This window comes from Agrobacterium sp. RC10-4-1 (assembly GCF_014138475.1).
GTDB lineage: Bacteria > Pseudomonadota > Alphaproteobacteria > Rhizobiales > Rhizobiaceae > Agrobacterium > Agrobacterium pusense.
In genome coordinates this window covers 114,816-170,739 of sequence record NZ_JACJIT010000002.1, presented here as the reverse complement: position 1 = coordinate 170,739, position 55,924 = coordinate 114,816, and the positions used below count along the sequence as shown (strand labels likewise).

The following is a 55,924-nucleotide window of genomic DNA, read 5'->3' as shown; positions in this document are numbered from 1 at the left end:
GCTGGCTGGGTGAGGAAGAGGTCGGCGCGCGCAAGATGCATGCCTATTTCGAATATCACATCGAACAGGGCCCGATCCTAGAGGCCGAAAACAAACAGATCGGCGTCGTCACCCATTGCCAGGGCCTGTGGTGGCTGGAAGTGACGCTGACCGGCAAGGAAGCCCATACCGGCTCGACCCCTATGGCCATGCGCGTTAATGCCGGCCTTGCCGCCGCCCGCATCCTCGAAAAAGTGCAGGAAGTGGCGATGGCCCACCAGCCGGGCGCCGTCGCCGGCGTCGGCCAGATGATCTTCACGCCCAATTCCCGCAATGTGCTGCCCGGCAAGGTGGTCTTCACCATCGACCTCAGAACCCCCTCGCAGGCAAAGCTCGACAGCATGCGCGCCATCTTCGAACGCGAGGTGCCCGCCATCGCCGAAGAACTCGGCGTCGGCTGCTCGATCGAAGCCATCGGCCATTTCGACCCCGTCACCTTCGATCCCGTGCTGGTCGGCCGGGTGCGCTCCGCCGCCGAACGACTGGGCTACAGTCACATGGACATCATCTCCGGCGCCGGCCACGATGCCTGCTGGACGGCCAGAGTTGCCCCCTCAACCATGATCTTCTGCCCCTGCGTGGACGGGCTTTCCCACAACGAGGCGGAGGAAATTTCACCCGAATGGGCAAAGGCCGGCTGCGACGTGCTGCTGCATGCGGTGCTGGAGACTGCGGAGATCGTGGAATGACCGCCACCATCATCAAGAACGGCACCATCGTCACCGCCGATCTCACCTACAAGGCCGATGTGAAGATCGAGGGCGGCAGGATCACCGAGATCGGCCCTGATCTCACCGGCGGCACCGTGCTGGATGCCACCGGATGTTACGTGATGCCTGGCGGCATCGATCCGCATGTGCATCTGGAAATGCCCTTCATGGGCACCTATTCCGCCGATGATTTCGAGAGCGGCACGCGGGCGGCGCTTTCCGGCGGCACGACGATGGTGGTGGATTTCTGCCTGCCGGAGCCGGGGCAATCGCTTCTCGATGCCTTGCAACGCTGGGACAACAAGGCGACGCGCGCCAATTGCGATTATTCCTTCCACATGGCCGTCACCTGGTGGGGCGAACAGGTCTTCGATGAGATGAAGACGGTGGTTCAGGAAAAGGGCATCAACTCCTTCAAGCACTTCATGGCCTATAAGGGCGCCCTGATGGTGAATGACGACGAGATGTTCGCCTCCTTCTCGCGCTGCGCGGAGCTCGGCGCCATTCCCTTCGTGCATGCGGAAAACGGCGATATCGTCGCGCAGATGCAGGAAAAACTGATGGCGGAAGGCAATGTCGGGCCGGAAGCGCACGCCTATTCCCGCCCGCCCTCCGTCGAAGGCGAGGCGACCAACCGCGCCATCATCATCGCCGATATGGCCGGTGCGCCGCTTTACGTCGTCCACACCTCCTGCGAACAGGCCCATGAAGCCATCCGCCGCGCCCGGCAAAACGGCATGCGGGTTTATGGCGAGCCGCTGATTCAGCACCTGATCCTCGACGAAGGTGAATATGCCAATCCCGACTGGGATCACGCCGCCCGCCGCGTCATGTCGCCGCCCTTCCGCAACCGTCAGCATCAGGACAGCCTCTGGGCGGGTCTCGCCTCCGGCTCGCTGCAATGTGTGGCGACCGACCATTGCGCCTTCACGACCGATCAGAAACGTTTCGGCCTCGGTGATTTCCGCAAGATCCCGAACGGCACCGGCGGGCTGGAAGACCGCATGCCGCTGCTCTGGACCCATGGCGTGGCAACCGGCCGGCTGACGATGAACGAGTTCGTCGCCGTCACTTCCACCAACATAGCCAAGATCCTCAACATCTATCCGAGAAAAGGCGCGATCCTTGTCGGCAGCGACGCCGATATCGTCGTCTGGGACCCGGCGCTTACAAAGACCATCAGTGCGGCAAACCACCAATCGGCCATCGATTACAACGTGTTCGAAGGGCAGAAGGTAAAGGGTCTGCCGCGTTACACGCTCTCGCGCGGGCTGGTGAGCGTCGAGGAAGGCACCATCGAGACACAGGCCGGCCACGGCCAGTTCATCGCCCGCGATCCCTATCCGGCCGTCAGCCAGGCGCTTTCCACCTGGAAGGAGCTCGTATCGCCACGCAAGGTGGAACGCACGGGCATTCCGGCATCGGGCGTGTGATCATGAGCGAGCCGAAACGCGAAATCCTCATCGCCGCCGCCATCCTGCTCAACGAGAAGCGGCAGATGCTCGTGGTGCGCAAGCGCGGCACCACGCAGTTCATGCAGCCGGGCGGCAAGATCGATCCAGGCGAAACGCCGGAACAGGCGCTTCACCGCGAGCTGGCCGAGGAAATCGGCCTGACGCTGCCCGAAAATGCCGCGCGTTATGAAGGCATCTTTCGCGAGGAAGCCGCCAATGAGCCGGGCGCTGATGTCGTCGCCCATGCCTTTACCGCCAGGCTTCATAGCGAGGTCACCCCGCAGGCGGAAATCGAGGAAGTCCGCTGGCTCGATCTCGACCGCACCCCCGGCGTCACCATCGCCAGACTGACGGAAACCCAGATGCTGCCGCTGGCGCGCGCCGCACTTACGGAAAGTGAAACCAAGCCGCGATGAACCAGGCCTCTTCCTACTCCGTCGTTTCCGCCAGAAAACTGGGCCTCACTTTCGAAACGGGGGACGGCCCGGTTCACGCGCTGTCCAATGTCGATCTCGACGTGAAAAAGGGCGACTTCGTCTCCTTCATCGGCCCTTCCGGCTGCGGCAAGACGACCTTTCTGCGGGTCATCGCCGATCTCGAAAAACACACGTCGGGTGAGATCACCGTCAACGGCACCACGCCGGAAAATGCCCGCAAGGACCGGTCCTACGGATATGTCTTTCAGGCCGCCGCGCTCTATCCATGGCGCAGCATCGAAAAGAACATCGCCCTGCCGCTCGAAATCATGGGTTACAGCAAGGCCGAGCAGCGCGAGCGCATTGACCGCACCATGGACCTCGTCAACCTCAACGGTTTCGGCAAGAAATACCCCTGGCAGCTTTCCGGCGGCATGCAGCAGCGCGTCTCCATCGCCCGCGCGCTCGCCTTCGATGCCGACCTGCTTCTGATGGACGAGCCCTTCGGCGCGCTGGACGAGATCGTTCGCGATCATCTGAACGAACAGCTGCTGAAACTCTGGGATACGACCGGCAAGACCATCTGCTTCGTCACCCATTCCATTCCGGAAGCCGTTTATCTCTCGACCAAGATCGTCGTGATGTCGCCGCGGCCGGGCCGGGTGACCGATGTGATTGAATCCACGTTGCCGCGCGAAAGGCCGCTGGAAATTCGCGAGACGCCGGAGTTTCTGGCGATTGCGCATCGGGTGCGTGAGGGGTTGAAGGCGGGGCATGGCTATGAGGGGTGAGGTCAGCGCCAGCATTACCCCCCTCTGCCCTGCCGGGCATCTCCCCCTCAAGGGGGGAGATCGGCAAGAGGCGCGACCACCGCTTCATTCGCAAACGTTGAGACGGGCGAGACCCCACCACGAGTCGATCTCCCCCCTTGAGGGGGAGATGCCCGGCAGGGCAGAGGGGGGTAAGCCTCACCCTCGGAATGAGCAGCGGAGCAAAACCCCATGACCCTCCTCCGCCACCGCGTCCTCCCCACCCTCACCGTCCTCCTCGCCATCCTCATTCTCTGGCACCTCGCCGTCATCTACCTCAACATGCCCTTCGCCCGCGACCAGGCCACCCGCGCTGGCCAGTCACCGGGCTTCCTCGAACTCCTGCCGCAAACCTTCGCGCAGGAGCGCCCGGTCCTCCCCGCCCCGCATCAGATCATCGCGGAACTCTGGGATACCACCGTCAACAAGGCCGTCACCTCCAAGCGCAGCCTCGTCTACCACGCCGGCATCACGCTTTCGGCTACGCTGCTCGGTTTCGCCATCGGCGCGGTGCTGGGAATCCTGCTGGCGGTCGCGATCATCCATAACCGCGCCATGGACCGCTCCGTCATGCCGTGGATCATCGCCAGCCAGACGATCCCCATTCTCGCCATCGCACCAATGATCATCGTTGTCCTGAACTCCATCGGCATTTCCGGGCTGCTGCCGAAGGCGCTGATCTCGACCTATCTCTCCTTCTTCCCCATCGTTGTCGGCATGGTGAAGGGCTTGAGAAGCCCCGAAACACTGCAGCTTGACCTGATGCACACCTATAATGCCTCACCGGCGCAGATCTTCTGGAAGCTGCGCTGGCCCGCCGCCCTGCCCTATCTCTTCACATCGCTGAAGATCGCCATCGCCATCGCGCTTGTCGGCGCCATCGTCGGTGAATTGCCGACAGGCGCTGTTGCGGGTCTCGGCGCGAGACTGCTCTCCGGTTCCTATTATGGCCAGACGGTGCAGATATGGGCGGCGCTGTTCATGGCAGCCGGCGTCGCCGCCATTCTGGTGTCGATCATCGGCATCGCCCATGCCGCTGTCCTCAAGCGAATGGGAGCACGGCCATGACCAACCCCGGCTGGTTTATCGGCGCTATCCTTTTCTGGCTTGCGGCCTGGGCCTTCAACGAATGGCTGGTACGCCATGCCTTTATTTCCCAGAGCGCGAAACGCATAAGCCGCCTCGCCGTGCCGCTGCTGTTCGGCCTTGCCATTCTGGTTCTCTGGGAAGGGGTGGTCCGCGGATTTTCCGTGCCGCCCATCCTGCTGCCGGCGCCGAGCGCCATTCTCGCCCGCCTTCTCGGCTCGCTGCCGGTCCTCTGGGCGGATTTCCGCCAGACCTTCATCAAATCCGTACTGACGGGTTATGTCCTTGGCTGCGGCCTCGGTTTCCTCGTCGCCATCCTCATCGACCGCTCGCCTTTCCTGCAACGCGGTCTTCTGCCCATCGGCAATTTCGTCTCCGCCCTTCCGGTCGTCGGCGTGGCACCCATCATGGTGATGTGGTTCGGTTTCGACTGGCAGTCGAAAGTCGCCGTCGTCGTCATCATGACCTTCTTCCCGATGCTGGTGAACACGGTGCAGGGGCTTGCCGCCGCCAGCCACATGGAGCGCGACCTGATGCGCACCTATGCTGCCGGCTGGTGGCCGACGCTGATAAAGCTGCGCCTGCCCGCCGCCTGGCCATTCATCTTCAACGCGCTGAAGATCAACTCCACGCTCGCCCTGATCGGCGCCATCGTCGCGGAATTCTTCGGCACGCCCATCGTCGGCATGGGGTTCCGCATCTCGGCGGAAATGGGCCGCAGCAATGTCGATATGGTCTGGGCCGAGATTGCCGTGGCGGCGCTCGCAGGTTCGGGCTTTTACGGTCTTGTGGCGCTCGCAGAACGGGCCGTCACCTTCTGGCATCCGTCCGTCCGTGGGGGACGAACGTAAATAACGAAAAAGGGAACAGCGATGAAAATGAAACTTGCATCCATGCTTCTTGCCGGGGCGTCACTGCTGACCGCATTTAGCGCTCAGGCCGCCGACAAGATCACCCTGCAGCTGAAATGGGTCACCCAGGCGCAGTTCGCCGGATATTACGTCGCCAAGGACAAGGGCTTTTATGAAGCCGAGGGCCTCGATGTCGACATAAAGCCCGGCGGCCCGGATATTGCGCCCGCGCAGGTTCTGGCCGGCGGCGGGGCCGACGTCATCGTCGACTGGATGCCGTCTGCGCTTGCCACGCGTGAAAAGGGCGTGCCGTTGGTCAATATCGCCCAGCCATTCAAATCGTCGGGCATGATGCTGACCTGCCTGAAAGAAACCGGCATCAAGAAGCCTGATGATTTCAAGGGCAAGACGCTGGGCGTCTGGTTCTTCGGCAATGAATATCCATTCCTGTCGTGGATGGCGCACCTGAAAATTCCGACCACCGGCGGCGCCGATGGCGTTACCGTGCTGAAACAGGGCTTCAACGTCGATCCGCTTTTGCAGAAACAGGCCGCCTGCATTTCCACCATGACCTATAATGAATATGGACAGGTCCTCGATGCCGGTATCAAGCCTGATGACCTCGTCACCTTCAAATATGAAGACGAAGGCGTGGCGACGCTGGAAGACGGGCTCTACGTTCTCGAAGACAAGCTGAAGGACGCCAAGTTCAAGGAGGACATGGTCAAATTCGTCCGTGCCTCCATGAAGGGCTGGAAATGGGCCGAGGAAAACCCTGACGAGGCCGCCGATATCGTTCTCGAAAACGACGCCTCCGGCGCGCAGACCGAAAAGCACCAGAAGCGCATGATGGGCGAAGTGGCAAAGCTGACGGCCGGCTCGAAGGGCGCTCTCGACAAGGCGGATTACGAGCGAACGGTGAAGACCCTGCTCGGCGGCGGCTCCGACCCCGTCATCACCAAGGAGCCCTCGGGCGCATATACGACCGAAATTACCGACGCTGCGTTGAAGTAGGCGCAGGCGAAAAGATTGTATCGCGCGGCGTTGACCGCGCGATTTTCTTGAATGACAACCTCTCTTCCGTCATGCTCGGGCTTGACCCGAGGATCTACCGACATTTCGATTGCGGCGATGTGCCTGGATCCGGGTCAAGCCCGAGGATGACGGGGTATTAAGCGTTCTCAGAATTCCAGGCCGCGTCACGCATTGGTAACCCATCAAATCAATTACAACACCTCGACCTATACAAAAATGTATATCAACCCTCGCGGCTATGCGGATTGATTTGCACGACAACAAGAATTACAGTCCCGCCCACAAGACTGCCAAATTTGATCTTGTAGAAAAAGCACAGGGCAAAGGTGCTTGAGATTCGCGTTGAGGGGCGTTCGAATCGGGAGGATCGAAAAGGGAGTATTGTGATCCCTTGTTTCACATTCGCCATCGCATGACCTTTTAAGATACGGGCCGTAGCCTGCAGGACATGTGAGCGGATATTGCGCGAGCCAAGACATATGCAGCATAAAGTCACGTTTAACCGCATTCTTTTCCTTCTTCTTCTGTCCGCAACGGCGCTTCCCCTTCCAGCAGCCGCGGAGGGAGAGGCACAGGCGCCGGTGAAACAGCAGAACGTGCCCTCGATCATCGTCGCGCATGTCGCAAAGCGCGACCTCGTGGACCGTGTTATTGCGACAGGCACAATCCGCCCGGTGGACGAAATCTACGTCCAGCCCCTGGTCGACGGCCTGTCGATCGACACCTTGAACGCCGATATCGGCGACCGGGTGGCGGCGAATGCGGTTCTGGCCGTCCTGTCCTCCGATAGCCTCGTCCTGCAAAAGAGCCAGCTCGAAGCCAACAAGGCCAAGGCCGAAGCTTCCGTCACCCAGTCCAAGGCGCAGGTGCTGGAGGCGCAGGCCAATCTGGCCGACGCCCTTCGCCAGCGCGACCGCGCCGCCAAGCTCAGCCAGACCGGTTCAGGCTCCATTTCCGAAACGGAAAAGACCGAAGCCCTCGCGCAGGTGGCGCAGGCTCGCCTCGATGCGGCCAAGCAGGCCGTTTCCGCCGGCGAAGCCGACATCAAGGTGGTTGACGCGCAGATCGCCGATATCGATCTCAAGCTCACGCGCACCGGCGTGAAAACCCCGGTCGCCGGCATCGTTTCAGCCAAGAACGCCAAGGTGGGCGCGATTGCCAGCGGCGCCGGAAACCCGCTTTTCACCGTCATCAAGGACGGCGCCATCGAACTTGTTGCCGATCTTTCCGAAACCGACATTCAAAACGTGAAAGTCGGCCAGAAAGCCTATTTGACGGTTGCTGGCGGAAGAGCGAAAATAGAAGGCAAGGTGCGCCTCGTTTCGCCGACCGTCGATCCGACGACGCGCCTCGGTTCCGTGCATGTGGTGCTGCCGGAAAACAGCCCGGCGCGATCGGGCATGTATGCCAGCGCAGAGATCGTGATCGAGGAGACGAACGCGCTCGCCTTGCCGCTCTCGGCTGTCACTTCCGGGCGTGAAGGCTCGACCGCCCGCAAGGTGGAGGGCGACGTCGTCAAGCAGGTGAAGATCGAGACCGGCATAGAAGACGGTGGATTCATCGAGATCGTCAGCGGCCTTGCCGCTGGAGACAAGGTTGTCGAGAAAGCTGGAGCATTCGTGCGTGATGGTGACCGGATAAGACCGGTGGAAGCCCAGACGGCTGCGTCCAACTGACTGAGGGAATGAAATGAACTTCTCCGCATGGTCAATCCGTAACCCGATTGCGCCGCTTCTCGGCTTCGCGCTTTTGATGATGCTCGGCATGCAGGCGTTCAATACGCTGCCGATCACACGTTTCCCGAATATCGACGTGCCCGTCGTCGCCGTCACCGTGACCCAGAGCGGGGCTTCGCCCTCCGAACTGGAGATGCAGGTGACGAAGGAGATCGAGGACGCCGTTGCCGCCATCAGTGGCGTCGACGAAATTCAGTCCACCGTGGTCGACGGCCAGTCGACGACAACGGTCGTGTTCCGTATCGAAAAACCGACGGAAGAAGCGGTTCAGGACACCAAGGACGCCATCGACAAGATCCGCAGCGATCTTCCCTCCGATATCGAAGTGCCCGTCGTCAGCAAGATCGACGTCGAGGGACAGGCGATCCAGACCTTCGCCGTCTCTTCGCCGAACATGACGCTGGAGGAACTGTCCTGGTTCGTGGATGACACGATCAAGCGCTCGCTGCAGGGCCAGTCCGGCATCGGCAAGGTCGACCGTTACGGCGGCGCGGACCGCGAGGTGCGCGTTTCGCTCAGCCCCGAAAAGCTCGATGCCTATGGCATCACCGCGACAGAGGTGAACAGCCAGCTGCGCGGCACCAATATCGACCTCGGCTCCGGCCGCGGCCAGGTGGGCGGCAACGAGCAGACCATCCGCACGCTGGGCGATACACGCGATGTAAGCCAGCTTGCCAACACCACGATTGCGCTTTCCAACGGCCGCTTCGTCAAGCTTTCCGAACTCGGCACGGTTACGGACACATATGAAGAGCAGAAGTCCTTCTCGCGCTTCAACGGCAATCCGGCCGTCACCTTTGCGGTGTTCCGCTCCAAGGGCGCGAGCGAGGTTTCGGTCGCCGAAACCGTCGCGCAAAGTCTCGATCAGGTCCGCAAGGACCACCCCGATGTCTCGATCGAGATGGTCGATGACGCCGTCTATTTCACCTATGGCAACTACAAGGCCGCACTAGACACGCTGATCGAAGGCGCGATCCTCGCCGTTATCGTGGTCCTTCTCTTCCTCCGGAACTGGCGCGCGACACTGATCGCCGCCGTGGCGCTGCCGCTTTCCGCGATCCCGACCTTCTGGATCATGGATATCATGGGCTTTTCGCTCAACCTCGTCAGCTTCCTCGCGCTTACGCTCGCCACGGGTATTCTCGTGGACGACGCCATCGTGGAAATCGAGAACATCGCCCGACATATCAAGATGGGCAAGACGCCCTATCGCGCGGCCCTCGAAGCAGCCGATGAAATCGGGCTTGCCGTCATCGCGACCAGCTTCACCATCATCGCCGTCTTTGTGCCCGTCTCGTTCATGCCGGGTATTCCGGGCCAGTACTTCATCCAGTTCGGCCTCACTGTCGCCTTCTCGGTATTCTTCTCGCTGGCAGTGGCCCGTCTCATCACACCCCTGATGGCGGCCTATCTGATGCGCGCCGAAGACGCGATGGACGATCACCACGACAATGACGGCAGGCTGATGAAGGCCTATACGCGCATGGTGACCGCCACCACGCGGAAATGGTGGGCGCGTTATCTCACGCTATTGGGAGCGATTGCCTTCCTCATCGCCTCAGTGATGCTGTTGAGCCAGGTCCCCGGCAGCTTCCTGCCGCCTGATGACGCCTCGCGTGTCACCCTGTCCGTTGAACTGCCGCCCAATGCGACGCTGGATGAGACCGACCGCACGACGACGCAGATCTACCAGGCGATCCGTGACATCAACGGCGTGGAAAGCGTCTTCATCCTCGGTGGTGCTTCGCCCAAGGGGGACCTGGAGCTGCGCCGCGCCACCGTCAATGTCATCCTTGAGCATATCGATCACTCACTGCTGAAAACGCTCGTCAACAAGGGGCTCGGCTCCATTCCGCTCATCGGCCAATATCTTCCCAAGCTGGAGGAGAAGGGCCGTACACGTCCGCAATGGGATGTCGAGCGGGATATTTTCGCGCAGGTGCGTGGCATTGCGGATGTTCGCATCATCAAGCTGAACGACCGCGCGGAACGCGAGCTTTCCTTCAACTTCCTTTCAACCAACGAGAAGGATCTGAACGACGCCGTGGGCATTCTCGAAAGCCGCCTGCGCGCTTCGCCCATCCTTGCCAATGTCAGTTCGGAAGGCGCTCTGCCCCGTCCCGAACTGCAGATCCGCCCGCGCAAGGATGAGATCGCCCGCCTGGGCATCACGCCGCAGCAGATTTCGCAGACCGTGCGTGTCGCCACCATCGGTGATATCGATGCGCAGCTCACGAAAATCTCGCTGGATGACCGGCAGATCCCGATCCGCGTGCAGGCTTCGCTCGATACCCGCCGCGATCTCGCCACCATCCGCGCCTTGAAGATCAAGACCGCCTCCGGTTCGCTGGTGCCGCTCTACAGCGTGGCCGATATCGATTACTCGGAAGGCCCGAGCTCGATCAAGCGCAACGACCGCAACCGCGTCGTCTCCATCGGCTCGGATGTGCCTTTCGGCACGGCGCTCGATACGTCGACGGCCGAGTTCAAGCGCATCGTTTCGGAAACCAACCTGCCGGCAAGCGTTCGGCTTGCCGAAAGCGGTGACGCCAAGGTGCAGGGCGAAATGCAGCAGGGCTTCGTCAACGCCATGCTGCTTGGCCTGATGCTGGTGCTGGTCGTGCTCATCCTGCTGTTCAAGGATGTCATCCAGCCCTTCACAATCCTGTTCTCGCTGCCGCTTGCCATCGGCGGCGTGGCAGTCGCGCTCATCATCACCCAGAACGCGCTCTCCATGCCGGTTCTCATCGGCATTCTGATGCTGATGGGCATCGTGACCAAGAACGCCATCCTGCTGGTGGATTTCGCCATCGAAATGCGCCGTCACGGCATGGAGCGGGTGCATGCCATGGTGGAGGCCGGCCGCAAGCGCGCCCGCCCGATCATCATGACCTCCATCGCCATGTCGGCAGGCATGTTGCCCTCCGCGCTCGGCGTCGGCGAAGGCGGTTCGTTCCGCGCACCGATGGCGATTGCGGTCATCGGCGGCATCATCGTTTCCACGGTGCTGTCGCTGATCGTGGTGCCGGCCTTCTTCCTGATCATGGACGACCTGTCGCGTCTGCTCGCCCACCTCTTCGGCCGTTTCGTCGGCAAGAAGGAAGAGGAGGAAGAGGCCCTCTCCAACGAGAAACTCTCGGAGATCGCCCGCGAAAACAGCCTCGCGCTTTCCTCGCTGGAGGCACGGGTGGCCAGTATGGAAAAGGGCAGCGGCGACAAGGCCGCGGACAAGGGCAGCAATATATTGCGACTGCCGCCGCTTGCCGCCGAGTGAGTGCTGCAGCTTGAAGATTGAGACGCCGGGTCATGTGCCCGGCGTTTCCATATACTTTGGGAGAGCACGACATCGCGGATCGTTTCTTCTCCCCGCCGGGGAGAAGGTGGTCCGAAGGGTCGGATGAGAGGGCAAGCTCTCCTGATATCTCGACCCTCGCCCCCTCATCCCGCTGCCGCGGACTTCTCCCCCTCGGGGAGAAGAAATATGCCGCATGCGCTCGCTCCATATTTCCCTTGTGATTGGAAGCATGAGCAGCCCCATCATTTCCTTCCTCACAACGGCCGCACCCCCGTTTGATCGAAATCAATTCGCTTTCCACCTGAACTGCTAGTCTCCCTCGCATCGGGAATTGCCGGTCGAGGAAAATGCGATGAGTTCAGTGCAGATGGGCGTGAGGGGCAAGGAACATCCCCGGTTTCGTATCGCTTCGGACAGCCCGGCAAAAGGTTTGAGCGGGAGCCGAATGGACGTGAACAAGACCGTGAAGCTGAGCAACAGGGACAGGAACATTCTGCTGCGTGCGCCCTTGATCGGGATCGCGGATGACGCGGTGGCGCTGAAGCTGATGGAGGCGGCGACCATTGCCAATGTGAATGCCCGCCATGTGCTTTTTAAGGAAGGCGAACTGGCCCAGCATTTCTATTGCGTGCTGTCGGGTTATGTCAGGCTCTACCGGCTGGACAGGCACGGGCGCGAAGCGGACGTGCGCGTCAGCGGCCCCGGCGATACCTTCAATGAATGCCTGATCTTCGGTAGCGACACCTATCGTTACAGCGCGCAGGCGGCGGAAAGCTGCACCGTGGCGCGTTTCGAACTCACCAGGCTGCGCAGCCTGATCGATCAGGAACCGGCCATCGCCAAGGCCGTCATGCGCTGCCTGTCCAACAGCCTGCTGGCCGCCATGGACTGCGTTGCCAATGACCGCCTGCAGACGGCACCGCAGCGTGTCGCCCATTACCTCATCAATCAGGGCCCGCGCGACGCGACATCCTTCTCGCTGCGGTTGCCGTTCCAGAAAAGCCTGCTCGCCGGTAAGCTCGGCCTTGCGCCGGAGGCCCTCTCCCGCGCTTTCTCCACCCTGAAAAAGTCCGGCGTCACGGTGCGCGGTCGCATCGTCCAGGTCAATGACGTGGCGGCGCTGAAACAGATCTGAAAATACGGGGAGAGGACGAAGGGCGGGAGGCCATCAGGCATTCCGCCCTTCGGGGTATTGCACGGAAGTCATCCAGGCTGCGGTATAAAACCGAAACTGTCGCCCCGCCGCTCGACCGTAAAAAAGCCGCCGAGATGGCCGCCGGACACCAGCCAACCATGGTCAGCCGCCGCCGACAACGCTTCGAGACGCGTCGCGTGGGCGAGTTCGGAATCGATATCATAGACAAAAGCAATTCCGGGATCGGCCGCCTGCATGTCCCCGACATGCAGCACATCGCCCCATAACATCAACCGCTTATCGTCTCTTCCTATGAGGTAAGCCATCTGTCCGGGCGTATGACCGGGCACCGCGATTGCCTCTATGTCCTCGGCAACCGTCCCCACCGAGATCGGCCGCAACATCGCGCCGCAAATATCGATCAGGCGGGCAGCCAGATCGAAACCGCCCTGCCGGGCGGGTGGCAATGCCTCTCGCGCCTCTGCATCGGTGAAAAAGGCAAGATCGGCCTCCGGCACCCATATCTCCGCCTTGGGAAAATAAGGCCGGTCGCCATCGATGAGGCCCAGCGCGTGGTCGCCATGAATATGGGTGAGGATGACACGGCTGACATCATCGGGCTGGATACCGGCGGCAATCATAGCCGCACGGGCATGGCCATAGGCCTCGCCCCAGGCCGTGCCGCAGCCTGCATCGATCAGCCAGATGCCCTCAGGTCCCGAAAGCGTGAAGCAGTTGACGTCCATATCCACTGTTTCGCCGTGATGGCCGGCAAAGGCCGCAGCCAGCGCTTCGGCACCCTGGCGGTGAATGAGATGGCTGACCGGTGCCTTGTAGACACCGTCGACAAAACGGGAAACTTCGTAAGCGCCGAAACGGCGGGGCATCGTCATTATTCAGAGACCGCCCTGCTCTTTCAGGAAACCGACGATGCGGTCCACGCCATCGCCCCGTTTCATGTCGGTAAAAACAAAGGGCATGGCGTTGCGCATGCGCGTCGCATCGCTGTCCATGACAGTCAGATCCGCGCCAACATAAGGCGCAAGGTCCTTCTTGTTGATGACGAGCAGGTCCGAACGGGTGATGCCCGGCCCGCCCTTACGGGGAATTTCCTCGCCCTGGCAGACGGAAATCACATAGATGGTGATATCGGCAAGATCAGGCGAAAAGGTCGCCGCGAGGTTATCGCCACCGGATTCGATGAAAACCACGTCGAGATCGGGAAAGCGCTGGTTGAGCCCGGCAATCGCCTGCAGATTGATCGTGGCATCTTCGCGAATGGCCGTATGCGGGCAACCGCCCGTCTCCACCCCGACGATCCTTTCGGAAGGCAGCGCCTGCATGCGCACCAGTGCCTCGGCATCTTCCTTGGTATAGATATCATTGGTGACGACGGCGACCGAATAATCGGCGCTCATCGCCTTGCAGAGCTTTTCCGTCAGCGCCGTCTTGCCGGAACCCACCGGCCCGCCAATCCCAACGCGCAGCGGACCATTACCCGATTTCATCACTCTGTTCCCTTCACTATGCTGTGGTCCAATCTTACGACAACCACTCAAATTACAGCTCAAATATACGCAAGGATCGTGCCACTTGTTTCTTCTCCCCGCCGGGGAGAAGGTGGCCTGAAGGGTCGGATGAGGGGTCTAGCTCTCCGGATATCTCTACCGGAGCCCCCTCATCCCGCTGCCGCGACCTTCTCCTCGGCGGGGAGAACAAACAAGTGGCACGCGCTCGCTCCCGTCGCTTTCACGACCGGAAAAGCCGGGTCCCCTGTGTTTCATGACGCATCGCCGCCGTATCGGCGATGATCGTGGCGCTGCCGAGGTCATCAAGCGTGGACTGGACGGCCCGTGCCGCCACCTCGGCAATCCCCGCCTCGCTTGCAGCCAGAATGGCAACGCCATCTTTCTGGCCCGCGACGCTGAGACGGATACCGGCAGAAACGATCTGTGAAACACCTGCATGCAGAAAGGCGGCAAGCGTCTCGCGCAGCGGCACGCTGTGGCCAGCGGCCACAGCGCCTATGGCGACGGGATAGGGAGCCTCTTTCGGCAACAGCTCCAGAACCTCGTGCGGCCAGGCGCTGGCGGCGGAAACGAAGGCGTCCCCCAGAAGCACTGTCTCCCGATAACGCTCCGCCGAACCGGCGAGCGCGCGGCCAAGATCAGCGGTTTCGCCGAGTGCTGCGGCATCCTGCGAGCATCGCCAGGCATCTGCCAGAAAAACCGCGTCGTTCCACAGGCTGCCGTGGTGCAGCAGCGTTTCCACCCAGCCGCTCAACTCGGCGGCATCACGCACACGCCCGTCCTCCACCGCCTTTTCCAGCCCGCCCGAATAGGAAAAGCCGCCGACAGGAAACGCCGGCGACATCCAGGCCATCAGGCGCAGCAGCGCGGCGACGCCGCTTTCCCCGCTCACGCCTCAGCCGTGATCATGATGGTGGTGGCCATGCCCGTGCCCGTGATCATGGCCATGCGAGTGGCCGCCATGGGCGTGATAAGCGCCGCGCGCCGGCTGAAACGGCTCTTCCACCTCGCGCACTGTGGCGCCCAGACCTTCCAGCATGGCGCGAATGACATGGTCACGCAGGATGAGAATACGCTCCTCCTCGATCTGCGCCGAAAGATGCCGGTTGCCCAGATGCCAGGCGAGCTCGATCAGGTGAAGGCGGTCCTTTGCCTTGATTTCGAACAGCTTTTCATCCGCCGCACGAACCTCGATCAGATCGCCGTTTTCGACCACCAAAAGGTCGCCATGAGCAAACAGCACGGCTTCCTTCAGGTCCAGCATCACCATCTCGTCATTCTGCAGATGCAGAAGCTTGCGGCGCAGATGCCGCTGGTCATGCGCCAGCGTGACATAGCCGGAGGGCTCGTCGGCAGGGGTTCCGGCCGGGTGATAGGAGGTGACGCGCAGCATGGGATGATCCGTTTCAGAAACAGTCTTTGGGGGTCTGATTTTTGACGGATAGGCGGGGGGATTTCAAGGTGTGTTTTCAGGGCGGCAATGCCTCGGAAAACAAAAAGCCCGGCATCGCTGCCGGGCCTTTCTCAAACAACAAAACCAAAATCAGGCCGCAGCGCGGCTTTTCAGGTTTTCCAGAATGTTCTGCGGCGAGGAAACGCCGTAGGGGTCGCTATCGCAATTGTCCGAATAGCCCTCTTCCTCGAACCACTGCTCGACGACGCCATCGTTGATGACGGCGGCGTAACGCCAGGAGCGCATGCCGAAGCCGAGATTGTCCTTGGCGACCAGCATGCCCATCTTGCGGGTGAACTCGCCCGAACCGTCAGGAATGACCTTGACGTTTTCGAGGTTCTGACCCTTGGCCCAGGCGTTCATGACGAAAGCATCATTGACCGACAGGCAATAGATTTCATCAACGCCGAGCGCACGGAACTCGGCTGCGAGTTTTTCGAAATCAGGAAGCTGGTAGGTCGAGCATGTCGGCGTGAAAGCGCCGGGCAGCGAAAAGAGGACGACCTTCTTGCCCTTGAAATAATCGTCGGAGGTCATGTCCTGCCAACGGAAGGGGTTCGGGCCGCCAACGGCCTCATCGCGAACGCGCGTGCGGAAGGTTACGGCGGGCACTTTTTTGCCGAGCATGTCTTGTCTCCTGTTCTGGCGTTTTGCGAGGCATCGCTTGGGATCGATCCGCGCGGAATTCTTTTGCCGTTTCCATAGCGCAAGACGCGCTGCGGTGCAGCATAAAAATGGGATTCCAGCCACCAAATGCGCGAAATGCCGCACGGAATTGGGGATCAATTGTGCAGGTCTATCGACCAGCGCAACAGCGGCGGCAAGGGCGTCCACCAACCGGTTTGAACGCCCGCTTCCCGCAACATCGCGGCTGACCACGTGTTACAGCCGGCGAACGCATTGAACTGGCCATTCGCCTCGAAAAAAGCGTCCGTCAGGCCGTAGCCAGCACCGGGTACCGGCCTGACACCGTCATCGTTTCCGGCAAAACTCGCCCGGATGCCCGCGACGAGACGCTGATAACCCGCTTCGGAAATTCGAAGCCGTTTCACTCCGGCGAGATCAGCGGGAAAATCACCTGTCACATCCACATGCATGACGGAGCTGTCCAGCGTGAAAGAGCGCAGAACCGGCATCGGTTTCAAATCGGCCCAGGTGGGCGTCTGAATGTAAAACGAGCGGCCGCCCCAGCCGAACACCAGATAGGCCGCAGCTGGATGATTGACCGCGATCCCACCCTCCTGCAACGCGGCAAAGACCCGCCGCAGATCGTCATCAACCGGCAGGGCGATATCGGTGTGGATCGGGTTGGATAAGAGCATGATTTCCCTGCTCTTTTCGCCTTCACCCACCTGCTCGGCGAAAAACGGGCGCGGCGCAACCGTGCCCAGCACAAGAAGCAGGAGGAGCAGCAGCAGGCCGCCGCCGATCCATCGTGTGAGGCGTCTCAAGAGCGCCTGCCGTCAGAACAGGAAATAACGCTGCGCCATCGGCAGCACGGTCGCCGGTTCACAGGTCAGGAGCTCGCCATCCGCACGTACTTCATAGGTCTCGGGGTCAACCTCGATATGCGGCGTCAGCGAATTGTGGATCATCGAGGCCTTGGAAATGCCGCCGCGCACATTCTTCACCGGCAGCAGCTTCTTCGCGACGCCAAGGCGCTGGGCAAGGCCGGCATCCAGCGACGCCTGCGAGACAAAGGTCACCGAGGAATTGGTGCGCAGCTTGCCATAGGCGGCAAACATCGGCCGGTAATGCATCGGCTGCGGCGTGGGGATGGAGGCATTCGGATCGCCCATCGGCGCGGCAGCGATCGAGCCGCCCAGCAGCACCATTTCCGGCTTCACGCCGAAAAACGCCGGGTTCCAAAGAACCAGATCGGCACGCTTGCCGACTTCGATGGAGCCGATCTCGTGGCTGACACCCTGGGCGATGGCCGGGTTGATGGTATATTTGGCGATGTAACGACGAACACGGAAATTGTCGTTTTCGCCGGTCTCTTCCTTCAGGCGGCCACGCTGGCGCTTCATCTTGTCAGCGGTCTGCCAGGTGCGGATCGCCACCTCGCCGACACGGCCCATGGCCTGACTATCGGAGGAAATGATCGAAAACGCGCCGATATCGTGGAGAATATCCTCCGCCGCAATGGTTTCCTTGCGGATGCGGCTTTCGGCAAAGGCGATATCTTCGGGGATGGACGGCGACAGGTGGTGGCATACCATCAGCATGTCGAGATGTTCCGCCAGCGTATTGACGGTGTAAGGCCGCGTCGGGTTGGTCGAGGACGGAATGACGTTGGGATTGCCGCAGACCTTGATGATGTCAGGCGCGTGGCCACCGCCCGCCCCTTCGGTGTGGAAAGCGTGGATGGTGCGGCCCCGGATAGCGGCGACCGTGTCTTCCACGAAACCGCTCTCGTTCAGCGTGTCGGTATGGATCATCACCTGCACGTCATATTCGTCGGCCACCGTCAGGCAATTGTCGATGGCGGCGGGCGTCGTGCCCCAGTCCTCATGCAGCTTCAGCGAGGAGGCACCGGCGAGGATCATTTCCTCCAGCGGAGCCGGCAGAGAGGCATTGCCCTTGCCCGCAAGCGCGAGGTTCATCGGGAAAGCATCGAAGCTTTCGATCATCCGCTCGATATGCCATGCGCCGGTGCAGGTGGTGGCAAGCGTGCCGTGCGCCGGGCCGGAGCCACCGCCAAGCATGCAGGTCACACCACTCATCAGCGCTTCCTCGATCTGCTGCGGGCAGATGTAGTGGATATGCGCATCCATGCCGCCGGCCGTCAGGATCTTGCCTTCGCCGGCAATCGCTTCCGTCGAGGGGCCGACGATGATCGTGACACCCGGCTGCGTATCGGGGTTGCCCGCCTTGCCGATGGCGTGGATTCGGCCGTTCTTCAGGCCCACATCTGCCTTGTAGATGCCGCTATGGTCAACGATGACGGCATTGGTGATGACGGTATCGACAGCGCCCTCTGCCCGCGTCGCCTGGCTCTGGCCCATGCCGTCGCGAATGACCTTGCCACCCCCGAATTTCACTTCCTCGCCATAGGTCGTGTGGTCCTTCTCGATCTCGATGAAGAGTTCGGTATCAGCAAGACGCACCTTGTCGCCAACGGTCGGGCCGAACATGCCGGCATAGGCGGCGCGGGAAATCTTGTATGGCATGGGTTCAGGCTCCTTCGGACGCGGAGAAAATCGATGTGGGGGAAAATCGTGTCAGCCGGCCCGTTCCCGCAAGGGCATCGACCAGCTGTTGTTCGGCGGTAAAGGGATGGCCGCTCCAGCCCTGGTGGCTGAAACCGGCAATCGTCACCTCGTCATCATCGCCGCTGACATTTTCAAGAACATGGGCAATGGCAACGAGCCCGGTGCTGGGGCAGACGTATGGTGCGGGCTTATAGGCTTCGAGCGCCGTATCGAGCCTCTCATGCACACCGCGGGAAATAACGACATGGCTCTTGCCGCCAGCTCGCGCGATGGCCGCGAATTCGCCGGTATAATCGGCGCAGAAATCAGTGAGTTCTGGCCAGGCTGCGCGGATGCCGGGTTCCATTTCGGCAAATTTCGCAGGATCGCGCACCGACCAGATAGCGGCGGCTTGGCGCACACCATGGCTCTCGCGCCATTCGCTTCCCTCCGTCATCTCACGGCCCGGCCGCCCGGTGTTGCACACGGCCACCACATCGGTGCGCGTACCGCCCAGCCCAAGAGACCGGCAATCATTAAAACGGACGACGATATCCGACCGGTCGATAAGCAGGGCCGCGCCTGGCGGCAGCTCCCCGTTTCCGACGATCGTGATCCGCCGCCCCATGGGTTCAGAAACCTTCCGAGAGTTGGCGCAGTTCTTCCGCCCGCTTGCCGCTCGTCTCGGCCAGGCAGGAAGAGATCAGCATCGGCTCCATTGAGCCGCCACGCGCCTGAAAACCGGCAAGTGCGCAATTGGCGTCACGGAACGCCACCCATGCGCGCTGAGCTGTCACCAGCGCATCGGTTGCACCCTTTCCATCCGCATCCGCCGCCTTGTCACGTTCGATGAGCAGCTTGCGCAGCTTCTGATAAGCGACATTGAGCTCTTTGTCGGCCTTTTCGTAATCCTTGCCGGCGCAAATCGTCATGTCCGCCTGCGTCTGCGGTTCCTTGCAGTTTGGCTCAGTCTGCGCTGCGGCCGACGCCGAGAGACCTGCCGTCACGCAGAAGACGACGGCCGTGACGAGGTTGTTTTTGCTGATCGCCATCGCTCAGGCCGCCGCGCCGTCATAAGCCTGCGGCTTCAGCGCCCGCGGATCGACGCCATCGAGACAATTGGCATTGACCGCCACCATCGGCGTACCGTCAGGCCCGTCGGCATAGGCAAAGCTTTCAATGCCGCAGGTGGAGCAGAAAAAATGATGGATCCTGTGTTTGTTGAAGAGATATTCCCTCAGCGTGCCCTCGCCGGAAAGCAACGTGAACTTGTCACGTGGCGCGAAGGCGAGCGTGGAGCCCAGCCGTTTGCACCGCGAACAATTGCAGACAACAGTGTGATCGAGATCGGCATCGACCTCGAAGCTGACGCTGCCGCACTGGCAGCTTCCATGATAATGCGCCGTCGCCATTTCATAACCTCCCCATGACCTGTTGACGGAAACCATAAACCTCCCGCTTGCCGGAAAGCGGCACCAGCGTCACTTCCCGCTTCTGGCCAGGCTCGAAACGCACCGCCGTGCCGGCCGGAATATCGAGACGCATGCCGCGCGCCTTTTCGCGATCGAAAAGGAGACCCGCATTGGTCTCGAAGAAATGGTAGTGGCTGCCCACCTGCACCGGCCGGTCGCCCGAATTGGCCACTTCGATCGTCACGGTCGGCTGACCGGCATTGAGTTCGATGGTGCCTTCGGCGGCAATGATTTCGCCTGGTTTCATCGATGTTCCCCTTATCGTTCTTATGCGGCCGTGGCTGCCGCGCAGCCTTCCGCCTTCAGCACCCGTTGTGTGGATGCCGGGTTATTGATGAGCTTTCCCGCCGGGCGGACGGGCCTTCGCACCAGTTCGCCACCGCAATTCGGGCACGCGCCCTTGAGCACGCCGGTCACGCAATCAGCGCAGAAAGTGCATTCGAACGAGCAGATCATCGCGTCCCCGCTGTCGGGCGCTAGATCACGGTCGCAGCATTCGCAATTGGGCCGAAGTTCCAGCGCCATACGTCACCTCACCGGATCGGTTCGTGAACGGTCACCAGCTTGGTGCCATCAGGGAAGGTCGCTTCCACCTGCACATCGTGGATCATCTCGGCAATGCCGTCCATTACCTGATCACGGGAAATGACATGCGCGCCCGCCTCCATCAGGTCGGCCACGGCGCGGCCATCGCGTGCGCCCTCCACCACGAAATCGGTAATCAGCGCAATCGCTTCGGGATAGTTCAGCTTGACGCCGCGTTCCAGCCGGCGGCGCGCCACCATGGCGGCCATGGAAATCAGCAGCTTGTCTTTTTCTCTTGGGCTAAGGTTCATCGTCGTCCCACGGCTTGGCATCTGCTCCACAAACGAGGTTTGCTGGAAACCAGATCCGACATTTGACAGACCCCGAAGAACGCCTGTCACGAGACGATCCGAGGGGTTTACAGATTCCAGACTTTCGGCACTGGCGCGCCGTTTCGCAAGAGCGAAATGATCGGAAAAAGCAATTTTCTCAAGGAGAAACCATCAGCGGCGGACACGCGCACGACGAGCTTGCCCTGCCACTCGCTGGCACCGCCGCTTTCCCCGGCAATCGCCCGGATTTTAGGCAGAAGCGCCTCGGCCAGAGGCCCGATGTAAAGCAGCGTGGCAAAGGCAACCTGCCCGGCCAGAACCGCCGGTTTCGCGGTCAGCGCCGCCACCTCGCCCGCAAGCAGAAGTTCTTCGGCATGCACCAGCTTGCCGCCGTGGCGAATGCGCCAGCGGTCGCGGAAAAGCCCGTGCGTCATCGCCTCGCCCATGGCCTGGCGGCCAAGCAGCACGGCTTCGACTGCGATGAATTCTGAGGACTGGTCAAGATCGGCTTCCAGCCTTCGCGTCAGCGACGCCCGGTCGAAGAGGATCGTTTCCTGCGGCAGCCAGTGCAGCTTCGCACCCGGCCCGGCGGAAACACGCGCGGTCACGGTGGCGGTGCCGGACGACGCCTTGTAGACCTTCTCGCAGGCCTGCGTGGTGACCACAAGCGAGGTACCGGCGCCGGCGACTGCCTGCCATTCAAGTTCGTCTCCGCCGGTCAAACCACCGGAGGAATTGATGAGAATGGCTTCTGCTTCGTTCGAGTAGGTTTCCGGAAGACGGATCTTGGCGCAGCCCTCCTGAAACAATTCGTCCAGCCGGCTGCGCCCTTCAACTGCCTTGGTTACAATGCGTCCTCTGCCACGGGCGCGCTGTTGCCGGACAGGTTGAGCGTCTTCGCAACCGGAAGGGCTGATGGCTTGCTGTTGCTGCTGCACGCGGTCTCCGAAGCGGTTGCGGAAGCGGGATTGGCCTTGGCGACGCAATCCTTCTTGACGACGGCGTCCACGACAAGCTGACCTTCCGTGTTTCGGAAGAAATCCCACATTCTCTCGGCTGCATCAACAGTCCGCGTCACTTCGCCTGTGGGCATCTTGCGCTCCACGGCGGGCTCCGCCTTCGGTGTCTGCTCACCGCCCGGCTTGCGGGTAACAACGGCGTTTGCGGCCAGAACCTCGGCCTTCATGGTGGCGCGCGGCCAGGCATGGTCCCAGTTCTCGATGACATAGGACTGGATGCGTGCGCCTGCCTTGCAGACATCGTAAGAATTGACGGTGAAGCTCTCGCCCACCTTGCTTTTGGCGGCGCCCTTGCAACCATCCATTTCGGCCCAGCGCTTCAGCGCCGTCTCGCCGCTATATTGCCAGTAGGATTTGCCGCCGCCCTGATAGGGGTTGGCTGGATCCTTCAGCCCGGCGAAGGCGATGATCGACATCGGCCGCGCTGGTGTGCAGCTTGCCGCATCCGGTGCCCATTTGCCTTCGGTCTCCAGCGGATAACCCGCGCGCAACGACGCGACAAAACCGGCGGCATTAAAATCCTTGGCTCCGGTGCAGATGAATTGCGACAGCATGCGCCCGCCGCCGGAATAACCGGAACCGTAAAAACGTTCCTCATCGACGCAGAACTTGCCCTTCACCATGGCAATCGCTTCATGAATGAAGCTCACCTCATCCAGCCCGCCGGGGCGTGTTGTAACACCGGGAACATTCCAGGCATGGGTGCCCGGCAATTCGCCGTTTAAACTGCCCGCCAGCGCGACGACCACAAGACCATCACGCTCGGCAAGCTTGTCCCAGCCGCTGCGGTTCAGCTGGCCGTGCGGGTTGCTATTGGAGCCGTGGAAATCGAATACGACAGGCAGGGGCTTATTTCCATCATAGGCGGATGGAACAAAATAGACGCCGTCGCGTTTCTGCCCGTTAGAGAGAATGGAAAAATCATGCCGACCCGGTTCCATGCCGGGGCCAATACCCTGACCGCAGGTCGATGCCGACGCTGCGGCTCCTGCGCCTGCGCTGATCGCCAGCCCAAGAAGCAGGCTGCGTGCGGAACGAACCAACCGGGAGGCCCGGCCCACTGCAAAGTCTTGAATCATTGACACGCCTTTATTGGCACAGTTTTCCGACAATACGTCGGACGTGCGTGGAATGTAAGGGATCAACTGTCGCGGCGTGCGAATAGACTTTTCCTGTGTCTCGCATGCAGCATTTTCGCTGCCAATATCACAGGCGGTTATTCAATGAAATGCTAAAATTACGCATGAAAGCCATGTCGAGGCGCATAGGCTTTCAAAATATTAATCGCCCGTTTGCACGCCGTGATCGGCGCGCACAGGCTTTGGTCTCGGTTTATACTGTCAGATGCCGCCTCGCTTCCGGCATATCCAGCGTTTCAGCGAGGCCTTGATGCACGATTTCACCTCGGTCCATGATGTAGACGTAATCGGCAAGCTCACGGCAGAAATCCAGATATTGCTCGACCAGCAGGATCGCCATGCCGGTGGAATCGCGCAGATATTTGATGGCCCGGCCGATATCCTTGATGATCGACGGCTGGATGCCCTCGGTCGGTTCGTCGAGAACGAGGATTTTCGGCCGCGTGACCAGCGCCCGGCCGATGGCAAGCTGCTGCTGCTGCCCGCCGGAGAGATCGCCGCCGCGGCGTGACAGCATGGTCTGCAGCACGGGAAACAGGCTGAAAATATCATCCGGGATGAACCGCTCCTTGCGCGACAGCGGCGCATAACCGCTCTCCAGATTTTCCTGCACGCTGAGCAGCGGAAAAATCTCGCGCCCCTGCGGCACGTAACCGACGCCGCGTTTTGCCCGCTGGTAAGGTGCCAGCCCGTCCAGCGCCGCATCGCCGAAACGGATCGTGCCGGCGCTGGTGGCCTGCTGGCCGGTCACGGCCCGCAGCAGCGAACTTTTGCCGACGCCGTTGCGGCCGAGAACGCAGGTGATCTTCCCCATCTCGGCCTTCAGCGACACGCCGCGCAGCGCCTGCGCTGCGCCGTAATGGAGGTTGATGTTGTCGACTGTCAGCATGGTGAAACTCCAATGACGGTATGGTGGGCGGCGCTACCCCCCTCTGCCCTGCCGGGCATCTCCCCCTCAAGGGGGGAGATTGGCAAGTCGCGAACACTCTTCCCCATAGCATCGTGGCACAGGAACGAGCGAGGGCGGCATCTGATCTCCCCCCTTGAGGGGGAGATGCCCGGCAGGGCAGAGGGGGGTACGGTCACGGCAAACGCAAACACCACCATCACCGCCCCAGATAATTCTCGATCACCTTAGGATCGCTCGACACGAAGTCGATCGACCCCTCAGCCAGCACCGAACCTTCCGCAAGGCACGTCACCTTCACCCCCAGCTCGCGGATGAAGCCCATATCGTGCTCAACCACCACCACCGAACGCGTCTTGGCGATTTCCTTCAGGAGCACCGCGGTTTCAGCGGTCTCCGCATCCGTCATGCCCGCCACCGGCTCATCCACCAAGAGAAGCTTCGGCTCCTGCGCCAGCAGCATGCCAATCTCCAGCCACTGTTTCTGCCCATGCGAGAGATTGGCGGCAAGGTCACCCCGGCGGTGGCCAAGCCGCACGGTGGCGAGGATTTCCTCGATGCGCGCCTTGTCTTCCTCCGTCAGCCGGTAGAACAGGGTTGCGAACACGCCGCGCTTGCGGTTCAGCGCCAGTTCCAGATTGTCCCACACAGTATGGCTTTCAAACACCGTCGGTTTCTGGAATTTTCGGCCGATACCAAGCTGGGCGATGTCGGCCTCGTCCTTTTTGGTAAGGTCGATGCTGTCTTCAAAGAGTACCGTGCCGGTATCCGGCCGCGTCTTGCCGGTGATGATATCCATCATCGTCGTTTTGCCAGCACCATTCGGGCCGATGATGGCGCGAAGTTCGCCCGGCTCCACCACGAAGGAGAGGGAATTCAGCGCCCGGAAACCATCGAAGGAAACGGAGACGCCGTCGAGATAAAGCAGGCTTTTCGCTCTGTTTTCGGAAACCGTGTTCATGGGCTTACTCCGCCGCCTGTTGCGCAACCGCGCTGTCGTTGCCAGCCTCACGCGCCGCGCTTGCAACCCGCTTTTCCCGCCGCCCGGCCAGATAATGCTGCACGGTGCCGACGATGCCCTTGGGGAAGAACAGCGTCACCGCGATGAAAAGCCCGCCGAGCGCAAACAGCCAGAATTCCGGGAACGCGCCAGTGAAATAGCTCTTGCCGCCATTGACCAGCACCGCGCCGATGATCGGCCCGACCAGCGTGCCGCGCCCGCCGACAGCCGTCCACACCACCACTTCGATGGAGTTGGCAGGCGAAAATTCGCCGGGATTGATGATGCCCACCTGCGGCACGAACAGGGCACCGGCAATCCCCGCCATCATCGCCGAAACGACGAAGGTAAAGAGCTTGATGTTTTCCACCCTAAAACCGAGAAAGCGCACCCGGCTTTCGGCATCCCGCACACCCACCAGCACCTTGCCGAACTTGGAATTGACGATGCCCGACGCGATCAAAAGCGAGAGCGCCAGCATCACGGCCGTCATGGCAAACAGCACGGCGCGGGTGCCATCCGCCTGCACGGAATACCCAAGAATATCCTTGAAATCGGTGAGGCCATTATTGCCGCCGAAACCCATGTCGTTGCGGAAGAAGGCAAGCAGCAGCGCATAGGTCATCGCCTGGGTAATGATCGAGAGATAAACGCCATTGACGCGCGAGCGGAAAGCGAACCAGCCGAAGACGAAGGCGAGCAGCCCCGGCACGACGAGCACCATCAGCGCCGCAAACCAGAACATGTCGAAGCCGTGCCAGAACCACGGCAATTCCTTCCAGTTGAGGAACACCATGAAATCAGGCAGCACCGGATGGCCATAGACCCCGCGCGTGCCGATCTGCCGCATCAGATACATGCCCATGGCATAACCGCCGAGCGCAAAGAAGGCGGCGTGGCCAAGCGAGAGAATGCCGCAATAACCCCAGACCAGATCAAGCGCGAGCGCCAGCAGCGCATAGGCCAGATATTTGCCGAGCATCGACATGATATAGGTCGGGATGCGGAACGCGCTGTCTTGAGGCAACAGCAGGTTGGAGGCGGGCACCAGCACGGCAATGGCGAGAATGATGCCGATGGCGATGGAAATGCGGCGATCGAGCGCGCGCAGGAGGAAGCCGGTAATCATGCTTCGATCGCCCTTCCCTTGAGTGCGAAGAGACCGCGCGGCCGCTTCTGGATGAACAGGATGATGAGGACGAGCACGAGGATCTTGCCGAGCACGGCGCCCACCGTCGGCTCGAGGAACTTGTTGAGCACACCGAGCGACAGGGCGCCGACCAGCGTTCCCCAGAGATTGCCGACGCCGCCAAACACCACGACCATGAAACTGTCGATGATGTAGCTCTGGCCGAGATTGGGCGAAACGTTATCGATCTGCGACAGCGCCACACCGGCAAGGCCCGCAACGCCCGAGCCGAGCGCGAAGGTGAAGGCATCCACCCACGGCGTGCGGATGCCCATGGAGGAAGCCATGCGGCGGTTCTGGGTGACGGCGCGCATCTGCAACCCGAAAGCGGAGCGCTTCAGGAGAACCAGCAACGCGAAGAAGACGGAGAGCGAGAAACAGACGATCCAGACCCGGTTCCAGGTGAAGTTGAGGTAACCGACACTGAAGGAGCCGGACATCCAGCTCGGGCTACCGACTTCCCGGTTGGTGGGGCCGAAGATGGAGCGCACGCCCTGTTGCAGGATCAGCGAGATGCCCCAGGTGGCGAGCAGCGTTTCCAGAGGTCGTCCATAGAGATAGCGGATGACACCGCGTTCCATGACGAGGCCGACGCAGGCCGTGACCAGAAAGGCGGCCGGCAAGGCAATCGCCAGTGACCAGTCGAACAGGCCGGGGAAATGGCTGCGGATCAACTCCTGCACCATGAAGGTGGAATAGGCGCCGATCATCACCATTTCACCGTGCGCCATGTTGATGATGCCCATGACGCCAAAGGTGATGGCAAGGCCGATGGCGGCGAGCAGCAGCACAGAGCCGAGCGACAGGCCGTACCAGACATTCTGCGCGTAATCCCAGAAGGCAAGGGAACTCTCGATGCTGGAAATCGCCTCGTCCACATCCGGCTTCAGGCTCGGATCAACCGAAGGCGTCGCAGCCATCAGAATGCTGATCGCATCGCGCCCGCCAAGGGCCTTGATGGTGGCGATCGCTTCTTTCTTCACCTCAAGGGGGCGGTCGGAGGAGAGCAGCGAGACAGCCCGCGCCTCCTCCATCCGGGTCCGCACCTCATTATCGGTTTCCTTGGCGATGGCCGCTTCCAGCAATTCGAGATTTTCGGCGCTTGGCGCTTTCAGGACGGCGTCAGCCGCTGCAAGCCGCACGGATTTTTCCGGGCTGAGCAACGTCAGCCCGCCCATCGCGGCGCGGATGACGCGGCGAAGATTATTGTTCACCCTGATCTTGGTAACGGTCGCCTTCGGCGCCGAGCCGGCGCTTTCACCCGTCAGCGGGTCGATCAGCGTGAAATCGGAACCTGCAGGCTTGGTCATGAAGACGAGATTGTCTGACTTGCGCACGTAGAGATCACCCGCCGCAAAAGCCTCCAGCGCCGGCACCACGCGCGCATCGCCAGTGGCGGCAATCTGCCCGATCAGCACTTCGGCCTGCTTGAAATCAGCCGTGCCGAGCTGGTCGATCAGCGCCTTTGGGTCGCTCTGCGCGAGGGACTGGGCGGCGATCCCCATGGTGAGCCAGAGGAGAATGGCTCCGAGAAAAGATCGGATCGTCATGTCGGGTTCCTTGGAGCGGCGGTGTATTTTTGGCGAGGAGTATGCGGCTTACCCCCCTCTGCCCTGCCGGGCATCTCCCCCACAAGGAGGGAGATCGGCAAGATGCGCTCGCATCGCCCCATCTCAACGGAGGAGAAATGCGGGGCCTCGCCGCTTGCCGATCTCCCCACCTGTGGGGGAGATGCCCGGCAGGGCAGAGGGGGGCATGCTTGTTCAGTTTCCAATGATAAAACCGCCCCCACTAAGGGAGCGGCCCATCACAGCGCCCCCGCTAATCAGCTACCCTTGCCGCCGCACTTGCCCGTGGCCACGTTGAAGTTGCCGCAGGACATCGGCTTCCTCCAATCCGAGATCAGATCCTTCGAGTCCGGCAGATAATCCGACCATTCGTCACCCACCACCTGCGGTGTCTGCTGCACGATTTCGAACTGGCCGTCGGCCTGGATTTCACCGATCAGCACCGGCTTGGTGATGTGGTGGTTCGGCATGACGGTGGAGTAACCGCCAGAGAGGTTCGGCACGGAAACGCCGATGATCGAGTCGAGAACCTTGTCCGTATCGGTCGTGCCGGCGGATTCCACGGCCTTAACCCAGGCGTTGAAACCGATATAGGCGGCTTCCATCGGGTCGTTGGTCACGCGCTTGTCGTTCTTGGTGAAGGCATGCCAGGTCTTGATGAACTCGGCATTGACTGGCGCATCGACGGACTGGAAGTAGTTCCAGGCGGCAAGGTGGCCGACCAGCGGCGCGGTATCGAGACCGGCGAGCTCTTCTTCACCCACCGAGAAGGCGACGACCGGAATGTCTTCGGCCTTGATGCCCTGGTTGGCCAGTTCCTTGTAGAAGGGCACGTTGGCGTCACCATTGATGGTGGAAACAACGGCGGTCTTCTTGCCGGCCGAGCCGAATTTCTTGATGTCGGACACGATCGTCTGCCAGTCGGAGTGACCGAACGGCGTGTAGTTGATCATGATGTCCTCTTCCTTGACGCCCTTCGACATCAGGTAGGCCTTCAGGATCTTGTTGGTGGTCTGCGGATAGACATAGTCCGTGCCGGCCAGAACCCAGCGCTCGACGCCCTCGGTATTGGCAAGGTAATCCACGGCCGGAATGGCCTGCTGGTTGGGGGCGGCACCCGTGTAGAAGATGTTGCGCGAGGATTCTTCACCCTCATACTGAACCGGATAGAACAGGATCGAGTTCAGCTCTTCGAAAACAGGCAGAACGGATTTACGCGAGGAGGACGTCCAGCAGCCGAAAACGGCGGCGACCTTGTCCTGAGAAATCAGCTGGCGGGCTTTTTCGGCGAAAAGCGGCCAGTCGGAGGCCGGATCGACCACGACGGCTTCAAGCTTCTTGCCGAGCACGCCGCCCTTCTTGTTCTGCTCATCGATGAGCATCAGCATGGCGTCTTTCAGCGTGGTTTCTGAAATGGCCATCGTACCGGAAAGAGAATGCAGCACGCCGACCTTAATCGTGTCATCGGCAGCGAAGGCGCCGTGGAAGGCGGTGGTGGACAGGATTGCGCCAAGCAGCGCGGCACTGAGCGTCTTGCGGAACATCATCGGAAGGACCCCTCTCCTTGTTGGCCTCTCGTGGAGGCTCAGCGGCATCTTCGGCCGCTGCTGGAGGGACTATCGATCTCGTAAGCGCGAAACCGTATACGTCAATTGACGTAGTCGGGGTGGCGAAAGGTGCAGGGGACGGGACTACCGGACAGAGCGGCCTATGTAGACCGAGAGGTCTCGGCTTGTTTCTTCTCCCCGCCGGGGAGAAGTCCGCGCAGCGGATGAGCGGGTGAGGCCAGAGATATACGGAGAGCTAGCCCCCTCGTCCGACCCTTCGGCCACCTTCTCACCACCGGGGAGAAGAAAGGCGCGGCAACGTTTCACATCAAGAATGCGGCTTGCGGTCGCTCTCTTCGTCCCGGATCGCCTCGTCATGATACCAGGAGCCGAAATCCACATGCGGCTCTCTCGCCTCGCGTTCGAGGTCGCTCAAGCCATTGGTGCGGAACTTGGAGACGCCAGCGCGCCCGCCAACAGGGAATTGGTAGATCGTTGCCGTCTCACGATGAAAGCCAGTCGCCATTTCGGTCATCTCACTCTGTTTGCATCGAAGCACTTGGTCGTGGAATCAAACCCGTGAAAGCCGGATTCGCTCCCTTTGATTAAAAAAAAATCACGTTGCGGAAAATATAGGCATAGACAGTGGTTTCGACAAGAAAAACCATTCCGAAAGCGCTGGTTTTTAGGGCAAATGCCAATCCCTCGCGCGCAATTGAATTTCCTGCATCGCAGCATCGCATGGGACTGCCGGGCGCCAGCTATCTATCAGGATTCAATGATGAAACTTGAGGGGTGATTTACCCTGCTGCGTCGCAACAGAAGCCCCTTTGCAGGAAATCCAGAGGCCCTGCGCCAAAGGCCCCTGAAAGATTTTTCGAAAAAATCGCGGGATATCGCGAATCTGGCACGCGGCATGCATCTAAGGGGTCAGCCCTTGAACGCGAATGCGCTTCCGGTGGTGAAAGCCGCGGGAGGCCTCAAGGCTTCGCATTGTTACCTATGAGAGGTTCGTAATGACTAAGTTCAAACTCGAGTACATCTGGCTGGACGGATACAAGCCGGTCCCCAACCTGCGCGGCAAGACCCAGATCAAGGAATTCGATGAATTTCCGACACTCGAGCAGCTGCCGCTTTGGGGCTTTGATGGCTCCTCCACGCAGCAGGCCGAAGGCCACTCCTCCGATTGCGTGCTGAAGCCCGTCGCGATCTACCCGGATCCGGCCCGCTCCAACGGTGCGCTCGTCATGTGCGAAGTCATGATGCCCGATGGCGTCACCCCGCATCCGTCGAACAGCCGCGCAACCATCCTCGACGACGAAGATGCATGGTTCGGCTTCGAGCAGGAATACTTCTTCTACCAGGACGGCCGCCCGCTCGGCTTCCCGGAACAGGGCTACCCCGCTCCGCAGGGTCCTTACTACACGGGCGTCGGCTTCAAGAACGTCGGTTCGGTTGCCCGCGAAATCGTTGAAGAGCACCTTGATCTCTGCCTCGAAGCCGGCATCAACCACGAAGGCATCAACGCCGAAGTGGCCAAGGGCCAGTGGGAATTCCAGATTTTCGGCAAGGGCTCCAAGCGCGCCGCCGACCAGATCTGGATCGCTCGCTACCTGCTGCTGCGTCTTTGCGAACAGTATGGCATCGACGTCGAATTCCATTGCAAGCCGCTCGGCGACACCGACTGGAACGGTTCGGGCATGCACTGCAACTTCTCCACCAAGTACATGCGTGAAGTTGGCGGCAAGGACTATTTCGAAGCCCTCATGGCCGCTTTTGCCAAGAACTGGAAAGAGCACATCGACGTATACGGTCCGGACAACCACCTGCGCCTGACCGGCAAGCACGAAACCGCTCCGTGGAACAAGTTCTCCTACGGCGTGGCAGACCGTGGCGCGTCGATCCGCGTTCCGCACTCCTTCGTCAACAACGGTTACAAGGGTTACCTCGAAGACCGTCGTCCGAACTCGCAGGGCTGCCCTTACCAGATCGCTTCCGTCGTTCTGAAGACGATCGCGGAAGTGCCGCTCGCAAAGTCGGCTGCTGCCTGATATCGAACTGATGGCGTCGCCCGAACCGGGCGACGCCATTTTTCTGTCCACCGAACGGCCAGGCGGACAGGTGACCTTTCGCCCGTCGCCACATGCGGCATAGTCATCCCGGCGCAGGCATCTGCGTGGTTTTGAGCGATGGCATCGCCGCTTCCTTGACCCGGACAGGGTTCGCCCCGGTGCCTCAAAGCAGGCCATGTGCTTTCGAGCAGAAAGGTGAACGATGGGCATTCTCGACAAATTTTCCCTCAAGAACCGCTCCGCCATCATCACCGGCAGCGGCCGCGGCCTCGGTTTTGAAATCGCCAAAGCCTTTGCCGAAGCTGGCGCCCACGTCTGGCTGACCGGCCGCAATGCCGAGACGTTGCAACAGGCGGTTGACACGCTGCGCGAAGCGGGCGGAAAGGCCGATTATGCCGCCTTCGATATTGCCGATACCAGAGCCGGGGCGGCGCTGGTCCACCGCATCATGAGCGAACTCGGCCACCTCGATATTCTCGTCAACAATGTCGGCGCGCGCGACCGCCGCCCGCTGTCCGAGTTCAGCGACGAGGACGTGCTGGAATTGATCCGCACAGACCTCACCTCCTCCATTTCCCTGTCGCGCGATGCGGCGGAAGCCATGGCGGCAAAGGCCCATGGCCGCATCATCACCATTACCTCCATTCTTGGCCACATCGTGCGGCCGGGCGATGCGATCTATCCCGTCGCCAAACAGGGGCTGACGGGCCTGATGCGGGCCATCGCCGTGGAATATGGCGCGCGCGGCATCACCAGCAACGCCATTGCGCCGGGCATGTTCGCCACCGAAACCAACGCCGCCCTTGCCGAAAATCCTGAGATGGTGGCCTTTGCCAAGCTTCGTGTACCGCTGGAGCGCTGGGGCAGACCGGACGAGATTGCCGGTGCGGCCCTGTTTCTGGCCAGCGACGCGGCCTCCTTCGTCAACGGCCATGTGCTGACGGTGGATGGCGGAATGTCGGTGCGCCTGTGAAAGGCCGCGGGCGGAAAGGCGCTCAGTAGGCATGGCGGCACGGCAACGCATCATCCCCGTCAGGCGCGAATATAACCGCTGGGTCGCCAACCAGACGCTGGAAGATTATGCGTTGCGTTTTACCGCCAAGAGCGCCCGGCAATTTTCCTCCAACCGCATTTCCCACACCGCCATCGGCGCGATTTCCTTTCTGGCGCTGGAAGCCATCGGCGGGGCAATCACGCTTTCCTACGGCACCACCAACGCTTTTTACGCCATCCTTGTCGCTGCCGTCGCCATGCTCGCCGTCGGCCTTCCGATCAGCCGTTATGCCATCCGCCACGGCGTCGATATCGATCTGCTGACACGCGGCGCAAGCTTCGGTTACATCGGCTCCACCATTACCTCGCTGATTTACGCCGCCTTCACCTTCATGCTCTTTGCCATCGAGGCGTCGATCATGTCCGGCGCGCTGGAACTGGCGCTCGGCATTCCGCTCTGGATCGGCTACATCATCTCCGCCGTCATGGTCATTCCGCTCGTCACCCATGGCGTGCGGCTTATCAGCCGTTTCCAGATCGTCACCCAGCCCTTCTGGATCGTCCTCAACATCCTGCCCTTCATCTTCATCGCCTTGATGGACTGGGAGAAATACGATCTCTGGCGCGCCTTTGCCGGCATTCACCACGCCTCCGGCCCGCCGGGCACCATCGCGGATTTCAATCTCGTGGAATTCGGCGCAGCCTCCGCCGTCATTCTGGCTTTGATGTCGCAGATCGGCGAACAGGTGGACTTCCTCCGCTTCCTCCCCGCCGAAGGCCAAAGCCGCCTGCGCCACCGCCTCGCCGTCTTTCTGGCCGGTGCGGGCTGGGTTGTTGTCGGCGTACCGAAGCTCTTGGCCGGCTCGTTCCTTGTCGTGCTGACCTTCAGCTCCGGCGTTTCGGTCGATCGCGCCGCCGATCCGGCGCAAATGTATCTCACCGCCTTCGGTTACATGATCCCAAACCAGACGGCGGCAATGCTGCTGATGGTCGCCTTCGTGGTCGTCTCGCAGCTGAAGATCAACGTCATGAACGCCTATGCGGGGTCGCTCGCTTGGTCGAATTTTTTCTCCCGCCTCACCCACAGCCACCCCGGCCGCGTCGTCTGGCTGGTGTTCAATGTGGCCATTGCGCTGCTCTTGATGGAACTCGGCATCTACCGGCTGCTTGAGGAAACGCTCGGCATCTTCTCCATCATCGCCATGGCGTGGCTCTGCACCATCTCGGCCGATCTCTTCATCAACAAGCCGCTTGGCCTTGCCCCGCCGGGCATAGAGTTCAAGCGCGCCCATCTCTACGACATTAATCCCGTTGGCGTCGGCTCCATGGCGCTTTCCGCCACCATTGCGCTGATGGCGCATTTCGGCACCTTCGGCCCGCTCGCCGCCTCGCTCGCGCCCTATCTCACACTCATCGTCGCTTTCATCGCCTCGCCGCTGATTGCCTGGGGCACCAAAGGCAAATTCTACCTTGCCCGCAAGCCGCGCCAGCAATGGCGCACGGAAAGCAGTATCACCTGCTCCATCTGCGAGCACCCTTTCGAGCCTGAGGACATGGCCTGGTGCCCGGCCTATGCCGCGCCGATCTGTTCGCTCTGCTGCTCGCTGGACAGCCGCTGCCACGACATGTGCAAGCCGAAGGCGAAGCTGAACTATCAGGTCGCCACCGTCGCCAAGACCTTCCTGCCGAGACAGCTTGTGGCAAAACTCGCCACACGCCTCGGGCGTTACGGCATGGCGGCGGCGATTGCCGTCACCACAATCGGCGGCATTCTCGCCATGATCGCGCATCAGGTCGGCACGGCCTCGCCGGAAACGGCAGATGTGGTGAACCGCACCATCCTCATCGTGTTTTTCGTCTTCGCCGTCATTGCCGGCATCGTCTGCTGGTTCCTCGTCCTTGCCCATGACAGCCGGGTGGTGGCGGAAGAGGAATCCTCCCGCCAGAACACGCTGCTCTTGAAGGAAATCGCCGCCCATAAGAAGACCGACGCCGCCCTCCAGGATGCCAAGGAAACGGCTGAGGCCGCCAACCGCGCCAAGAGCCGTTATGTCGTGGGCCTCAGTCACGAGCTACGCACGCCGCTGAATGCCGTTCTCGGCTATGCCCAGATCCTCGAACGTGACGAGACCATTCCCCCTCCCCGCCAATCGGCGATCAAGGTCATCCGCCGCTCCGCCGACCACCTCTCTGGTCTGATCGACGGACTTCTCGATATTTCCAAGATCGAGGCGGGCCGCCTGCAGGTCTATTCCAACGAGATCAACATTCAGGATTTCCTCGATCAGATTGTCGATATGTTCCGCCCGCAGGCGCAGGCCAAGGGGCTGGAATTCCGCCACGACCGCTCGCCCGCTCTGCCTCAATATGTGCGAACCGATGAAAAGCGGCTGCGCCAGATCCTCGTCAACCTGCTTTCAAACGCCATCAAGTTCACCGATCATGGCGCCGTCACCTTCGATGTCGGTTATCGCAGCCAGGTGGCGAGCTTCACCGTGTCCGATACCGGCCGCGGCATTGCCGAAAAAGACCTCGCCCGCATCTACGAACCCTTCCAGCGTGGCGAGGCCGAAAGCGTGCGCCCGATGCCAGGGCTTGGCCTCGGCCTCACCATCACAAGGCTTCTGACAAATACGCTCGGCGGCGAGATTTCCGTTTCCAGCGAAAAGGACAAAGGCTCCACCTTCCGCGTGCGCCTCATGCTATCCGCCGTGCACCGGCCAAGCACGGCGCCGGCGCCGGAAAAGACCATCCGCTCCTATTCCGGTCCACGCCGCACCATCGTCGTGGTCGATGACAACGAGGATCATCGCGAGCTGATGCGGCAGGTGCTTTCGCCGCTCGATTTCGTCGTGCTGACGGCGCAATCCGGTCCCGAATGTCTCACACTCATCGAAGGCGTGAAGCCCGATCTTTTCCTCATCGATATTTCCATGCCCGGCATGACCGGCTGGCAGCTGGTGACGAAGCTGCGCGAGGCGGGTCAGACGGCCCCGCTCATCATGCTCTCAGCCAATATAGGGGACGGCACTGTCGCGGGCGCCGGCGATGACAATCACAACGACGCCATCGCCAAGCCGGTCGATATCCGCCACCTCTGCGACAGGCTCGCCGTGCATCTCGGGCTGAAATGGATTTACGATACCGACCTGCCACCCGCGCCGGAGCCGCAGCCGCCTGCCGAGATCGTCCATCCGGGAGCCATTCACATCCAGGATTTGCAGCGGCTGGGCGAAATAGGCTACATACGCGGCATCGAAGCGAAACTCGCCGATCTTGCCCGCAACACGGAAAACCTGCCCTTCACGCAGGAGCTCGGCGCCTATGTGCAGGCTTTCGATCTGGCCGGTTACGCGCATTTTCTCAAGCGGTTCGAAGACAGTGACAGGGGAGACCTCAAGGCATGAGCGCTCAGGCGGCGGCCCCGAGAGACATCGTATTGCTGGTGGATGACAGCCCGGAAGCGCTCGGTTTCCTCACCGATGCGCTGGAACAGTCGGGCTTTTCCGCCCTCATCGCCACATCGGGACAGGCCGCGCTCAACATTGCAGAACGCATTACGCCCGATATCATCCTGCTCGACGCCGTCATGCCCACCATGGACGGTTTCGAGACCTGCCGCCGCCTGAAGGCCAATGCGGCGGTAGCGCAGGTGCCCGTCATTTTCATGACGGGACTGACCGAGACCGAACATGTGGTGCGGGCGCTGGACTCCGGCGGCGTCGATTATCTGACCAAGCCGATCAATATCGATGAGCTGCGCGCCCGCATCCGCGTGCATCTTTCCAATGCCCGTTCCGCGCAAAGCGCCCGCGTGGCGCTTGACGCCGCCGGCCGACACCTGCTTGCCGTGCGCGCCAATGGAGCCATCCACTGGTCAACACCCCAGGCAACGCGTCTTGTCAACGCTGCGACCGGCCGGGATGACGGCATGGAAATCGTCGTCAGCCATATCGGCCGCTGGCTTGGCGAAAGGGCAGCGTCGGAAACCGGTCGCGATGCACCGCTGACGATCACCCAGGCCGGACGCCCGGCCTTGCAGCTCTCCTTCCTCGGCGCGATGGGCCCGGATGAGCATCTGTTTCGCCTGACCGCCGCCAACGAAAAGTCGGATGACCACCTTCTGAAAGAGCATTTCGCGCTGACGACGCGGGAGTCAGAAGTGCTTTTGTGGATCGCCAAGGGCAAGTCCAACCGCGATATCGGCGATATTCTCGGCCTGTCCGCCCGGACGGTGAACAAGCATCTCGAACAGATCTACGTGAAGCTCGGCGTGGAGAACCGCGCCTCTGCCGCGGTCAAGGCGGCGCATATTCTGCATCAGGGGTGACGGCTCGCCAAATTATGGTAGGCTCTTCCGACACATTCTCGCTCAAATACGCAAATTCTGCTTGTTGAACGAGCGGTAACCCCTTGTTTCTTCTCCCCGCCGGGGAGAAGTCCGCGGCAGCGGGATGAGGGGGCGAGGGCAAAGATATTCGGGGAGCTAGCCCCCTCATCCGGCCCTTCGGGCCACCTTCTCCCCGGCGGGGGAGAAGAAATAGGCGGCAACCACCTCCCAAAAAATCACCACCCCCTGCCCTGAACCCCAATACAGGAACGCACACCCATGAACCGTTTCATCATCCTCTCCGGTTGCTCCGGCGGCGGAAAATCCACGCTTCTCGCCGAGCTCGCCCGGCGCGGTTTCGCCACCGTGGAGGAACCCGGCCGCCGCATCGTCATCGAAGAAATCCGCGATGGCGGCAACGCTCTGCCGTGGATAGACCTCGAAGCCTTTGCGCGCCGCGCCATCGCTGTGGCGCTTGAAGACCGTCAGCATGCGCCAGAGCACGACACCGTCTTCTTCGATCGCGGCCTGATCGACGCCGCCTCGGCTCTACGCGAGGTCAGCGGTGACCCCGTCATCGAAACGCTGCAACGCGAACATCGCTATAACAGGCTGGTCTTCCTTACCCCGCCCTGGCCGGAAATCTATCGGGCAGACGCGGAGCGGCGGCATGATTTTGCCGCGGCCGTGGCAGAATACGACCGCCTCGTCAGGGATTATCAAGCTCTCGACTATGAAACCGTCGTCCTTCCGAAATCAGGCGTCGAAGAGCGTGTTGACTTCATTTTGGAGCGGCTGGACGGAGCGCAGCTGTCTCAGCGATTTTCCAGCAGCTGCGACACGGTCACGAACTCGAACCCGCGCTGACGCAGTCCATCGATGATCAGCGGCAAGGCCTGCCGTGAAGCCTCGCGGCTGCGATACATGACATGCATGATGATGATCGAGCCGTTTTTCGTGTGCTCGATAACGTGCTTCGCAAGAGCCGCTGCATCCTCGGCGATATCTGGATAGGATTCCGGCTCAACATCCCACATGATTGTTTTCCGCTCATGCCGGGAAAGATATAACGGCAAGGCGAACAGCTTCTTGCCATAGGGCGGGCGGAACATGATCTCACCTTTATGACCCGCAGTCCGAATGGCCGCATCGGTGCGCTCGATCTCGTCCCCGACCCTGCCCAGTCCCATAAAGGCCATGTTGGAATGCGTATAGCTGTGGTTTCCAACCTGATGGCCATCGCTGACGATCATGCGGGCCTGCGGCAGGTTTTCTTCAGTTTCCTTGCCCGTCAGAAAAAAGGTCGCTTTGATCCCGCGTTCCCTCAGGATCGCCAGGACCTCAGGCGTGAAACGCACCGAGGGCCCGTCGTCAAACGTCAGGGCCACCACCGGCTTCGGCGTCCCGACCCTCGGAATGATCTCTCCGAACAATTGCGTCGTCCGGGATTTGCTGAAGAGATGAACGCCACCGAGCACCACCGCCAGCATGGCAAGACCAAGGATTAGAGACACCACCCGTTTCATCGCCATTGCCACCCCTCATTGCAGTTTTCGGGAGGTTTTGTCTCTCGCCTTATTGTCTCCAGTGTGGCGCCTGTCGCGCAAAAGAAAAGCCCGGCATTACTGCCGGGCTTCGATAGGGGGCCGCAAAAGGTTTAGCTGCCCTGCTGGATGTAGGTGAACTTGCCGTCCGGACCCTTCTTCCACTCGTACATGACATAGCCAGGAAGCTTCGGGTCACCCTTCTCGTCGAAGGAGATCTCGCCGAGCGCCGTCGGGAAGCTACCCTTCTTCAGCGCTTCGGCAACCTTTTCAGGCTCCACGGAACCGGCTGCCTTGGCAGCGCCGGCAATCGCCTGCAGGGCTGCATAGGAGTAGAGCGTATAGGCTTCCGGGTTGAAACCGGCGGCCTTGAACTTCTCTACCAGTTCCTTGTTTTCCGGGCGCAGTGTCGGATCAGGACCGAAGGTGTTGAGCGTGCCTTCGACGGCGTCGCCGGCGATGGAAGCCAGTTCGTTCGATACGATACCGTCGCCCGAGACGAGCTTGGCCTTCAGGCCCTGGTCAGCCGCCTGGCGGATGATGAGGCCGGCTTCGGTGTGCAGGCCGCCCCAGTAGATGATGGAAACGCCGGCTTCCTTCATCTTGGAGATCAGCGCCGAGAAGTCCTTGTCGCCGACATTCACGCCTTCGTACATGGCTTCCTTCACGCCGGCGGCATTGGCTGCCTTCTTGGTTTCATCGGCAAGGCCCTGACCGTAAGGCGTCTTGTCGTGAATGATGGCGATCTTGGCGTCCTTGAAATGATCGGCAAGATACTTGCCGGCGATGCCGCCCTGCTGGTCGTCACGGCCGCAGGTGCGGAACGTGTTCCACAGACCGCGCTCGGTGAACACGGGGTTGGTCGCGGCAGGCGTGATTTCGAGAATGCCGTTTTCGGCGTAAACTTCGGACGCCGGAATGGAAACGCCGGAGTTGAAGTGACCGACAACGAATTTCACGCCGTCAGCGACGAATTTATTGGCGACCGAAATACCCTGCTTGGGGTCGGATACGTCGTCGCCCAGCACGATCTTGATCTGCTCGCCATTAATGCCGCCGGCGGCATTGATGTCTTTCGCAGCCTGTTCGGCACCCTTCTGGATCTGAGCGCCGAAAGCAGCGTTCGGGCCGGTCAGCGGTGCGCCGACGGCGATCACGACATCGGCCCAGGCCGAACCGCCAAACGCGACCATGGCGGTCAGCGCGACAGCGGAAAGAAGAGACTTCTTCATTACTTTACTCCCAGTTCCTTTGGATGGGTTGTTTGCGAGGACCTGTTCAGTACCCACCTTAACCGAACAGGAAACGTTCCACTCTGCCGAGTATTAGTGACCCCGGAAAATACCGGCTGTCAATTTTTCTTTTTATAGGAAAATGCCGACGTGCGGTCGTAGAGCCAATAGTAATTATTGACCATCTGGCTCGTCCGGCGCATGCGGAAACCGATGCTGGAAAAAACCAGAAGAAGAACGACGTCAAACACGTAGTAGAAGCCGTTGATGAACGGCCCATCGAACAGCGCGTGATGCAAAAACCGCATCACCACGCCGAGCGCGAGCGTGTAGATCACCACCCGCGTATAACCACCCCAGCCGTCGGCAACGGATTTGCCGGTGCGCCAAGCCGTCCAGAAACCCAGAAGAACAACCAACGCGCGCAGAACATACCGCACGCCGTTATCCGTCTCGAAAAAAAGGCCCTGCATCTCTTTCCCCATCAGTGCCGGGCTGAATACCCAGGCCCTGCCTTGTCTGTCGTCCCGTCGTTTGCCGCCGGGCATTTTATTGTTTACGCCCCGCCATGGATCCTTAAGGTTTTGACCAAAAGGACGACGGACCGCCGTTTGCAGTCTTGCGCCGCAAAATTTCCGGCGCAAGTAAAATCTTTCAGTGCCGTCCGCCTTCGAGATAGGCGGCGCGTACCTGCGGATCGGCGAGCAGTTCCTTGCCCGAACCGCTCATCGTCACCTTGCCGTTGACCATCACATAAGCGCGGTCGGAAAGCTTGAGCGCGGCGAAGGCGTTCTGCTCCACGAGGAAGACGGTCAGACCCTCTTCCTGATTGAGTTTCTTGATCGCCTCGAAAATGCCCTTGACGATCAGCGGAGCGAGACCCAGCGAAGGCTCGTCCAGCAGCAGGAGCTTCGGACGCGCCATCAGCGCGCGGCCGATGGAGAGCATCTGCTGCTCGCCGCCGGAAAGCGTGCCGCCGCGCTGGCTCTGACGCTCCTTCAGGCGCGGAAACATCACGAAGATCTTCTCGACGTCTTCCTTGAAATATTTCAGGTTATCGAGATTGGCACCCATCTGCAGGTTTTCCAGCACTGTCATGCGCGGGAAAATCCGGCGGCCTTCCGGCGATTGGGCGATGCGCTTGCGGGCGATCAGATGGGTCGGCAGCTGGGTAATGTCCTCGCCATCGAAGATCACCTGGCCGGCGCGCGCCTGCGGGCTGCCGCAGATGGTCATCATCAGCGTCGACTTGCCAGCGCCATTGGCGCCGATCAGGCTGACGATTTCGCCCCTCTTCACTTCGACATCGACACCGGCCAGAGCCCGGATATTGCCATAATAGGTTTCGACACCCTGGACTTTCAGAAGCGGTTCACCGGACATCAGGCCGCTCCTCCGTCGAGTTCTTCCGCAATGACGTCTTCCACTTCATCATCCTCGACACCCAGATAGGCGGCGATGACCTTCGGGTCGTTCTTAACATGGTCCGGCGTGCCGTCGGAAATCTTCTGACCGTATTCCAGAACCACCACGTGGTCGGAAATCTGCATCACCACGGACATGTCGTGCTCGATGAGGAGCAGCGACGTACCCTCGTCGCGGATGCCGCGCAGCAGCGTGTTGAGCGCCAGGGATTCCTTCGGATTGAGACCGGCGGCCGGCTCATCGAGGCACAGCAGTTCCGGGCCCGTGCACATGGCGCGGGCGATTTCCAGGCGGCGCTGCGCGCCATAGGGCAGATCGCCCGCCGGATCGTCGGCGCGATCGATCAGATCGGCCTTTTCCAGCCAGTATTTGGCTTTTTCGATAGAAGCATCCACCGCCCGCCGGTATGCGGGCAGGCCGAGAAGGCCGAGGATCGTGTAACCCGAGGCCTTCATCAGCGCATTGTGCTGCGCCACCAGCAGGTTTTCCAGAACGGTCAGGCCCGAAAACAGGCGGATGTTCTGGAAGGTGCGCGCCACCTTTGCCTTCTTGGTGATTTCGAAATCCGGCAGGCGCTCGAGTAGATGCGTCTCGCCATCCTGCTGGCGCATGGTGATCATGCCCATGGTCGGCTTGTAGAAGCCGGTGATGCAGTTGAAGACCGTGGTCTTGCCCGCACCGTTCGGGCCGATCAATGCGGTGATCTCGCCGCGCTTCGCCTCGAAGGAGAAGTCGTTGATGGCCATAAGGCCGCCAAAGCGCATCGAGAGATGTTCGACCTTGAGGATCGTGTCGCCAGTGGTATTGGGTGTCATTGTTGTTGTTCCGGAAGCCATCAACCGTGACCTTCCTTGGTAAAGCTGCCGGAGACGGCCTTGCGTTCTTTAAGGAAAGCCGTGGGTTCACGCGAGCCGACGAAACCGCGCGGCTTGAACAGCATGACGATGACCATGGCAAGCCCGAACAGCAGCATACGATAGAGTTCCGGCGTGAAATCGGGCCCGAAGACATGCTTCAGGAACTCCATTTCGCGCAGAAGCTCGGTGCCGCCGACCATGACGAGCGCCGCAATGGCAATGCCGGTCAGCGAGCCCATGCCGCCGAGAACGACGATGGCGAGAATGACGGCGGATTCGAGGAACACGAAGCTTTCCGGCGAAACGAACCCCTGACGGGCGGCGAAGAAGGAGCCGGCAAAACCGCCGAACATTGCGCCCGTGGCAAAAGCGGTGAGCTTGGTGATGACCGTATCGATGCCGAGCGAACGGCAGGCGATCTCGTCCTCACGCAGCGCTTCCCACGCCCGTCCGATGGGCATGCGGCGCAGGCGGATGGTGACATAGGCCGTCAGCATGCACAGCAGCAGGATCACGTAGAACAGGAAGATCTTGTAATAGGCCGAGGACATCGACAGGCCGAACGCCTTGGCGAAATTGTTCGGCGCGCCGACATCGAACGACCAGATGCCGAAGATCGACGCCTTGGCGATGCCGGAAATACCGAAAGTGCCCTTGGTCACATCCGTCCAGTTGAGCAGCACGAGACGGATGATTTCACCGAAGGCGAGCGTGACGATTGCCAGATAGTCGCCGCGCAGGCGCAGCACCGGAAAGCCGAGGATGATGCCCCAGAAGCCTGCCAGAATGCCGGCAACCGGCAGCAGCACCCAAAACGACAGGCCGAACTGGCTGGAGAGCAGCGCATAAGAATAGGCGCCCACCGCATAAAAGGCGACGTAACCGAGATCGAGCAGGCCGGCAAGGCCGACGACGATGTTCAGACCCCAGGCCAGCATCACATAGATCAGGATCTGGATGCCGAAATTGTCGACGAATTTCAGCGAGCCCTGGAAACCGAAGAGCTGCACCGCGATAACGGGATAAAGCAGCAGCAGAACCAGCGCCAGCTTCAGAAAGTGCTTGTGGAAAAAGCCCTTTTCCTCGGAAATCTCCAGAACGCCGCTCTTGGCCTTGGCCAGCTTGCGACGATCCAGCGACGGCTTGATAAAGCCGACCATAAGGAAGCGGCCGATGGCGGCAACGGCGACGAAGATCGCCAGAAGGCCCCAGCGCGTGCCCCAGATCAGCTGGTTGTTGATGTCCTGATAGGTGACGATGCCGACATAAAGAATGAACATGCCGAACGAGATGACGCCCGCAATCAGGCCCTCCTTCACGGCTGTCGCCATCAGGCTGGGGCCGGAAGAGGTGTTTTCGGAAGCGATATTGGCCATGGGATCACACCTTCTCGACTTCCGGGCGACCGAGGATGCCGGTCGGCTTGAAGATCAGCACGAAAGCCAGGATGCCGAAAGCCGCGACATCCTTGTAGGCGATGGAGAAATAGGCCGACCACAGCGATTCGATCAGGCCGATCAGGAGGCCGCCGAGAACAGCGCCCGGCAGCGAGCCGATGCCGCCCAGAACGGCTGCGGTAAATGCCTTGACGCCGGGAATGAAGCCGTCGCTGAAAGAGGCAACACCATAATACATCAGATACATGGTGCCGGCGACCGCGGCGAGTGCTGCACCCATGATGAAGGTGATGGAGATGGTCTTGTCGACATCAACGCCGAGCAGCGCCGCCATCTTGCGATCCTGTTCGGTGGCGCGCTGCGCCCGGCCGAGCGGGGTCTTGTTGACGATATACCAGAAGGCGAAGAGCAGCACCGAGGTGACGACCATGATGATCAGCTGCTTCAGCGACACGGTGATGGCGCCGAAATGATAGCTTTCGGTCACCAGCGACGGGATCGGCTTGTTGCGTGGACCCTGCGTGACCTGGATGAAATTGGACAGCGCGATCGACATGCCGATGGCAGTGATCAGCGGCGCAAGACGGAAGGAGCCTCTGAGCGGGCGGTAGGCGACGCGTTCGATCACCCAGTTCCACAGGCCGGTCATCAGCATGGCGACGACCATCATCAGAAGCAGAAGAAGCGCCACCGGAATGCCGGCGACAAAGGATGTCACGATCAGGAAAACGATCAGCGCGGCGAAGCCGCCGAGCATGAAAATATCGCCATGGGCGAAGTTGATCATGCCGATGATGCCGTAAACCATCGTATAGCCGATAGCGATGAGGCCGTAGATCGATCCAAGAGTCAGCCCGTTTATGAGCTGCTGGATAAAATACTCCATGTCTTTCCCCCGGGCACGACCTCAAATGGGCCACGCCTCGTTATGTTAATTATAGGGGCGCCCTTGCAGGCAGACCCCCACCCTCAAAATGCATATCGTGTTCGTTAAAAATGTGAAGTCAAAAACGGGCGATCCTGCACAAAATTTGGAATTTCCACACCAGCTGCCGCTTTCACGATCAGAAGAGCCATGATTTTGGCAGGAAGTGCTGAAAAAATGACGGTCGAATGCTTATTTTAGCATTGTCCAACGCCATTATTTGACGGGCAGCGGGCAAAGGAGTAGCGAAGATCGGAACGGCGATATCCCGCAGACGGGATTCAATTGGCAAAGAGATGATCGACATATTGACGAAAGCGGCGCTGGACGCCGGGCAGGCCATCATGGCGGTCCACCGTGCCGGCCCGCACGTGTCGTACAAGGATGACTGCTCGCCGGTGACGGAAGCCGATCAGCGTGCCGAAGCGATCATTCTTGCGGCCCTGGCCGCCCATTTTTCCGATATACCGGTGGTTGCCGAAGAGGCCGTGTCGAGTGGCATCCTGCCGGAAACCGGAGCGGAATTCTTTCTCGTCGATCCGCTGGATGGAACCAAGGAGTTCATTTCCGGCAAGGATGATTTCACCGTCAACATCGCGCTCATCCGCAACGGCGCTCCGGTGGCCGGTGTGGTTTACGCCCCCTGTCGCGGACAGGCGTGGACCGGCGAGGGCAACGCCGCCGAAAAACTCGCCATATCGGCCGAAGGCGTCATCCTGTCGCGCCACCCCATCCGGGCCCGCCAGCGCGGCGCTTCCCCCGTGGCGCTGATCAGCCGCTCGCACTGCACCGCACGAACGGAAGCCTTCGTGGCCGAACATGGACTGAAGGACTGTATTTCTGTCGGCTCGTCGCTGAAATTCTGCATGCTGGCGGAGGGTGCCGCCGATATCTACCCGCGCTTCAGCCGCACCATGATGTGGGACACGGCGGCGGGCGACGCCGTGCTGCGCGCCGCCGGCGGCCGGACGCTGGACTGCTCGGGCCTTCCGCTAACCTATGCGGTGAAGGGCGATGGCGAGGATGCGCTGGCCAATCCGGATTTCATTGCCGAAGGGGCGATGGCGGTGGAACACGCGGGGTAACGGGCGCTCGGCGTTTGCTGCGGCTCTTGCGACGGGCGGCATTGGTGAGCTTCGGTGTGTGTGGCTTTACCCCCTCTGCCCTGCCGGGCATCTCCCCCTCAAGGGGGGAGATCGACTCGCGGATAGGTCTCCCCCCATCTCAATGTTTGCGAATGAAGTGGCGGTAGCGCTTCCTGCCGATCTCCCCCTTGAGGGGGAGATGCCCGGCAGGGCAGAGGGGGGTAAAGCCACACACACCAAGGCCCCCCAAAAAATAATTAACCCCCGCTCATCCCCACCCCACGCCACCACCTCACAATGCCCCCGCAACGAAACACCGCAGCGCGGAAGGCACATCATGACCGAACAGACGGCGAGACTTCAGCTTCCCTATATCCTCCCCTCGCAGGCGCAGAAACACGTCACCCACAACGAGGCGCTGCAACGGCTCGACGCGATCGTGCAGCTGGTCGTCAAGGCTGTGGTTGCCGCACCGCCCGAAAACGCCGCCGAGGGAGATTGTTTCCTCCTCTCCGCCGACGCTACCGGCGATTGGGCCGGCAAGGGCGGCAGGCTCGCCTTCCGGCAGGATGGCGCGTGGCTCTCGATCACACCGCAGCCCGGCTGGACGGCATGGTTTGCGGCCGAAAGCAGATATCGCGTCCTGCGCGACGGCGGCTGGCGTGACCTGCCACTGCCGGCCACCGGCCGGCTGGAAAGCATGGGAATCGGCACGGAGGCCGATGCCGTCAACCGGCTGGCGCTCGCCTCCCCCGCCAGCCTTTTCACCCACCCGCAGGATGACGGCAGCCACCGCATGACGATCAACAAGGCGGGCCGGGCCGATACAGCCTCATTGCTGTTCCAGTCCGGCTGGAGCGGCCGCGCGGAAATGGGCCTGGCCGGAAATGACGGGTTTTCGATCAAGGCCAGCACGGACGGGACCTCATGGCACACCGCCATAGTCTGCAGCGGCGATGGTCGCGTCTCGATGCCCAACCGCCCGCTCGCCGTCGCTGGCCTGCCGGCGGGCACAACGAAGCCGGCCAATGGCTCTGCCGCCGGTTTTTCCGTGCTCTCCCTCGCTGAGGGCGGCTTTGCCCTCGGTGATGCGGCAAGTGGTGGTGGGCGCGACCTGGTGGTGCCAGCGAAGGGCCTCTATCTGGCCATATTGACGCTTGCCGTGGTCTCGTCTTCCGGCCACCGGGTGACGCTGTTGATCAACGGCGCGGCGGCCGATTTCGGCATCGCGGGCAATGTGTCAGACTCAGGCGCGTCGCAGTCGGCAACCGCCTTCCTTCGCCTCGATGCCGGCGACCGCCTGCGGCTGCACCATGAGGGAACGGTGGAATTGACCCAGGGCAACGGCAAAACGTGCCTTTCGCTTGCGTGGATCTGATCTGGACAACCGATGAGAGAGAAAAATTGCGATTTTTGGAAAAATTTTTCCCCGACAAAATAAGGCGACTCGAACAAATCAGGCGAAACCGTTCAAATTCTTAATAAATTGTCACGAGCTGCTTAGGCAATTTTTAAAGGTACGGGGCTAAAGTTCCCGTCATATGGTCTTGAGTTTGTATAGAGTGTCCAATGACCGAAATGATACGCCCACGAGTTAAATATGTCATCGGCCCCGATGGCAGCCCTCTGACGATTGCGGATCTTCCGCCTGCCAATACCCGGCGCTGGGTCATTCGCAGAAAGGCAGAGGTTGTTGCCGCCGTGCGCGGTGGACTGTTGAGCCTCGAAGAGGCCTGCGAGCGTTATACGCTCACCGTTGAAGAATTCCTGTCCTGGCAGTCCTCGATTGCCGATCATGGCCTTGCCGGCCTGCGCACCACGCGCATTCAGCAATACCGCCACTGAGAAAGTGCGCCGGCGCGCCAAAGGCGCCCAACGCCGGATTTTCAAAACGCCCCGTCAGTTTATCGACGGGGCTTTCGGTTTGATTTCGGATTTTTCATTCAGAACCATGCCTGCTGACGGTGAGAGATTGTCACCGGTTTGTGTCCGCTGCGTTCGCTATCCCGCTGTTTCAATTCGGGCGCAAGCCGCTACAGTGGAGATACGAACAGCAATGGGAAGGCAGAGATAATGGATATCAAGACAACCGAAACCGGATCGCGCGGCGAATATCTCGCAACCGTCGACGGCCATACGGCGGAAATGACCTATTCCCGCACCTCCCCTTCCCTCATCATCATCGATCATACCGGCGTGCCCGATGCGCTTCGCGGCAAAGGCGTCGGCCAGGCACTTGCCGCCCACGCCATCGATGAAGCCCGCAAGGGCGGCTGGAAGATCATTCCGCTCTGCCCCTTCTTCAAGGCCCAGACCCTGCGCCATCCAGACTGGGCCGATGTTATCCAGGGCTAAGCGCGCTTTATCCTCTGTCTGAGGGCAGAAGTCGCAAGCGTCGCGGCATATTTCTTCTCCCCGCCGGGGAGAAGGTAGCCCGAAGGGTCGGATGAGGGGGAAACGCCAGTAATATGCGGAGAACTTGCCCCCTCGTCCCGCTGCCGCGAACTTCTCCCCGGCGGGGAGAAGAAAAAAGCGGCTTACGCTTAATCCCTCACAGCCGTTGCAAATATCGCGTCATTTCATAAATGCGTGTCACGCCACCTTCAACGGTGGGGTCCCGGCATGCATGCTCCGGCGGACCTCTTCCCGGAATTCGAGCGTATCCTTTGCGCCGTGCACGGCCACGGCATGCTGCACGGCCGCCTCCATCAGCTCCTCCTGGGAATCGGCCGAAATGGCAACGGTGCATCTGCTGTCACTGGGAAATTCACGGCAATCGATATATTGGCGGGCCATTTTTTCCTCCCTGCAATGGCCGCCCGCACCCGCACGGGTGCGTGCGCGTAAAAGCCTCCGGCTCACGGTCGGAACCCCTGTAAAATACGCCTTTCCGCATGTCCGGACAATCGAAATCGGGGCGGCCGCCCCGTCGTGGCGCGCTGGTGAAGCAGCAAGGCAAAAGGCCGCCCTGATGGAGCGGCCTTTCGAAAAAAAGCATGTCGTCCCGTCATTGAAAGCCGCCTCCTGATCCACCGGCAGCCGTCAATGAGGACGAGGTTCGTCAGTTCTGCGCCACCTGTCAGGCGCGGGCGCGGATGGCTCCGTCGCGGTTTTCCAGTGCGGCGGCCTTTTCATATTCGGCCTGCACCTCTTCCAGCGATGCCTCGGCGGCCTCCTGCTGGGCCTTCAGTTCCCGGATGGAAACCTGAAGATTATCCGCCCGCTGGCGCGCGGCCTTGGCGAAGGTCGGATAGGCGAAATGCGTCGGATCGGTAATGCCCGACTTGCTCTCTTCCAGAGAGATCTGATGCACCAGTTCCTTTGCCATCCGCTCGAATTCGGACATCATCTGCTGCAGCTGGTTAAGCTGCCTGCGTTTTTCATTAACCTGAAATTCCTTCAGGCGAACCAGGCTGTCACGCGACTTCATACGCAATACTCCATGGATAGCGAGACCCGGATCAAAAAGGGCACTATGCCCCCTCGACCGGCCCGTTTAACCCGCCCTTTCAACCGGCCGGGTTAACCCGTTGTGCCGGAATGATTCCCGAAAGTTACCCGGCGTTAATAAAAAACCGCCGCCGTTAACCTTTCGTTTACGGGCATCGTTAATGATAAACACGATCATTTAAGGGTCGGTAAATGCCAGGTCCAAAAAAATGGGCCAGACGATGTAAGAGTCGATTGAATCACTTAGCGGGAAATCCTCACGTTAAGCTTCAATTTTGGCGATGGTGGATTCACGTGCAAAAACAGCGAAATGCCTAGTTTGCTTAATAAATTCGATACACCTTGCCAAAGGCAATTAGAATTTGTTAACCATTTGGTGGCAGCCTGCAAATCAGGCAACGTCTGGATCCGCATCGCGCGAGGCAATGTTTTACCGGTTCGCGGGCGGCAAAGGGGATAATTATGCGGGTTCTACTGATTGAAGACGACAGCGCGACAGCGCAGAGCATTGAACTGATGCTGAAGTCGGAAAGCTTTAACGTTTACACGACCGACCTCGGTGAGGAAGGCGTGGACCTTGGCAAGCTTTACGACTACGACATTATTCTTCTCGACCTTAACCTCCCCGACATGTCGGGTTACGAGGTGCTGAGAACGCTTCGGCTTTCCAAGGTCAAGACGCCGATCCTCATCCTGTCCGGCATGGCCGGCATTGAGGACAAGGTTCGCGGCCTCGGCTTTGGCGCAGACGATTACATGACGAAGCCGTTCCACAAGGACGAGCTTGTTGCCCGCATTCACGCAATCGTCCGCCGTTCCAAGGGCCATGCGCAGTCGGTCATCTCCACCGGCGAGCTGATCGTCAATCTCGATGCCAAGACGGTTGAAGTGGGCGGCCAGCGCGTTCACCTGACCGGCAAGGAATATCAGATGCTTGAGCTGCTTTCGCTGCGCAAGGGCACGACGCTGACCAAGGAAATGTTCCTGAACCACCTTTATGGCGGCATGGACGAGCCGGAACTGAAGATCATCGACGTCTTCATCTGCAAGCTGCGCAAGAAGCTGGCAAACGCCGCCGGCGGCGCGAACTACATCGAAACCGTCTGGGGCCGCGGTTATGTTCTGCGCGAGCCGGATGGCTCGACGGAATATCTCGAAACCGCCTGATTCCTGCTGGAACAGGGCTGTTTTAAAAGACCCGCTGGAAACGGCGGGTTTTTTGTTGACTGCGGGTCGCGGCAGGTCGGCAACGGCGTCCCGCTCAGGCGGAGGCGCGAGAGGACAATAAATGACGGACACAATCCCCACCCTCGTGACAAATCGCCTTAACCTTCGCCCACCGCGAATGGACGATTTCCCGGCCTATCGTGATTTCATGGCGTCACCGCGCTCCACCGGCGTCGCCGGACCGCATGATCTCGCCGCCGCATGGGCCATGTTCTGTCAGGACAGGGCATTGTGGTCGTTCTTCGGTCACGGCGCGCTGATGATCGATCTCGCCGAGAGCGGCGAATGCATCGGTCAGGTCGGCATCAATCACGGCCCCCTCTATCCCGAGAAGGAACTGGGCTGGCTGCTTTACGACGGTCATGAAGGCAGGGGTTATGCGGCGGAAGCCGCAACGGCGCTGCGGGACTGGGCCTTCGATACGCTGAAGCTTCCAACCCTCGTCAGCTATGTCAGCGCAGGCAACCGCCAATCCGCGGCCGTTGCGGAGCGAATCGGCGGGGTGCTGGACATTGCCGCGCCGCGCCCGCTGCCATCCGATCTGGTCTATCGCCATGATGTGCGAAGGGATCGGCATGCAAGGACGTGATCGATAGAGCCGCATTTATGCGGCCCGTCTTTATTTTAAAGCGTCACGCAGAAAGGTCGTGACTGCACCACGGATCTCCTGATGCAGTGCCGCCCTGTCTCTTCCGCCACCGCTGCGGCATATGAATGCTTCATTGGGCGATTCTTCCAGCAGGCGTTTTTCGCCATCTTCCTTGCATATCTGCATGAAACTCAAATGGGTGGCGTCCGGTATCACATGATAGGTGGTCGTCGCCTTTGGCAGAAGAGCGGCGACACGGTCTGAATCGGCTTTGATCGCCGCAATCTCCGGCGTTTCCACGCCAGCGGCCATCACCAGAACCGGAACGTCCACCTGTCGCAACGTCTCAGGCAAAAAGCCCGCCGCCGGGCCCAGATCAAGCGAAACGACAGCGCGAATACGGTTATCATACCTACTCATTGAGAGGCGCGGATCGGCCTTTCCACCACCGATAATTCCCACCTTGCTTAAGAGCCGGTTGGCTTTGCATTGCGGCGGCAGCGGCGTCACATCGCAACCTTCAAGAGCCAGATCGGCACTATATCTTGCGCCTGCAAGTTCCATCGCGGTCCAGCCGCCGAGCGAATGGCCGATGACTGCGATGCGCCGACTGTCGATGCGCCCGGCAAGCGCCTCATCTTTGAGGAGCGCTGTCAGGACCGTACTGATGGCGCGTGGCCTTTCCCAAAGTGCCACCACCTCGTTTCCCTTCTGCGCCTCGAAATCTTCGCCAGCATGATCGGGTGCGGCGACGACATAACCATCATGCACCAGTTCACCCGCAAGCCAGTTGAGGTTGCGCCAGCTGCCGCCGTAACCATGAGACAGCAGCACAAGCGGGTGAGAACCCGGGGCACGGGAGGCGTCCAGGAGAACATCAAGCCCGAAAAATATGGCGTTCTCGCCGACAGTCTCCGCTTTCCCGGAAGACGTGGTTGGATACCACTTTGAAACTGCGAGAGTTTTTCCGCCCTGATCAGCCGGCAACTCAATCTGTTTGAAACCTACGGCCTCTTTGGCGGTCACGCTTGCGGTCAGCGCGAAAAGGAGCATTGCAGCTAGTGTCAGTATGCGCATGTTTGTCTCTCCGTTGGTCTGGACGGAGAAAAGATTGGCTTATCCGATTGCTGGAGAGACCTTGAACGCGCTCGTCGTCGTGCTCGATCGTGATCGAGGCCGTCGCGGCAACGGCCAGGTTCACGTGGCGGATCAGATCGCTGCAAGCTGCTGGAGATGGCCTGTCATGCCGACACCCTCCCCGCCCGAACTCACCGTATCGAAGTAGTCGTGCCAGCCGCTCTCGGCGGTTGCCTCCACTACTATGAGTCAAAGCCCTTTGTCCGTGCTTTGGACATCGTGGAGTTAGGGTGTCCTGATCCGCTCGAAAAGCCGCACGGGGCTTTCCCGGAAGGTCGTCTCCCGGAAAGGGCGGAAGCCGAAGCGGGTGGCGATTGCGAGGGAGGGTACGTTGAGCGGATCGATCATGCACACGATCCGGTTCGACATGCCCTGCGTGTCGAACCAGCCAAGCGCGGCCTGCACGGCTTCGCTCGCCACGCCCTTGCCCGTCAGATCCCTGTCGATCTTCCACATGGCCTCCGGTGCGGTGTCGAAATCCGCGCCATGTCCGCGGCGCATATGGGCGAGACCCACCTCGCCGACGATTCGTCCCGTGGACAGTTCCTCGACCACGAAGGGCCCGAAACCGAAGACGGACCAGTGGCCGATGAAACGCAAAAGCCGCGCGAAAGCGAGTTCGGGATCGAGCGGCGATATTGAGTTCACCCCCGGAATGGGTTGAACGGCCGCGCTCCAGAAAGCGCAATAACGCGCTTCGTCCTCGATGGCGTGCGGCCGAAGACAAAGACGCGCGGTTTCGACACGAATCATGAGACCTCCCCTGGAAACGAAAAAGGGCCGGGCGCTGGCAAAACCGGCCCGACCCCTGATGGCATCACTGTCGCATTGAAACGATCACGCCGCGATCGTCTTTGCCGTGAAGACGATACGATCGTCATGCACCTTGTATTCCACCGTCATATTGGCCTCCTCGGCCAGAAGCAGTGTGTAATAGGGCTGAACGGAATGGGCGTCGACCGCCTCTTCCAGCCTGCCCTCGTAGATTTCCACGAACTTGCCCGGCACGCGCATCATCCGGCCCTTGACGGTGATTTCGAACTTGGCGTCGCCATCGGGGTTTTCAAGCAGCACATCCACATTGCCACCGCGCGGTATCGCGCCATAGGCCACGAGGAAGAGGTTGAGCAGAAGCTTGACGCGGTTCTTGGCAACGATGGCGCGCGGGCCGTTCCAGCTGACTTCCGCCTTCTTTTCGGCCTCTGCAAAATCCTTGGCGGCCTTCTCGGCCTCGCCGGTATCGATCGACGCGCCGGCGGAACCGGAAGCACCGAAAGCAAGGCGGGCGAACTTCAGCCGCACGGATGCGTTAAGGGCTGACGTGCGGATGAGATCGAGCGCATCGTCATCCGTGCCGCCCTCGTCCAGCAGTTCGAGGCCGTTATTGATGGCGCCGACAGGAGAAATCACATCATGGCACACACGGCTGCACAGAAGGGCCGCCAGATCGGGACCGGACAGCGTGATATTGAGTTTGCTGGTCATAAAATTCTCTCCTGCGCAAGGGAGGCGCGGACGGTGTGGAAATTGTTAAGCCATAATGACACCATATTTGGTAAACCGATTGTTAATAGGATGGTTTCAAAATGCCAAATGCCTTAACAGGCCACACTGGAGCCCCGTGTATCCGCCAGGATGCGCGAAACATGCTGTAGAACTTTGACTCTGCGCGTCGGCCCTTTCGAAACCGATTCGGATTTTCGAACCGACGCGCTAACGAAACAGACGGACGGACATGACGATGCGCCTTAAGAAAACCCGCACCATTGCACGCCTCGGACTGGGAAAGATCGTCGCGCTCCTCGCGAGCCTGCTGATATGGGTCGCACCGGCCGCGGCCCAGAACAGCGATCAATATTCTTTCCAGGAAGTCGTGGATGCAGGCCACGGATTCTTCGGCGAAACCACCGGCGGCCTTGCCAAGGTGGTGGAGCGCGCCTTCCAGCAATACGGTCTTCCGAACGGTTACATTCTCGGCCAGGAGGGCTCCGGCGCCTTCGTTGCCGGCCTCACCTATGGCGAGGGCACGCTTTACACCAAGAATGCCGGCCAGCACCCCGTCTTCTGGCAGGGACCGTCGCTCGGCCTCGATTACGGCGGCCAGGGCACCCGCGCCATGATGCTGGTCTACAATCTGCCCTCGGTTGATTCGCTCTATCGCCGTTACGGCGGCGTCAGCGGCTCCGCTTTCATCGTCGCCGGCGTCGGCATGACCTATCTGAAAAGCAGCGAAGTCACGCTCGCCCCCATCCGCACCGGCATCGGCGCACGCCTCGGCATCAATGTCGGTTACCTGAAGCTCACCCAGCAGCCGACCTGGAACCCCTTCTGATTCGCTGAGGTCTAACCGGAGCTAACGGTGGTCTATAGGATGAGGCATTGCGGCAGCTTTCTTCTCCCCGCCGGGGAGAAGGTGGCCCGAAGGGTCGGATGAGCGGGCAACCTTGCCGTATCTCATAACTCTCGCCCCCTCATACCGCTGCCGCGGACTTCTCCCCCTCGGGGAGAAGAAACAAGCGGCAAGGTCCCGCCCACGAATTGCCAAAGGGAAACCCCTCCCCACGGTTGCAATAATAGCGTAACGTGTTTTCGCGCCCCTCTTTCCGAATGCGCGCGTATCTGAGTTTCGGAGACTGTAAAGCGTGATCGAATATGCCATTCTCTTCGGATTGGGTTTTCTCACCGCAACACTGCTGGCCCTGTTGATCGCACCTGCGATCCACCGCCGCATCGTCGCTTATACGGAAAACCGCATACGCGCGACAATGCCCATCAGCCCGCAGGAAGTCCGCGCCCAGAAGGACATGGCGCGTGCGCTCTACGCCGCCGAAAACGCCAAGGTCCGCCAGGAACTGGAAACGGAGCGGGAAAAGAACACCTCGCTCCGCCTCGCCAACGAGGCCGCTTCCAGCGATGCCTATCGCCTCGGCGAGCAGAACCGCAGCTTTTCCCTGAAGATCGAAGAGCTGACGCTGGAGATCGGCGAATTGCGCGCCGCACTTGACGCCAGCGAAGAGCGCGCCGGCATCATCCAGGCCAACCTCCTGCAGCAGGAGCAGGCTGCCAATGAGCGCGCCAGCCAGATGTCCGATCTCACCGCCCGCCTCACCAACCTGACGCGCGAACTTGATGATTCGAAAATCCTCGCCGCCACCCGCGATCTCGAAGCCGAACAGGCCAAACAAAGCGCCACACGCTTCCGAAAGGAAGGCGAGACCGTCACCCGCGAGCTTCAGGATATCGCCAGCCGCAACCGGGAAGCGATGGAAGCCGTGGCGCGCGAAAGCCGCAAGGTAACGAGGCTTGAGGAGCAACTGGCCAGCACCATCGCCAAAAACGCCGACCTCGACACGATGCTGACCCTGCGCAACCAGGAGGTCGCGCGCCTCAAGGAACAGTTGGCCGCAACCGGCGGCCGCAGCAACGACATGATCATCCGCCTGCCGAACCCCGCTGTTCCCGCCGAAAAGCCGGTTGAGCGGCAGCAAGCCGCAGCGCCGGCCCCTGCCGCCACGCTCGAAACCGCGCCCACCATCGAGACGGACGCACAACAGACGGTAGCCCCAGAGGATGCCGCCCCGGCCTCCCCGCCAGAGGAGCCGGGCGCACAGCCGGGCGCATCGGCACCGGAAGGTCTGGAACAGGAAATCGAGGATATCCGCAATCAGGGCACCGCGCTCACCGAGCGCCTGTTGAATGTGCGTGGTACCGGTAATGACGAGCCCATCCGCCGCGAAATCGCGAGGATCGCCGCCGAGATGATCGCGCTGACAGCCGCGCAGGAGGGTGAGGCATCGCCTATTCCGGGGCTGCTGGCCAAGGCGTCTGGTTCATCGGGGCGGGAGAGCCTTGCGAAGCGGGCGAAGGTGGTGATGGAGAAGCGGAAGCGTTAGGTACTCGGTGTATGCCGCTTCACCCCCCTCTGCCCTGCCGGGCATCTCCCCCACAGGTGGGGAGATCGATATGCGGCAAGGTTTTGCCCATCTCAACGTTAGAGAATGAAGTGGCGATATCGCGTCTTGCCGATCTCCCTCCTTGTGGGGGAGATGTCCGGCAGGACAGAGGGGGGTAAACCCCACCCACCAAGGCAAGCGTAAACTTCATCCGCAAAGATGGCGTTAAGCACTCCTCACACCCGCCCGATCACCCCCGCCATCTGATAAAGCGCCAGCCCCGAAGCCGTCCCCGCATTCAAGCTATCCAGCTGCGGCGACTGCGCAA

At 60.7% G+C, this 55,924-nt stretch carries 58 protein-coding genes (2 of these 58 only partly in view); 23 read left to right on the top strand and 35 right to left on the bottom strand.

The window, feature by feature from the left end; genetic code table 11:
• The 10 genes from FHW77_RS05180 to FHW77_RS05135 all read left to right on the top strand — a co-directional run.
• Positions 1–728, top strand: the 3' portion of a protein-coding gene (locus FHW77_RS05180) for a Zn-dependent hydrolase (RefSeq protein WP_004443253.1). The gene continues 520 nt to the left of window position 1, outside the view; only the last 728 of its 1,248 coding nucleotides appear in the window; the start codon falls outside the window, past its left edge; it ends in the stop codon at positions 726–728.
• A complete protein-coding gene (gene hydA, locus FHW77_RS05175) occupies positions 725–2,182 on the top strand; it encodes a dihydropyrimidinase (protein WP_004443255.1) in 1,458 nt (485 codons plus the stop codon). The genes FHW77_RS05180 and hydA overlap by 4 nt, the downstream gene beginning before the upstream one ends.
• A gap of 2 nt (positions 2,183–2,184) precedes the next feature.
• Positions 2,185–2,619, top strand: coding sequence for an NUDIX hydrolase (locus FHW77_RS05170; RefSeq protein ID WP_004443258.1), 435 nt, complete (start codon positions 2,185–2,187; stop codon positions 2,617–2,619).
• Positions 2,616–3,410: an ABC transporter ATP-binding protein gene (locus FHW77_RS05165; RefSeq protein ID WP_004443261.1), complete on the top strand. Its 795-nt coding sequence runs from the start codon at positions 2,616–2,618 to the stop codon at positions 3,408–3,410. Before FHW77_RS05170 ends, FHW77_RS05165 begins: the two co-directional genes overlap by 4 nt.
• A gap of 210 nt (positions 3,411–3,620) precedes the next feature.
• A complete protein-coding gene (locus FHW77_RS05160; RefSeq protein ID WP_004443263.1) occupies positions 3,621–4,496 on the top strand; it encodes an ABC transporter permease in 876 nt (291 codons plus the stop codon).
• Positions 4,493–5,365 carry an ABC transporter permease gene (locus FHW77_RS05155; protein ID WP_004443266.1) on the top strand — a complete coding sequence of 291 codons (873 nt, stop codon included), beginning with the start codon at positions 4,493–4,495 and terminating at the stop codon, positions 5,363–5,365. Before FHW77_RS05160 ends, FHW77_RS05155 begins: the two co-directional genes overlap by 4 nt.
• A 21-nt stretch (positions 5,366–5,386) precedes the next feature.
• Positions 5,387–6,379 carry an ABC transporter substrate-binding protein gene (locus FHW77_RS05150; protein WP_004443268.1) on the top strand — a complete coding sequence of 331 codons (993 nt, stop codon included), beginning with the start codon at positions 5,387–5,389 and terminating at the stop codon, positions 6,377–6,379.
• 500 nt (positions 6,380–6,879) lie between these two features.
• A complete protein-coding gene (locus tag FHW77_RS05145) occupies positions 6,880–8,076 on the top strand; it encodes an efflux RND transporter periplasmic adaptor subunit (RefSeq protein WP_004443272.1) in 1,197 nt (398 codons plus the stop codon).
• A 13-nt stretch (positions 8,077–8,089) separates the two neighbouring features.
• On the top strand, positions 8,090–11,410 hold the full coding sequence (locus FHW77_RS05140) for an efflux RND transporter permease subunit (protein ID WP_004443274.1): 3,321 nt from the start codon (positions 8,090–8,092) through the stop codon (positions 11,408–11,410).
• 466 nt (positions 11,411–11,876) lie between these two features.
• Complete coding sequence (locus FHW77_RS05135; protein ID WP_004443275.1) at positions 11,877–12,566, top strand: Crp/Fnr family transcriptional regulator; 690 nt, start codon at positions 11,877–11,879, stop codon at positions 12,564–12,566.
• Between the two features lie 68 nt (positions 12,567–12,634).
• Here the strand turns inward: FHW77_RS05135 and aidB are convergent, their stop codons facing one another.
• The 21 genes from aidB to FHW77_RS05030 all read right to left on the bottom strand — a co-directional run bounded on the left by aidB (position 12,635) and on the right by FHW77_RS05030 (position 29,975).
• On the bottom strand, positions 12,635–13,459 hold the full coding sequence (gene aidB, locus FHW77_RS05130; protein WP_004443278.1) for an AidB family quorum-quenching N-acyl homoserine lactonase: 825 nt from the start codon (positions 13,457–13,459) through the stop codon (positions 12,635–12,637).
• 3 nt (positions 13,460–13,462) lie between these two features.
• Positions 13,463–14,074: an urease accessory protein UreG gene (gene ureG, locus FHW77_RS05125; protein ID WP_004443279.1), complete on the bottom strand. Its 612-nt coding sequence runs from the start codon at positions 14,072–14,074 to the stop codon at positions 13,463–13,465.
• A gap of 241 nt (positions 14,075–14,315) precedes the next feature.
• On the bottom strand, positions 14,316–14,987 hold the full coding sequence (locus FHW77_RS05120) for an urease accessory protein UreF (RefSeq protein WP_004443283.1): 672 nt from the start codon (positions 14,985–14,987) through the stop codon (positions 14,316–14,318).
• A gap of 3 nt (positions 14,988–14,990) precedes the next feature.
• The gene (gene ureE / locus FHW77_RS05115) at positions 14,991–15,488 is read right to left on the bottom strand and encodes an urease accessory protein UreE (RefSeq protein ID WP_004443285.1); all 498 of its coding nucleotides are present in this window, start codon (positions 15,486–15,488) and stop codon (positions 14,991–14,993) included.
• A 150-nt stretch (positions 15,489–15,638) separates the two neighbouring features.
• Positions 15,639–16,175: a peroxiredoxin gene (locus FHW77_RS05110; protein ID WP_004443288.1), complete on the bottom strand. Its 537-nt coding sequence runs from the start codon at positions 16,173–16,175 to the stop codon at positions 15,639–15,641.
• A 155-nt stretch (positions 16,176–16,330) separates the two neighbouring features.
• The gene (locus FHW77_RS05105) at positions 16,331–16,999 is read right to left on the bottom strand and encodes a TIGR02117 family protein (protein WP_111814557.1); all 669 of its coding nucleotides are present in this window, start codon (positions 16,997–16,999) and stop codon (positions 16,331–16,333) included.
• A gap of 12 nt (positions 17,000–17,011) precedes the next feature.
• A complete protein-coding gene (ureC, locus tag FHW77_RS05100; protein ID WP_004443293.1) occupies positions 17,012–18,721 on the bottom strand; it encodes an urease subunit alpha in 1,710 nt (569 codons plus the stop codon).
• A 4-nt stretch (positions 18,722–18,725) separates the two neighbouring features.
• Entirely contained in the window at positions 18,726–19,370 is a 645-nt protein-coding gene (locus FHW77_RS05095) for a hypothetical protein (RefSeq protein WP_004443297.1), read from the bottom strand.
• 4 nt (positions 19,371–19,374) lie between these two features.
• Positions 19,375–19,794 (bottom strand): lysozyme inhibitor LprI family protein, encoded by a 420-nt coding sequence (locus FHW77_RS05090; protein WP_004443299.1) that lies wholly within the window; start codon positions 19,792–19,794, stop codon positions 19,375–19,377.
• Positions 19,795–19,797: 3 nt separating this feature from the next.
• A complete protein-coding gene (locus tag FHW77_RS05085) occupies positions 19,798–20,154 on the bottom strand; it encodes a GFA family protein (RefSeq protein ID WP_004443300.1) in 357 nt (118 codons plus the stop codon).
• Position 20,155: 1 nt separating this feature from the next.
• Complete coding sequence (locus tag FHW77_RS05080; RefSeq protein ID WP_004443301.1) at positions 20,156–20,461, bottom strand: urease subunit beta; 306 nt, start codon at positions 20,459–20,461, stop codon at positions 20,156–20,158.
• Positions 20,462–20,481: 20 nt separating this feature from the next.
• Positions 20,482–20,739 carry a DUF1272 domain-containing protein gene (locus FHW77_RS05075; RefSeq protein WP_004443303.1) on the bottom strand — a complete coding sequence of 86 codons (258 nt, stop codon included), beginning with the start codon at positions 20,737–20,739 and terminating at the stop codon, positions 20,482–20,484.
• A gap of 8 nt (positions 20,740–20,747) precedes the next feature.
• Complete coding sequence (locus FHW77_RS05070) at positions 20,748–21,050, bottom strand: urease subunit gamma (protein WP_004443305.1); 303 nt, start codon at positions 21,048–21,050, stop codon at positions 20,748–20,750.
• Positions 21,051–21,157: 107 nt separating this feature from the next.
• Positions 21,158–22,009: an urease accessory protein UreD gene (locus FHW77_RS05065; RefSeq protein ID WP_004443306.1), complete on the bottom strand. Its 852-nt coding sequence runs from the start codon at positions 22,007–22,009 to the stop codon at positions 21,158–21,160.
• On the bottom strand, positions 21,916–23,169 hold the full coding sequence (locus FHW77_RS05060) for a CE1 family esterase (protein WP_004443307.1): 1,254 nt from the start codon (positions 23,167–23,169) through the stop codon (positions 21,916–21,918). The genes FHW77_RS05065 and FHW77_RS05060 overlap by 94 nt, the downstream gene beginning before the upstream one ends.
• A gap of 253 nt (positions 23,170–23,422) precedes the next feature.
• Entirely contained in the window at positions 23,423–24,118 is a 696-nt protein-coding gene (urtE, locus tag FHW77_RS05055) for an urea ABC transporter ATP-binding subunit UrtE (RefSeq protein WP_004443309.1), read from the bottom strand.
• 217 nt (positions 24,119–24,335) lie between these two features.
• On the bottom strand, positions 24,336–25,097 hold the full coding sequence (gene urtD, locus FHW77_RS05050; RefSeq protein ID WP_004443315.1) for an urea ABC transporter ATP-binding protein UrtD: 762 nt from the start codon (positions 25,095–25,097) through the stop codon (positions 24,336–24,338).
• Positions 25,098–25,101: 4 nt separating this feature from the next.
• Positions 25,102–26,265, bottom strand: coding sequence for an urea ABC transporter permease subunit UrtC (gene urtC, locus FHW77_RS05045; RefSeq protein WP_004443318.1), 1,164 nt, complete (start codon positions 26,263–26,265; stop codon positions 25,102–25,104).
• Positions 26,262–27,875 carry an urea ABC transporter permease subunit UrtB gene (gene urtB, locus FHW77_RS05040; protein WP_004443321.1) on the bottom strand — a complete coding sequence of 538 codons (1,614 nt, stop codon included), beginning with the start codon at positions 27,873–27,875 and terminating at the stop codon, positions 26,262–26,264. The genes urtC and urtB overlap by 4 nt, the downstream gene beginning before the upstream one ends.
• A gap of 275 nt (positions 27,876–28,150) precedes the next feature.
• Positions 28,151–29,440: an urea ABC transporter substrate-binding protein gene (gene urtA, locus FHW77_RS05035; protein ID WP_004443324.1), complete on the bottom strand. Its 1,290-nt coding sequence runs from the start codon at positions 29,438–29,440 to the stop codon at positions 28,151–28,153.
• A gap of 328 nt (positions 29,441–29,768) precedes the next feature.
• Positions 29,769–29,975 carry a DUF2735 domain-containing protein gene (locus tag FHW77_RS05030; protein WP_006700348.1) on the bottom strand — a complete coding sequence of 69 codons (207 nt, stop codon included), beginning with the start codon at positions 29,973–29,975 and terminating at the stop codon, positions 29,769–29,771.
• Positions 29,976–30,456: 481 nt separating this feature from the next.
• Between FHW77_RS05030 and FHW77_RS05025 the strand changes: the two genes are divergently transcribed.
• The 5 genes from FHW77_RS05025 to FHW77_RS05005 all read left to right on the top strand — a co-directional run bounded on the left by FHW77_RS05025 (position 30,457) and on the right by FHW77_RS05005 (position 37,702).
• Positions 30,457–31,491, top strand: coding sequence for a glutamine synthetase beta-grasp domain-containing protein (locus FHW77_RS05025; RefSeq protein WP_004443330.1), 1,035 nt, complete (start codon positions 30,457–30,459; stop codon positions 31,489–31,491).
• A gap of 223 nt (positions 31,492–31,714) precedes the next feature.
• Complete coding sequence (locus tag FHW77_RS05020) at positions 31,715–32,485, top strand: SDR family oxidoreductase (protein WP_004443332.1); 771 nt, start codon at positions 31,715–31,717, stop codon at positions 32,483–32,485.
• A gap of 31 nt (positions 32,486–32,516) precedes the next feature.
• Positions 32,517–35,912, top strand: a complete 3,396-nt coding sequence (locus FHW77_RS05015) for a hybrid sensor histidine kinase/response regulator (protein ID WP_004443336.1) — start codon at positions 32,517–32,519, stop codon at positions 35,910–35,912.
• The gene (locus tag FHW77_RS05010; RefSeq protein WP_004443339.1) at positions 35,909–36,835 is read left to right on the top strand and encodes a response regulator transcription factor; all 927 of its coding nucleotides are present in this window, start codon (positions 35,909–35,911) and stop codon (positions 36,833–36,835) included. The genes FHW77_RS05015 and FHW77_RS05010 overlap by 4 nt, the downstream gene beginning before the upstream one ends.
• Positions 36,836–37,114: 279 nt before the next feature.
• Positions 37,115–37,702, top strand: a complete 588-nt coding sequence (locus FHW77_RS05005) for an AAA family ATPase (RefSeq protein ID WP_044459660.1) — start codon at positions 37,115–37,117, stop codon at positions 37,700–37,702.
• On the opposite strand, the gene FHW77_RS05000 is transcribed toward FHW77_RS05005, so the two are convergent.
• The 7 genes from FHW77_RS05000 to FHW77_RS04970 all read right to left on the bottom strand — a co-directional run bounded on the left by FHW77_RS05000 (position 37,651) and on the right by FHW77_RS04970 (position 44,176).
• Complete coding sequence (locus tag FHW77_RS05000; protein WP_044459661.1) at positions 37,651–38,367, bottom strand: polysaccharide deacetylase family protein; 717 nt, start codon at positions 38,365–38,367, stop codon at positions 37,651–37,653. The genes FHW77_RS05005 and FHW77_RS05000 overlap by 52 nt on opposite strands.
• 125 nt (positions 38,368–38,492) lie before the next feature.
• Positions 38,493–39,611 carry a branched-chain amino acid ABC transporter substrate-binding protein gene (locus tag FHW77_RS04995; RefSeq protein WP_004443345.1) on the bottom strand — a complete coding sequence of 373 codons (1,119 nt, stop codon included), beginning with the start codon at positions 39,609–39,611 and terminating at the stop codon, positions 38,493–38,495.
• Positions 39,612–39,730: 119 nt separating this feature from the next.
• Positions 39,731–40,084 (bottom strand): DUF6867 family protein, encoded by a 354-nt coding sequence (locus tag FHW77_RS04990; protein WP_004443347.1) that lies wholly within the window; start codon positions 40,082–40,084, stop codon positions 39,731–39,733.
• Positions 40,085–40,265: 181 nt separating this feature from the next.
• Positions 40,266–40,994, bottom strand: a complete 729-nt coding sequence (locus tag FHW77_RS04985; protein WP_004443349.1) for an ABC transporter ATP-binding protein — start codon at positions 40,992–40,994, stop codon at positions 40,266–40,268.
• On the bottom strand, positions 40,994–41,872 hold the full coding sequence (locus tag FHW77_RS04980) for an ABC transporter ATP-binding protein (RefSeq protein ID WP_034498713.1): 879 nt from the start codon (positions 41,870–41,872) through the stop codon (positions 40,994–40,996). The genes FHW77_RS04985 and FHW77_RS04980 overlap by 1 nt, the downstream gene beginning before the upstream one ends.
• The gene (gene livM / locus FHW77_RS04975) at positions 41,872–43,224 is read right to left on the bottom strand and encodes a high-affinity branched-chain amino acid ABC transporter permease LivM (protein ID WP_373887383.1); all 1,353 of its coding nucleotides are present in this window, start codon (positions 43,222–43,224) and stop codon (positions 41,872–41,874) included. Before livM ends, FHW77_RS04980 begins: the two co-directional genes overlap by 1 nt.
• A gap of 49 nt (positions 43,225–43,273) precedes the next feature.
• On the bottom strand, positions 43,274–44,176 hold the full coding sequence (locus FHW77_RS04970) for a branched-chain amino acid ABC transporter permease (RefSeq protein ID WP_004443357.1): 903 nt from the start codon (positions 44,174–44,176) through the stop codon (positions 43,274–43,276).
• A 335-nt stretch (positions 44,177–44,511) separates the two neighbouring features.
• Here FHW77_RS04970 and cysQ point away from each other — a divergent pair, with 335 nt between their 5' ends.
• From cysQ to FHW77_RS04950, 4 genes are all read left to right on the top strand, one after another.
• Positions 44,512–45,300: a 3'(2'),5'-bisphosphate nucleotidase CysQ gene (gene cysQ / locus FHW77_RS04965; RefSeq protein WP_004443358.1), complete on the top strand. Its 789-nt coding sequence runs from the start codon at positions 44,512–44,514 to the stop codon at positions 45,298–45,300.
• 337 nt (positions 45,301–45,637) lie between these two features.
• Positions 45,638–46,678, top strand: coding sequence for a DUF2793 domain-containing protein (locus FHW77_RS04960; protein WP_004443360.1), 1,041 nt, complete (start codon positions 45,638–45,640; stop codon positions 46,676–46,678).
• A gap of 191 nt (positions 46,679–46,869) precedes the next feature.
• Positions 46,870–47,145 carry a CtrA inhibitor SciP gene (gene sciP, locus FHW77_RS04955; protein ID WP_003491799.1) on the top strand — a complete coding sequence of 92 codons (276 nt, stop codon included), beginning with the start codon at positions 46,870–46,872 and terminating at the stop codon, positions 47,143–47,145.
• 228 nt (positions 47,146–47,373) lie between these two features.
• Complete coding sequence (locus FHW77_RS04950; RefSeq protein ID WP_004443362.1) at positions 47,374–47,655, top strand: GNAT family N-acetyltransferase; 282 nt, start codon at positions 47,374–47,376, stop codon at positions 47,653–47,655.
• A 237-nt stretch (positions 47,656–47,892) separates the two neighbouring features.
• Here the strand turns inward: FHW77_RS04950 and FHW77_RS04945 are convergent, their stop codons facing one another.
• Positions 47,893–48,096: a DUF1059 domain-containing protein gene (locus FHW77_RS04945; RefSeq protein WP_004443364.1), complete on the bottom strand. Its 204-nt coding sequence runs from the start codon at positions 48,094–48,096 to the stop codon at positions 47,893–47,895.
• Positions 48,097–48,379: 283 nt separating this feature from the next.
• Positions 48,380–48,730, bottom strand: coding sequence for a flagellar export protein FliJ (locus FHW77_RS04940; RefSeq protein ID WP_003491821.1), 351 nt, complete (start codon positions 48,728–48,730; stop codon positions 48,380–48,382).
• A gap of 482 nt (positions 48,731–49,212) precedes the next feature.
• Between FHW77_RS04940 and ctrA the strand changes: the two genes are divergently transcribed.
• Together ctrA and FHW77_RS04930 are read left to right on the top strand one after the other, a co-directional pair.
• Positions 49,213–49,917, top strand: a complete 705-nt coding sequence (gene ctrA, locus FHW77_RS04935; protein ID WP_004443365.1) for a response regulator transcription factor CtrA — start codon at positions 49,213–49,215, stop codon at positions 49,915–49,917.
• A 121-nt stretch (positions 49,918–50,038) separates the two neighbouring features.
• Positions 50,039–50,566 (top strand): GNAT family N-acetyltransferase, encoded by a 528-nt coding sequence (locus tag FHW77_RS04930; RefSeq protein ID WP_004443368.1) that lies wholly within the window; start codon positions 50,039–50,041, stop codon positions 50,564–50,566.
• A 30-nt stretch (positions 50,567–50,596) separates the two neighbouring features.
• On the opposite strand, the gene FHW77_RS04925 is transcribed toward FHW77_RS04930, so the two are convergent.
• The 4 genes from FHW77_RS04925 to chpT form a co-directional block, all read right to left on the bottom strand.
• On the bottom strand, positions 50,597–51,643 hold the full coding sequence (locus tag FHW77_RS04925; RefSeq protein ID WP_004443371.1) for an alpha/beta hydrolase family protein: 1,047 nt from the start codon (positions 51,641–51,643) through the stop codon (positions 50,597–50,599).
• Positions 51,644–51,775: 132 nt separating this feature from the next.
• Positions 51,776–51,838, bottom strand: a complete 63-nt coding sequence (locus tag FHW77_RS26945) for a hypothetical protein (protein ID WP_313077219.1) — start codon at positions 51,836–51,838, stop codon at positions 51,776–51,778.
• A 90-nt stretch (positions 51,839–51,928) separates the two neighbouring features.
• Positions 51,929–52,456 carry a GNAT family N-acetyltransferase gene (locus FHW77_RS04915; protein ID WP_004443375.1) on the bottom strand — a complete coding sequence of 176 codons (528 nt, stop codon included), beginning with the start codon at positions 52,454–52,456 and terminating at the stop codon, positions 51,929–51,931.
• Positions 52,457–52,540: 84 nt separating this feature from the next.
• Positions 52,541–53,188 carry a histidine phosphotransferase ChpT gene (gene chpT / locus FHW77_RS04910; protein ID WP_004443377.1) on the bottom strand — a complete coding sequence of 216 codons (648 nt, stop codon included), beginning with the start codon at positions 53,186–53,188 and terminating at the stop codon, positions 52,541–52,543.
• Positions 53,189–53,438: 250 nt separating this feature from the next.
• Here chpT and FHW77_RS04905 point away from each other — a divergent pair, with 250 nt between their 5' ends.
• Both FHW77_RS04905 and FHW77_RS04900 read left to right on the top strand, forming a co-directional pair.
• A complete protein-coding gene (locus tag FHW77_RS04905; RefSeq protein ID WP_004443378.1) occupies positions 53,439–54,035 on the top strand; it encodes a DUF1134 domain-containing protein in 597 nt (198 codons plus the stop codon).
• 310 nt (positions 54,036–54,345) lie between these two features.
• On the top strand, positions 54,346–55,596 hold the full coding sequence (locus FHW77_RS04900) for a coiled-coil domain-containing protein (protein ID WP_004443381.1): 1,251 nt from the start codon (positions 54,346–54,348) through the stop codon (positions 55,594–55,596).
• 236 nt (positions 55,597–55,832) lie between these two features.
• Here the strand turns inward: FHW77_RS04900 and FHW77_RS04895 are convergent, their stop codons facing one another.
• Positions 55,833–55,924, bottom strand: partial view of a TrmH family RNA methyltransferase gene (locus FHW77_RS04895; RefSeq protein WP_004443382.1) — the 3' end only. It continues 763 nt past the right edge of the window; 92 of the gene's 855 nt are visible here — the last part of the coding sequence; its start codon lies off the right edge, out of view; its stop codon occupies positions 55,833–55,835.

Excerpts from the sequence above, each read along its gene's own strand:
- hydA (WP_004443255.1), top strand. The coding sequence starts at position 725 with ATGACCGCCACCATCATCAAGAACGGCACCATCGTCACCGCCGATCTC.
- FHW77_RS05170 (WP_004443258.1), top strand. The coding sequence starts at position 2,185 with ATGAGCGAGCCGAAACGCGAAATCCTCATCGCCGCCGCCATCCTGCTC.
- FHW77_RS05165 (WP_004443261.1), top strand. The coding sequence starts at position 2,616 with ATGAACCAGGCCTCTTCCTACTCCGTCGTTTCCGCCAGAAAACTGGGC.
- FHW77_RS05160 (WP_004443263.1), top strand. The coding sequence starts at position 3,621 with ATGACCCTCCTCCGCCACCGCGTCCTCCCCACCCTCACCGTCCTCCTC.
- FHW77_RS05155 (WP_004443266.1), top strand. The coding sequence starts at position 4,493 with ATGACCAACCCCGGCTGGTTTATCGGCGCTATCCTTTTCTGGCTTGCG.
- FHW77_RS05150 (WP_004443268.1), top strand. The coding sequence starts at position 5,387 with ATGAAAATGAAACTTGCATCCATGCTTCTTGCCGGGGCGTCACTGCTG.
- FHW77_RS05145 (WP_004443272.1), top strand. The coding sequence starts at position 6,880 with ATGCAGCATAAAGTCACGTTTAACCGCATTCTTTTCCTTCTTCTTCTG.
- FHW77_RS05140 (WP_004443274.1), top strand. The coding sequence starts at position 8,090 with ATGAACTTCTCCGCATGGTCAATCCGTAACCCGATTGCGCCGCTTCTC.
- FHW77_RS05135 (WP_004443275.1), top strand. The coding sequence starts at position 11,877 with ATGGACGTGAACAAGACCGTGAAGCTGAGCAACAGGGACAGGAACATT.
- aidB (WP_004443278.1), bottom strand. The coding sequence starts at position 13,459 with ATGACGATGCCCCGCCGTTTCGGCGCTTACGAAGTTTCCCGTTTTGTC.
- ureG (WP_004443279.1), bottom strand. The coding sequence starts at position 14,074 with ATGAAATCGGGTAATGGTCCGCTGCGCGTTGGGATTGGCGGGCCGGTG.
- ureE (WP_004443285.1), bottom strand. The coding sequence starts at position 15,488 with ATGCTGCGCGTCACCTCCTATCACCCGGCCGGAACCCCTGCCGACGAG.
- FHW77_RS05110 (WP_004443288.1), bottom strand. The coding sequence starts at position 16,175 with ATGCTCGGCAAAAAAGTGCCCGCCGTAACCTTCCGCACGCGCGTTCGC.
- ureC (WP_004443293.1), bottom strand. The coding sequence starts at position 18,721 with ATGCCATACAAGATTTCCCGCGCCGCCTATGCCGGCATGTTCGGCCCG.
- FHW77_RS05095 (WP_004443297.1), bottom strand. The coding sequence starts at position 19,370 with ATGGGGCGGCGGATCACGATCGTCGGAAACGGGGAGCTGCCGCCAGGC.
- FHW77_RS05090 (WP_004443299.1), bottom strand. The coding sequence starts at position 19,794 with ATGGCGATCAGCAAAAACAACCTCGTCACGGCCGTCGTCTTCTGCGTG.
- FHW77_RS05085 (WP_004443300.1), bottom strand. The coding sequence starts at position 20,154 with ATGGCGACGGCGCATTATCATGGAAGCTGCCAGTGCGGCAGCGTCAGC.
- FHW77_RS05080 (WP_004443301.1), bottom strand. The coding sequence starts at position 20,461 with ATGAAACCAGGCGAAATCATTGCCGCCGAAGGCACCATCGAACTCAAT.
- FHW77_RS05075 (WP_004443303.1), bottom strand. The coding sequence starts at position 20,739 with ATGGCGCTGGAACTTCGGCCCAATTGCGAATGCTGCGACCGTGATCTA.
- FHW77_RS05070 (WP_004443305.1), bottom strand. The coding sequence starts at position 21,050 with ATGAACCTTAGCCCAAGAGAAAAAGACAAGCTGCTGATTTCCATGGCC.
- FHW77_RS05060 (WP_004443307.1), bottom strand. The coding sequence starts at position 23,169 with ATGATTCAAGACTTTGCAGTGGGCCGGGCCTCCCGGTTGGTTCGTTCC.
- urtE (WP_004443309.1), bottom strand. The coding sequence starts at position 24,118 with ATGCTGACAGTCGACAACATCAACCTCCATTACGGCGCAGCGCAGGCG.
- urtD (WP_004443315.1), bottom strand. The coding sequence starts at position 25,097 with ATGAACACGGTTTCCGAAAACAGAGCGAAAAGCCTGCTTTATCTCGAC.
- urtC (WP_004443318.1), bottom strand. The coding sequence starts at position 26,265 with ATGATTACCGGCTTCCTCCTGCGCGCGCTCGATCGCCGCATTTCCATC.
- urtB (WP_004443321.1), bottom strand. The coding sequence starts at position 27,875 with ATGACGATCCGATCTTTTCTCGGAGCCATTCTCCTCTGGCTCACCATG.
- urtA (WP_004443324.1), bottom strand. The coding sequence starts at position 29,440 with ATGATGTTCCGCAAGACGCTCAGTGCCGCGCTGCTTGGCGCAATCCTG.
- FHW77_RS05030 (WP_006700348.1), bottom strand. The coding sequence starts at position 29,975 with ATGACCGAAATGGCGACTGGCTTTCATCGTGAGACGGCAACGATCTAC.
- FHW77_RS05025 (WP_004443330.1), top strand. The coding sequence starts at position 30,457 with ATGACTAAGTTCAAACTCGAGTACATCTGGCTGGACGGATACAAGCCG.
- FHW77_RS05020 (WP_004443332.1), top strand. The coding sequence starts at position 31,715 with ATGGGCATTCTCGACAAATTTTCCCTCAAGAACCGCTCCGCCATCATC.
- FHW77_RS05015 (WP_004443336.1), top strand. The coding sequence starts at position 32,517 with ATGGCGGCACGGCAACGCATCATCCCCGTCAGGCGCGAATATAACCGC.
- FHW77_RS05010 (WP_004443339.1), top strand. The coding sequence starts at position 35,909 with ATGAGCGCTCAGGCGGCGGCCCCGAGAGACATCGTATTGCTGGTGGAT.
- FHW77_RS05005 (WP_044459660.1), top strand. The coding sequence starts at position 37,115 with ATGAACCGTTTCATCATCCTCTCCGGTTGCTCCGGCGGCGGAAAATCC.
- FHW77_RS05000 (WP_044459661.1), bottom strand. The coding sequence starts at position 38,367 with ATGGCGATGAAACGGGTGGTGTCTCTAATCCTTGGTCTTGCCATGCTG.
- FHW77_RS04995 (WP_004443345.1), bottom strand. The coding sequence starts at position 39,611 with ATGAAGAAGTCTCTTCTTTCCGCTGTCGCGCTGACCGCCATGGTCGCG.
- FHW77_RS04990 (WP_004443347.1), bottom strand. The coding sequence starts at position 40,084 with ATGCAGGGCCTTTTTTTCGAGACGGATAACGGCGTGCGGTATGTTCTG.
- FHW77_RS04985 (WP_004443349.1), bottom strand. The coding sequence starts at position 40,994 with ATGTCCGGTGAACCGCTTCTGAAAGTCCAGGGTGTCGAAACCTATTAT.
- FHW77_RS04980 (WP_034498713.1), bottom strand. The coding sequence starts at position 41,872 with ATGGCTTCCGGAACAACAACAATGACACCCAATACCACTGGCGACACG.
- livM (WP_373887383.1), bottom strand. The coding sequence starts at position 43,224 with ATGGCGACAGCCGTGAAGGAGGGCCTGATTGCGGGCGTCATCTCGTTC.
- FHW77_RS04970 (WP_004443357.1), bottom strand. The coding sequence starts at position 44,176 with ATGGAGTATTTTATCCAGCAGCTCATAAACGGGCTGACTCTTGGATCG.
- cysQ (WP_004443358.1), top strand. The coding sequence starts at position 44,512 with ATGATCGACATATTGACGAAAGCGGCGCTGGACGCCGGGCAGGCCATC.
- FHW77_RS04960 (WP_004443360.1), top strand. The coding sequence starts at position 45,638 with ATGACCGAACAGACGGCGAGACTTCAGCTTCCCTATATCCTCCCCTCG.
- sciP (WP_003491799.1), top strand. The coding sequence starts at position 46,870 with ATGACCGAAATGATACGCCCACGAGTTAAATATGTCATCGGCCCCGAT.
- FHW77_RS04950 (WP_004443362.1), top strand. The coding sequence starts at position 47,374 with ATGGATATCAAGACAACCGAAACCGGATCGCGCGGCGAATATCTCGCA.
- FHW77_RS04945 (WP_004443364.1), bottom strand. The coding sequence starts at position 48,096 with ATGGCCCGCCAATATATCGATTGCCGTGAATTTCCCAGTGACAGCAGA.
- FHW77_RS04940 (WP_003491821.1), bottom strand. The coding sequence starts at position 48,730 with ATGAAGTCGCGTGACAGCCTGGTTCGCCTGAAGGAATTTCAGGTTAAT.
- ctrA (WP_004443365.1), top strand. The coding sequence starts at position 49,213 with ATGCGGGTTCTACTGATTGAAGACGACAGCGCGACAGCGCAGAGCATT.
- FHW77_RS04930 (WP_004443368.1), top strand. The coding sequence starts at position 50,039 with ATGACGGACACAATCCCCACCCTCGTGACAAATCGCCTTAACCTTCGC.
- FHW77_RS04925 (WP_004443371.1), bottom strand. The coding sequence starts at position 51,643 with ATGCGCATACTGACACTAGCTGCAATGCTCCTTTTCGCGCTGACCGCA.
- FHW77_RS04915 (WP_004443375.1), bottom strand. The coding sequence starts at position 52,456 with ATGATTCGTGTCGAAACCGCGCGTCTTTGTCTTCGGCCGCACGCCATC.
- chpT (WP_004443377.1), bottom strand. The coding sequence starts at position 53,188 with ATGACCAGCAAACTCAATATCACGCTGTCCGGTCCCGATCTGGCGGCC.
- FHW77_RS04905 (WP_004443378.1), top strand. The coding sequence starts at position 53,439 with ATGACGATGCGCCTTAAGAAAACCCGCACCATTGCACGCCTCGGACTG.